54 protein-coding genes (1 of these 54 cut by a window edge) are annotated in these 56974 nt (G+C 67.8%); 28 read left to right on the top strand and 26 right to left on the bottom strand.

Going from position 1 to position 56974, the window contains the following annotated elements; all coding sequences use genetic code 11:
- From ACESK5_RS03085 to ACESK5_RS03095, 3 genes are all read right to left on the bottom strand, one after another.
- Positions 1-216 (bottom strand): hypothetical protein (locus ACESK5_RS03085; protein WP_372910080.1); only part of this gene is annotated, 216 nt, incomplete at its 3' end.
- Positions 217-421: 205 nt separating this feature from the next.
- The gene (locus tag ACESK5_RS03090) at positions 422-1312 is read right to left on the bottom strand and encodes a Vms1/Ankzf1 family peptidyl-tRNA hydrolase (RefSeq protein ID WP_372910081.1); all 891 of its coding nucleotides are present in this window, start codon (positions 1310-1312) and stop codon (positions 422-424) included.
- Positions 1313-1382: 70 nt separating this feature from the next.
- Complete coding sequence (locus ACESK5_RS03095; RefSeq protein ID WP_372910082.1) at positions 1383-1730, bottom strand: DUF5802 family protein; 348 nt, start codon at positions 1728-1730, stop codon at positions 1383-1385.
- A gap of 237 nt (positions 1731-1967) precedes the next feature.
- On the opposite strand from ACESK5_RS03095, the gene ACESK5_RS03100 reads away from it, so the two are divergent.
- Positions 1968-2393, top strand: coding sequence for a hypothetical protein (locus ACESK5_RS03100; protein ID WP_372910083.1), 426 nt, complete (start codon positions 1968-1970; stop codon positions 2391-2393).
- Positions 2394-2399: 6 nt separating this feature from the next.
- Here ACESK5_RS03100 and ACESK5_RS03105 read toward each other — a convergent pair whose 3' ends face one another.
- The gene (locus ACESK5_RS03105) at positions 2400-3896 is read right to left on the bottom strand and encodes a TrkH family potassium uptake protein (RefSeq protein WP_372910084.1); all 1497 of its coding nucleotides are present in this window, start codon (positions 3894-3896) and stop codon (positions 2400-2402) included.
- A gap of 187 nt (positions 3897-4083) precedes the next feature.
- On the opposite strand from ACESK5_RS03105, the gene ACESK5_RS03110 reads away from it, so the two are divergent.
- A complete protein-coding gene (locus ACESK5_RS03110; RefSeq protein WP_372910085.1) occupies positions 4084-4842 on the top strand; it encodes a hypothetical protein in 759 nt (252 codons plus the stop codon).
- Positions 4843-5005: 163 nt separating this feature from the next.
- Here ACESK5_RS03110 and ACESK5_RS03115 read toward each other — a convergent pair whose 3' ends face one another.
- Together ACESK5_RS03115 and ACESK5_RS03120 are read right to left on the bottom strand one after the other, a co-directional pair.
- A complete protein-coding gene (locus ACESK5_RS03115; RefSeq protein ID WP_372910086.1) occupies positions 5006-5359 on the bottom strand; it encodes a hypothetical protein in 354 nt (117 codons plus the stop codon).
- Positions 5349-6389, bottom strand: a complete 1041-nt coding sequence (locus ACESK5_RS03120) for a zinc-binding dehydrogenase (protein ID WP_372910087.1) — start codon at positions 6387-6389, stop codon at positions 5349-5351. The genes ACESK5_RS03115 and ACESK5_RS03120 overlap by 11 nt, the downstream gene beginning before the upstream one ends.
- A 133-nt stretch (positions 6390-6522) precedes the next feature.
- Here ACESK5_RS03120 and ACESK5_RS03125 point away from each other — a divergent pair, with 133 nt between their 5' ends.
- The 8 genes from ACESK5_RS03125 (at position 6523) to ACESK5_RS03160 (ending at position 13547) form a co-directional block, all read left to right on the top strand.
- On the top strand, positions 6523-7137 hold the full coding sequence (locus tag ACESK5_RS03125; RefSeq protein ID WP_372910088.1) for a molybdenum cofactor biosynthesis protein B: 615 nt from the start codon (positions 6523-6525) through the stop codon (positions 7135-7137).
- 338 nt (positions 7138-7475) lie between these two features.
- Positions 7476-8390 (top strand): glycerophosphodiester phosphodiesterase, encoded by a 915-nt coding sequence (locus tag ACESK5_RS03130; RefSeq protein ID WP_372910089.1) that lies wholly within the window; start codon positions 7476-7478, stop codon positions 8388-8390.
- A gap of 100 nt (positions 8391-8490) precedes the next feature.
- On the top strand, positions 8491-10248 hold the full coding sequence (gene ilvD / locus ACESK5_RS03135) for a dihydroxy-acid dehydratase (RefSeq protein ID WP_372910090.1): 1758 nt from the start codon (positions 8491-8493) through the stop codon (positions 10246-10248).
- A 127-nt stretch (positions 10249-10375) separates the two neighbouring features.
- Complete coding sequence (locus ACESK5_RS03140; RefSeq protein WP_372910091.1) at positions 10376-11017, top strand: helix-turn-helix domain-containing protein; 642 nt, start codon at positions 10376-10378, stop codon at positions 11015-11017.
- A 239-nt stretch (positions 11018-11256) separates the two neighbouring features.
- On the top strand, positions 11257-11457 hold the full coding sequence (locus ACESK5_RS03145) for a hypothetical protein (protein ID WP_372910092.1): 201 nt from the start codon (positions 11257-11259) through the stop codon (positions 11455-11457).
- Positions 11454-11666 carry a hypothetical protein gene (locus ACESK5_RS03150; RefSeq protein WP_372910093.1) on the top strand — a complete coding sequence of 71 codons (213 nt, stop codon included), beginning with the start codon at positions 11454-11456 and terminating at the stop codon, positions 11664-11666. The genes ACESK5_RS03145 and ACESK5_RS03150 overlap by 4 nt, the downstream gene beginning before the upstream one ends.
- 379 nt (positions 11667-12045) lie before the next feature.
- A complete protein-coding gene (locus ACESK5_RS03155; protein ID WP_372910094.1) occupies positions 12046-13188 on the top strand; it encodes a CBS domain-containing protein in 1143 nt (380 codons plus the stop codon).
- Positions 13189-13271: 83 nt separating this feature from the next.
- Positions 13272-13547, top strand: coding sequence for a hypothetical protein (locus ACESK5_RS03160; RefSeq protein WP_372910095.1), 276 nt, complete (start codon positions 13272-13274; stop codon positions 13545-13547).
- Here the strand turns inward: ACESK5_RS03160 and radB are convergent.
- The gene (radB, locus tag ACESK5_RS03165) at positions 13510-14190 is read right to left on the bottom strand and encodes a DNA repair and recombination protein RadB (protein WP_372910096.1); all 681 of its coding nucleotides are present in this window, start codon (positions 14188-14190) and stop codon (positions 13510-13512) included. The two genes, ACESK5_RS03160 and radB, sit on opposite strands and share 38 nt — an antisense overlap.
- 376 nt (positions 14191-14566) lie before the next feature.
- Here radB and ACESK5_RS03170 point away from each other — a divergent pair, with 376 nt between their 5' ends.
- Together ACESK5_RS03170 and ACESK5_RS03175 are read left to right on the top strand one after the other, a co-directional pair.
- Positions 14567-15064: a universal stress protein gene (locus ACESK5_RS03170; RefSeq protein ID WP_372910097.1), complete on the top strand. Its 498-nt coding sequence runs from the start codon at positions 14567-14569 to the stop codon at positions 15062-15064.
- Between the two features lie 133 nt (positions 15065-15197).
- Positions 15198-15992, top strand: coding sequence for a hypothetical protein (locus ACESK5_RS03175; protein ID WP_372910098.1), 795 nt, complete (start codon positions 15198-15200; stop codon positions 15990-15992).
- On the opposite strand, the gene larC is transcribed toward ACESK5_RS03175, so the two are convergent.
- Complete coding sequence (gene larC / locus ACESK5_RS03180; RefSeq protein WP_372910099.1) at positions 15993-17333, bottom strand: nickel pincer cofactor biosynthesis protein LarC; 1341 nt, start codon at positions 17331-17333, stop codon at positions 15993-15995.
- A gap of 275 nt (positions 17334-17608) precedes the next feature.
- Between larC and ACESK5_RS03185 the strand changes: the two genes are divergently transcribed.
- From ACESK5_RS03185 to ACESK5_RS03215, 7 genes are all read left to right on the top strand, one after another.
- Positions 17609-19834, top strand: coding sequence for a CDC48 family AAA ATPase (locus ACESK5_RS03185; protein WP_372910100.1), 2226 nt, complete (start codon positions 17609-17611; stop codon positions 19832-19834).
- Positions 19835-20402: 568 nt separating this feature from the next.
- Positions 20403-23438, top strand: a complete 3036-nt coding sequence (locus ACESK5_RS03190) for a PKD domain-containing protein (protein ID WP_372910101.1) — start codon at positions 20403-20405, stop codon at positions 23436-23438.
- Positions 23439-23680: 242 nt separating this feature from the next.
- The gene (locus tag ACESK5_RS03195; RefSeq protein ID WP_372910102.1) at positions 23681-24913 is read left to right on the top strand and encodes a PstS family phosphate ABC transporter substrate-binding protein; all 1233 of its coding nucleotides are present in this window, start codon (positions 23681-23683) and stop codon (positions 24911-24913) included.
- A gap of 85 nt (positions 24914-24998) precedes the next feature.
- Positions 24999-26132, top strand: a complete 1134-nt coding sequence (gene pstC / locus ACESK5_RS03200) for a phosphate ABC transporter permease subunit PstC (RefSeq protein WP_372910103.1) — start codon at positions 24999-25001, stop codon at positions 26130-26132.
- On the top strand, positions 26132-27754 hold the full coding sequence (pstA, locus tag ACESK5_RS03205) for a phosphate ABC transporter permease PstA (RefSeq protein WP_372910104.1): 1623 nt from the start codon (positions 26132-26134) through the stop codon (positions 27752-27754). Before pstC (ACESK5_RS03200) ends, pstA (ACESK5_RS03205) begins: the two co-directional genes overlap by 1 nt.
- A 2-nt stretch (positions 27755-27756) precedes the next feature.
- Positions 27757-28671, top strand: a complete 915-nt coding sequence (gene pstB, locus ACESK5_RS03210) for a phosphate ABC transporter ATP-binding protein PstB (protein WP_372910105.1) — start codon at positions 27757-27759, stop codon at positions 28669-28671.
- Positions 28672-28747: 76 nt separating this feature from the next.
- Positions 28748-29773 (top strand): AbrB/MazE/SpoVT family DNA-binding domain-containing protein, encoded by a 1026-nt coding sequence (locus ACESK5_RS03215; protein ID WP_372910106.1) that lies wholly within the window; start codon positions 28748-28750, stop codon positions 29771-29773.
- Between the two features lie 128 nt (positions 29774-29901).
- Here ACESK5_RS03215 and ACESK5_RS03220 read toward each other — a convergent pair whose 3' ends face one another.
- The 7 genes from ACESK5_RS03220 to ACESK5_RS03250 all read right to left on the bottom strand — a co-directional run bounded on the left by ACESK5_RS03220 (position 29902) and on the right by ACESK5_RS03250 (position 37198).
- Entirely contained in the window at positions 29902-30921 is a 1020-nt protein-coding gene (locus tag ACESK5_RS03220; protein WP_372910107.1) for a halo transducer protein, read from the bottom strand.
- A 92-nt stretch (positions 30922-31013) separates the two neighbouring features.
- Complete coding sequence (gene phoU, locus ACESK5_RS03225; protein ID WP_372910108.1) at positions 31014-31682, bottom strand: phosphate signaling complex protein PhoU; 669 nt, start codon at positions 31680-31682, stop codon at positions 31014-31016.
- A 118-nt stretch (positions 31683-31800) separates the two neighbouring features.
- Entirely contained in the window at positions 31801-32475 is a 675-nt protein-coding gene (gene phoU / locus ACESK5_RS03230) for a phosphate signaling complex protein PhoU (RefSeq protein WP_372910109.1), read from the bottom strand.
- Positions 32476-32580: 105 nt separating this feature from the next.
- Positions 32581-33459 (bottom strand): phosphate ABC transporter ATP-binding protein PstB, encoded by an 879-nt coding sequence (pstB, locus tag ACESK5_RS03235; RefSeq protein WP_372910110.1) that lies wholly within the window; start codon positions 33457-33459, stop codon positions 32581-32583.
- A gap of 14 nt (positions 33460-33473) precedes the next feature.
- Positions 33474-35126, bottom strand: coding sequence for a phosphate ABC transporter permease PstA (pstA, locus tag ACESK5_RS03240; protein WP_372910111.1), 1653 nt, complete (start codon positions 35124-35126; stop codon positions 33474-33476).
- A 1-nt stretch (position 35127) separates the two neighbouring features.
- Positions 35128-36087 carry a phosphate ABC transporter permease subunit PstC gene (gene pstC / locus ACESK5_RS03245; protein WP_372910112.1) on the bottom strand — a complete coding sequence of 320 codons (960 nt, stop codon included), beginning with the start codon at positions 36085-36087 and terminating at the stop codon, positions 35128-35130.
- 61 nt (positions 36088-36148) lie between these two features.
- The gene (locus ACESK5_RS03250; protein WP_372910113.1) at positions 36149-37198 is read right to left on the bottom strand and encodes a PstS family phosphate ABC transporter substrate-binding protein; all 1050 of its coding nucleotides are present in this window, start codon (positions 37196-37198) and stop codon (positions 36149-36151) included.
- 296 nt (positions 37199-37494) lie between these two features.
- Between ACESK5_RS03250 and ACESK5_RS03255 the strand changes: the two genes are divergently transcribed.
- Entirely contained in the window at positions 37495-38496 is a 1002-nt protein-coding gene (locus ACESK5_RS03255) for a PhoU domain-containing protein (RefSeq protein WP_372910114.1), read from the top strand.
- Positions 38497-38660: 164 nt separating this feature from the next.
- Here the strand turns inward: ACESK5_RS03255 and ACESK5_RS03260 are convergent, their stop codons facing one another.
- A complete protein-coding gene (locus ACESK5_RS03260; protein ID WP_372910115.1) occupies positions 38661-39041 on the bottom strand; it encodes a 30S ribosomal protein S8e in 381 nt (126 codons plus the stop codon).
- A gap of 174 nt (positions 39042-39215) precedes the next feature.
- Here ACESK5_RS03260 and ACESK5_RS03265 point away from each other — a divergent pair, with 174 nt between their 5' ends.
- Both ACESK5_RS03265 and ACESK5_RS03270 read left to right on the top strand, forming a co-directional pair.
- A complete protein-coding gene (locus ACESK5_RS03265; protein ID WP_372910116.1) occupies positions 39216-39665 on the top strand; it encodes a DUF2240 family protein in 450 nt (149 codons plus the stop codon).
- Positions 39666-40097, top strand: a complete 432-nt coding sequence (locus ACESK5_RS03270; RefSeq protein ID WP_372910117.1) for a hypothetical protein — start codon at positions 39666-39668, stop codon at positions 40095-40097.
- A 37-nt stretch (positions 40098-40134) separates the two neighbouring features.
- Here ACESK5_RS03270 and ACESK5_RS03275 read toward each other — a convergent pair whose 3' ends face one another.
- A complete protein-coding gene (locus tag ACESK5_RS03275; RefSeq protein WP_372910118.1) occupies positions 40135-40800 on the bottom strand; it encodes an HAD family hydrolase in 666 nt (221 codons plus the stop codon).
- Between the two features lie 167 nt (positions 40801-40967).
- On the opposite strand from ACESK5_RS03275, the gene ACESK5_RS03280 reads away from it, so the two are divergent.
- Positions 40968-42209: a DNA double-strand break repair nuclease NurA gene (locus tag ACESK5_RS03280; RefSeq protein WP_372910119.1), complete on the top strand. Its 1242-nt coding sequence runs from the start codon at positions 40968-40970 to the stop codon at positions 42207-42209.
- A gap of 12 nt (positions 42210-42221) precedes the next feature.
- Here ACESK5_RS03280 and ACESK5_RS03285 read toward each other — a convergent pair whose 3' ends face one another.
- Positions 42222-42554, bottom strand: a complete 333-nt coding sequence (locus ACESK5_RS03285; RefSeq protein WP_372910120.1) for a hypothetical protein — start codon at positions 42552-42554, stop codon at positions 42222-42224.
- A gap of 101 nt (positions 42555-42655) precedes the next feature.
- Here ACESK5_RS03285 and ACESK5_RS03290 point away from each other — a divergent pair, with 101 nt between their 5' ends.
- Complete coding sequence (locus ACESK5_RS03290; protein WP_372910121.1) at positions 42656-44521, top strand: ATP-binding protein; 1866 nt, start codon at positions 42656-42658, stop codon at positions 44519-44521.
- A gap of 316 nt (positions 44522-44837) precedes the next feature.
- The gene (locus ACESK5_RS03295) at positions 44838-45248 is read left to right on the top strand and encodes a universal stress protein (protein ID WP_372910122.1); all 411 of its coding nucleotides are present in this window, start codon (positions 44838-44840) and stop codon (positions 45246-45248) included.
- Between the two features lie 18 nt (positions 45249-45266).
- Here ACESK5_RS03295 and ACESK5_RS03300 read toward each other — a convergent pair whose 3' ends face one another.
- A complete protein-coding gene (locus ACESK5_RS03300; RefSeq protein WP_372910123.1) occupies positions 45267-46343 on the bottom strand; it encodes a KaiC domain-containing protein in 1077 nt (358 codons plus the stop codon).
- Positions 46344-46496: 153 nt separating this feature from the next.
- On the opposite strand from ACESK5_RS03300, the gene ACESK5_RS03305 reads away from it, so the two are divergent.
- A complete protein-coding gene (locus tag ACESK5_RS03305) occupies positions 46497-47324 on the top strand; it encodes an NAD(+)/NADH kinase (RefSeq protein ID WP_372910124.1) in 828 nt (275 codons plus the stop codon).
- 177 nt (positions 47325-47501) lie between these two features.
- On the opposite strand, the gene ACESK5_RS03310 is transcribed toward ACESK5_RS03305, so the two are convergent.
- The 6 genes from ACESK5_RS03310 to ACESK5_RS03335 form a co-directional block, all read right to left on the bottom strand.
- Positions 47502-48008: a CHRD domain-containing protein gene (locus tag ACESK5_RS03310; RefSeq protein ID WP_372910125.1), complete on the bottom strand. Its 507-nt coding sequence runs from the start codon at positions 48006-48008 to the stop codon at positions 47502-47504.
- A 69-nt stretch (positions 48009-48077) separates the two neighbouring features.
- Positions 48078-51311 carry a carbamoyl-phosphate synthase large subunit gene (gene carB / locus ACESK5_RS03315; protein ID WP_372910126.1) on the bottom strand — a complete coding sequence of 1078 codons (3234 nt, stop codon included), beginning with the start codon at positions 51309-51311 and terminating at the stop codon, positions 48078-48080.
- A 223-nt stretch (positions 51312-51534) separates the two neighbouring features.
- Positions 51535-51777: a hypothetical protein gene (locus tag ACESK5_RS03320; RefSeq protein ID WP_372910137.1), complete on the bottom strand. Its 243-nt coding sequence runs from the start codon at positions 51775-51777 to the stop codon at positions 51535-51537.
- Positions 51778-51840: 63 nt separating this feature from the next.
- Positions 51841-52374 carry a DUF5815 family protein gene (locus ACESK5_RS03325; RefSeq protein WP_372910127.1) on the bottom strand — a complete coding sequence of 178 codons (534 nt, stop codon included), beginning with the start codon at positions 52372-52374 and terminating at the stop codon, positions 51841-51843.
- Between the two features lie 140 nt (positions 52375-52514).
- Positions 52515-52766 carry a hypothetical protein gene (locus ACESK5_RS03330; RefSeq protein ID WP_372910128.1) on the bottom strand — a complete coding sequence of 84 codons (252 nt, stop codon included), beginning with the start codon at positions 52764-52766 and terminating at the stop codon, positions 52515-52517.
- A gap of 86 nt (positions 52767-52852) precedes the next feature.
- Positions 52853-53092, bottom strand: coding sequence for a hypothetical protein (locus ACESK5_RS03335; protein ID WP_372910129.1), 240 nt, complete (start codon positions 53090-53092; stop codon positions 52853-52855).
- Positions 53093-53180: 88 nt separating this feature from the next.
- Between ACESK5_RS03335 and eis the strand changes: the two genes are divergently transcribed.
- Both eis and ACESK5_RS03345 read left to right on the top strand, forming a co-directional pair.
- A complete protein-coding gene (gene eis / locus ACESK5_RS03340; protein WP_372910130.1) occupies positions 53181-54497 on the top strand; it encodes an enhanced intracellular survival protein Eis in 1317 nt (438 codons plus the stop codon).
- Between the two features lie 63 nt (positions 54498-54560).
- Entirely contained in the window at positions 54561-55577 is a 1017-nt protein-coding gene (locus ACESK5_RS03345) for a sodium:calcium antiporter (RefSeq protein ID WP_372910131.1), read from the top strand.
- A gap of 255 nt (positions 55578-55832) precedes the next feature.
- On the opposite strand, the gene ACESK5_RS03350 is transcribed toward ACESK5_RS03345, so the two are convergent.
- A protein-coding gene (locus ACESK5_RS03350; protein ID WP_372910132.1) for a DUF3604 domain-containing protein crosses the window boundary here: on the bottom strand, positions 55833-56974 show its 3' portion. Its footprint extends 523 nt past the window's final position; 1142 of the gene's 1665 nt are visible here — the last part of the coding sequence; its start codon lies beyond the right edge, outside the window; its stop codon occupies positions 55833-55835.

The raw sequence follows: 56974 nt of genomic DNA on the forward strand, positions 1-56974 counted from the left end.
CGGGATGCCGCCCAGGATGTACAGGACGGTCACGAGATCGACGCCCTTCGGCTGCGGCTCCTCCCGCGCCTCCGGGTCGGCCATGGCTCCCTCCTGTCCTCCCTCGCGCCTCCGGGCGCGAGCACCACGGTTGGGGAGTGCCGAGGCGTCCACCGCGCCCGTGTGCCGCGGGCCGTCTCGCTCGCACCGGCCGCGGCGGTGTCTGTTCGCGCGCACTCGCCACGCGGTCCAGGCGGCGTCCGCGACGCTCCCCTCCGAACCGGGCGAACGTTCACGTACGAGGACGCGGCCACCCCGGTGCGTGACGTGACGTCGACCGTACGGCGGGCGCGGGTGTCCGGCACGACGCCGTGCGGAGGGGAGCGTGCCGGCTGTCAGCCCCATCGAACAGTAGTCCCGGACACGCCACCCCGAAGCGGACTCACAGCAACGACAGCCGCGTGGTGAAGAAGTCGTCGACGGCGGCCGTGAACGCCTCCTCGGGGTCGCCGCTGGCGTCGACCCGGGCGACGTGGTCGGCCCGCTCGTCGAACGCGCCGAGGACGGTCTTCTCGCCGACGACGACCAGTCGCCCGGTCGCCGAAACCCCGTCGAGGACGTCGAGCGCCTTCTCGACGTGTTCGTCGACCTGCGCGTCGCGACGGCGCTCGAAGCGCCCCTGTGAGAACCCACCCTTCGAGTGGGCGCTCTTGACGTCGCTCTCGACGTGGTCGGAGACGGCCCACTCGGTGCCGTCGTACGTCCCGACGACGAACAGGTCCGAACGCACGAGCGCAAGCACGTCGCCGGAGCGGGGGAGGAACCACTCGTCGTCGAGTTCGAAGCCGTCGCCCCACGTCACGAACGGGTCGGGGGCGACGGGCGGGTCGAGTGTGACGGCGACGAGTCCAGCGTCGTCGACGCAGACGAGACACGGCGCGGCACGGCGGACGAGCGGGCCACGGTCACCCACGGCCCGCTCGACGGCCTCGGGGACTCCCTCCGAGTCGACGAACGCCGTGAGTGCCCCCTCGGCGTCCGTCTCGAACGAACGGAGTCGAGCGAGGACCGCCCGCAGTCGAGCACGGGAGAGCGTCTCACGCCCCCGGAACGACACCTCCTCGTCGTCGTCGACGGCCGCCAGTCGGCCTTCGAGGTCAGCGATGCGGTCCTCGAGGCGGTTGACCCGCTCCTCGGCCTCCTGACGCGCGCGCACCGCCTCCGCGCGCCGCTCGGATTCGGCCTCGTACCGGGCTTCGAGGTGACCAACCTCCTCTTCGAGGTCAGCGATGCGCGCTTTCAACTCGGCGCGGCCGAGCAACTCGTCGAGCATGCGCAGGGAAGGTGGCGGAGGGCACTTATACCGTCCGTCCCGGATATCAGCGAGCGATAGCCGGGTCGGCTCACCGGCCTTCGGGCGGGACCCACCCGGCGTACCGGAGCAGTTCGGCGGCCCGGTCGGCCTTCGCGAGCAGGACCTCCCGTCTGTCGGGGAGGTTGCCCGGGGCGAGCGGTTCGGGCACGGCGAGTGTGCCGGTCGGGACGCTGTCGTCGCCGAGAACGGGGAAGTGCCCGCCGCTCTCCAGTTTCATCACCAAGGGGGCGTCCGTGCGTTCGACCCCCTCGTCCGCAGTGTAGAGGTGTTCGTTGACCCGGACGTGGTCGTCACGGTGGATGACGGCGTGGTCGCCGCCGTGCGGTTCGACGTACAGGCGTCCGAGGTAGTATCCGCTTGAGAACTGTTCGAACATACTGTGCAATGTGTTCTCACACCACGGATACTCAAAAGCGTTGTCGCGACGTTTTTTATAGAACCACACGTCTACCGGCGCCGAGTATCCGAATCGAGAACCAGCGTGGCGAACGCCGAGGTGAACAGGTGGTGACGGCAGCCCGAGCTGGACACCGGAGGAACCACTTAGGGGCGTCTCGCTCGCGTCGCTGAGCGAGCGAGTGGTGACCGGCGACGACTCGCTCGACGTCGGGGTGTGCGACGGGGACGAACGCGACCACCAGGGGACGAGACGGTCGTCCTCGTCCACGCCGGACACAACGACGCCCAGTTGAGCGGCGGCGAACCACGCGTCTCGGACACGGCGTTCCGCGATGCGGCGGCGGCCCTCGACACGTTCCTCGCCTCGCACGAGCGCGTCGACCGGCACGCGTTCGTCGGGCTCGTCCCGCTCCTGAGACTCGACGGGGGGGAAGGCGTCCCGTTCGACGAGAGCCAACCCGGACGGTCTCTCGCGTACGACGATGCGCTGGCCGACGCGGTGGAGACACATCTCGCCGTGGCGCGACCGGTCGGCGAGTGGTTCGAGCGGACGGAGGACGGCGTCCACCCGAACGACGCTGGACACGCGTACGTCGCCGAACGAGTGACCGCGTGGCTGGCAGGAGAGGGACGACGGTGAGTCGGCTCACGACTGCCAGTACGACGGCGTGAGGACGACGAGCACCGGGATGATCTCGATGCGGCCGAGCCACATGAGGAACGTCATGACGAGTTTGGTGCTCGAGGGGAACGACTCGTAGTTCGCGAACGGGCCGGCGATGCCGAAGCCCGGTCCGACGTTGAAGAACGTCGAGGCCGCCGCGCCCATCGCCTCGAACTCCGTGACGGCCAGCTGGACCCGCGAGGCGTCGACGACGACGAAGATGGTCGCGAAGATGAAGAAGACGAGCGAGACGAGCGTGTACGCGTAGATGTCGCGGATAGTCGCCTCCGGGACGACCTGTCCGCTCAGTCGGACGGGCCGAACGACGGAGGGGTTCGCCACGGTGAACAGGTCGCGGCGGAACGCTTTCAGCACCACAAGCCACCGGAGCGCCTTGATTGAGCAGGTGGTGCTACCGGCCATCCCCCCGATGAACATACAGACGAACAGCAGGTGTTTGGCGGCCGACGACCAGAGGTTGAAGTCCGTGCTCGCGTACCCGGTGGTGGTCACGATCGAGACGACCTGGAAGAGGGAGTGGCGCGCGATGGCCTCCGGGCTGGTGTGCGGACCGCCGTCGACGAAGAGGATGCCAGCGATGGCGAGCGAGAAGAACGCCAGGACGCCGAGGTAGAAGCGGAACTCCTCGCTCTCGCGGAGGCGGTTCGTGTTCCCCTGGAGCGCGAAGTAGATGAGGACGAAGCTGGTCGCGCCGGCGGCCATGAACGGGATGACGGCCCACTGCACGACCGGAGAGAACGCAGCGAGACTCTCCGCTCGCGGGGAGAACCCGCTCGTCGAGATGGTGGTGAAGGCGTGCGTGACCGCGTCGTACAGCGTCATCTCCGGCGCCAGCCCCACGAGGTGGAGGCCGTAGAGGACAGCCACCTGGAGCGCGGTCAGCCCGAGGTAGAGCTTCCAGAGGAGAGCGGCCGTCTCTGATATCCGAGGCGTGAGCTTGTTGACGTCCTGCGTCTGCGTTTCGGTCTCCATGAGCTGTGCCCCCCCGACGGAGAGTTGCGAGAGGACGGCCGTCGCGACGACGAGGATGCCGATGCCGCCGAGCCACTGGAGCGTCGCGCGCCACAGCAGCACCGCCCGCGAGTGTCGGTCGAAGTCTACTATGACCGTCGCGCCGGTCGTGGTGATGCCACTCATGCTCTCGAACAGCGCGTTCACCGGCTGGGCGAGCGCGCCCTCGCCGGCGAGGACGAACGGCACGCTCCCGACGACAGCGGCGCTCAGCCAGGTCAGAGAGACCATCAGGAACCCCTCGCGCAGTCCGAGCGAACTCGAGTCGGTCAGCCGTTCGAGCGCCGCCCCGAGGACGACCGTCCCGACCATCGGAGCGAAGAACGGGAGCGGGGAGGTACCGTCGAGGAGTGCGATCGCGAGTGGGAGCGCGAGCGGAACCCACAGCCACTTGAGGATGGTTCCGACCAGGCGACAGCTGACGCGCCAGTCGATTCGAGTCCTCATCGACGCGACTCGGCGGACGTCGGCGTCACGTCCGCGGAGCTGGCTGTCAGTCGCACCGTCTCCCCTCCGACCCTGCCGTGGGGTGTGTGGACATCGTACCACGGTACTGTTCGGCCTCGATGTAAAAACCATGTCTACAGCGGAGCGGGACCGAAACCACCATACCCACCGACTCCTGCGACCGGGCATGGACCACGTCGACGCCACCGACACCGGGGGCGACCTGGACCACACGGACCGAGCCATCCGCGCGACTGCGTCAGAGGACTGGCAGACGGCGGGAGAGCAGTACACGCTCGCGGCGTACGGGACGCTCGCCGGGCACGAGGGGTTCCGGCGCGAGGCGTTCGACGAGCGGCGGACGTCGGCGGGGACCGCGGTCTGTCACCTCGTCCGCGCCGGACTCTGTTATCGGCTCGCGGGCGTGGAGGCGGCCGCCCGGAACCGGGCGATGCAGGGTGCGCTCGTCGCCGTCGACCAGAGGCGCGTGCGAACGGGGGTGGACGCCGCCGCCTGCGACGAACTCCTCGGCCACTGCCGGGGACTGGCGGGCGAGACAGAGCGGGCGGGCGAGGCGTACGACCGGGCCGCACAGGGGTACGCGGACGCGGCCGTCGACGACCCGGCGAAGGCGACGACGCGCCCGCTCTTACAGGCCGGGACCGACCTCGTCACCCACCTCTCCCGGCCCGACGACGTGGGGTGGGACGACATCCACGGGACGGGGAGCGACGCCCTCTCCCGCCGCGTCCGGTTCGTGCGGAGTCGCGTCCGCGAGTTGCTGGCGGCGCGGATCAGAGAGGGGAAACTGTACGCGCCGCGGGGGTCGACGGAGTACGGCGTCGACCGCTTCACCTGTCCGGCGTGTGGCTCACACGACGTCAACTACGTCGCCGAGGCGGTGCTGTGTCTGCGGTGTAACGCAGTCGTCGAGGAGCGGTCGTAGCGGGTCGCGACCAGTCGGTCGTCGCGAGTCGGGGGAACGTCGTCGCGGCCCCCGCGGGAGAGGCGAGAGAGACGTCACGGCGGCCGCGCCGCCGCGCGCCCGCGCGCCCATCAGTGCCGACGGTCGGTGTGCGGGAGCGAACGACCGGCCGGCCAGTCGGAACTCACCGTCGCCGACTCGCCGCCATCGACCACACCGCGGTGACACCCAGGAGGAGTGCCGGGACGAGGGGGAGGACGAGCATGGCGACGATGAACGACAGGCCGGCCTCGCCGGGGAGGGCGGGCCGCAGGTAGATGATACCGGGAATGACGAGGAACGAGAGGATTACGGTGGCGACGAGCACCCAGCCACGGTCGCCGAAGCCGGTCGGTTCGGGGCCGGGGAGCGGAGCACGCTCCTCGGCATCCGACTCGGGACCGGCGTCGGAACCGGAGTCGGCCACGCTCTCTGCGGCGTCCGCTGTGTCACCCGCGTCGGGGCGGTGGACGTATCCCTCGTCGGTCTCAGAGCTCACTGTCGGGAGTTACGACCACGCTCCCAAAGCCTTCACGCTCTTCGAGCATCTCGTGTGCGCGAGCGGCCTCGCTCATCGGAAGGTTCGCGCGGACGTGCGACTCGAACGTGCCGTCCCACACCAGTGGGAGGACGTCGTCGATTTCGCCGGGCGTGGCCATCGTCGATCCGACGACCGAGAGCTGGTTCCAGAAGATACGGTCCAGTCCGGCGCCGGGGTTGCCCCCCGTGGTCGCGCCACAGGTGACGACGCGGCCGCCCTTCGCGAGCGACTTCAGCGAGTTCGGGTAGGTGGCGTCGCCGATGTGGTCGACGACCATGTCGACGCCGCGCTTACCGGTCATCTCTCTGATCTCGCTGGCGAAGTCCTCGGACTCGTAGTTGATGACGTGGTCGGCGCCGCAGTCTTCGGCGTAGGAGAGTTTCTCCTCCGTCGAGGCGGTGGCGTACACCTCGGCGCCGACGTAGTCGGCAATCTGCACCGCGGCGTGACCCACCCCACCGGAGGCACCGAGGACGAGCACGGACTCGCTCGGGCCGAGTTCGCCCCGCGAGATGAGCATCCGCCACGCCGTCTGGAACACCAGCGAGGCCGACGCCGCCGTCTCCCAGTCGACGTGCGTCGGCACCTCCACGAGGTTCTCCTCGGGGACCGCCGCCAGTTCGGAGTGGACGCCTCTGATGTGCTCGCCGATCAGGTGGTAGGAGACACACATCGACTCCTCGCCGTCGCGGCAGAACTCGCACTTCCCACAGTACTTGCCCGGCTGGACGGCGACGTGGTCGCCCACCTCGAACCGCGTGACCTCCTCGCCCACGTCCTGGACGACGCCCGCACCGTCGCTCCCCGGGATGTGCGGGAAGTCGAGGTCGATGATCGGCAGGCCGCGACGGGTCCAGACGTCGAGGTAGTTCAACCCGCCGGCCTTGATGTCGACGAGGACCTCGTCGCGGTCGATTTCCGGGTCGGGGAAGTCGCCGTACTCGATGACGTCACGGTCGCCGTGCTCCGAGAACTGAACGGCCTTCATCGTCGGTGGGTCAAACCACAGTGATAAAACGGTATGGTTACGCGTATCGACGACCGGTAGTTCGACGTCTGTCGAACTTCGGGGGGCCGGACGATGGACCGGAGTTTTGGCGAGGCAGCCAGAACGAACGGGCATGAGCGACGACCGACCGCTCGGTGGACGCGACGAACACGAACGCGACGGTGAGCACGACCACGCCCACGGTGACGACCACACGCACGACAACGGCGACGACCACGGCGCACACGACCACCACCACCACGACGTCGAGACGCTCGGCGTGGCCGTCCTCACCGTCACCTCGTCGCGGTCGCTCGACGACGACCCGGCGGGCGACGCGATTGCCGCACGGTTCGAGGACGCGGGCCACGAGATAACCACCCGTGACCTCGTCGGCGACGAGTACGACACCGTCCAGTCGGCGCTGTCGGCGCTCACGAAACGCGACGACGTCGACGTGGTCGTCTCGACCGGGGGGACGGGGGTGACCCCGGACGACGTGACCGTCGAGGCGGCGGACCGCCTGTTCGCCAAACGCCTCCCGGGGTTCGGCGAACTCTTCCGGCGGCAGTCGTACGACGAGGTCGGCGTCATGGTCGTAGCGACCCGTGCCACGGCGGGCATCGTCGACGAGACGCCCGTGTTCTGTCTGCCGGGGAGCGAGAACGCGGCCCGACTCGGGGCGGACATCGCCGTCGAGGTGGCGGGACACCTCGCGGGGCTGGCACGACGAGACGAGGACGAGTAGGACGCACGACTGACCCCGTTCCCGCTCGACAGACGTTCTCCGTCGATACACAGTTCCGCTCGACAGACACTCGACACTACCAGATATCAGGTTGTTTTCAGTACCGCCGGGTGTTTTCTGGCGGGGGAGAGGAGGAGCAACCGATGTCTGATAGAGACACGACGCTCGATCGACGGACATTCGTCAAGGGAACTGGAGCTGCGGCGGTCGGAGCGGCCGTTACCTCCGGCGCCGCGTCGGCGCAGGAGGCTGGACACGGCGGAGGTCGTTCGGACGACAACCCGGGGAGCGGTCGTTCGGACGACAACCCGGGGAGAGGAGACGGACGGTCGAGCGACGTGGCGCTCATCGCTCACCGTGGGTTCGCCGGTGTCGACCCGGAGAACACGGTGCAAGCAGTACGCAACGCCTCGCGCGGGTGGAGTCCGGAGCAGGGGCAACGGCTCGCCGACGTGCTCCGCGACAGCGTCGAGTCCATCGAGGACGGGGAAATCGTCCTCGACCTCGACGACGACCTGTCCGAGCTGTTCCGGGACCTCGAGCGGCGGGAGCTCCCCAGCCTAGCACAGCGGCAGGCCGACATGATCGAAGTCGACGTCATGCCCTGCGGAGACGGCGACATCGTCGTCTTCCACGACAACCAACTGTCCAGTCGTGACGAGGGGACGCGGGGACTGACCGACGCGGAGGGGACCGTCTGGGAGACCGACTGCGAGACGGTGACGTCCGCGGAGGTGCTCGAGAGCGGCGAGACGGTGCCGCTGCTGACGGAGGTCATGGACGCCATCCCCCCCGAAGTCGGCGTGAACCTCGAGTTCAAAGCGAACGGGAACATGTCGTGGGACGACTTCGCCGACCGGACCCTCTCCATCGCCGCCGACTACGACAACGAGATACTCGTCTCGTCGTTCGCCGAGGACGCCATCGCGGCTGTCGCCGAGGACTACCCGGACGTCCCCATCGCGTTCCTGTTCTGGAACGACATCGAGGCCGGTCTCGAGGTGACCGACGAGTACGACTGTGACGCGATGAACGTCCCGTACAACATGGTCCAGGGGACGCCGTTCTTCTCGGACGACATCGGCTACGACAACGTCCCCGACGGTGGGTACGCCGACGTCGATCTGGTCTCGGCGGCCGACGAGCGCGACATCGAACTGAACGTCTGGACCATCCAGAGCTGGTACCAGGCCGACCAGCTCGTCGACGCCGACGTCGACGGCCTCATCTCCGACTTCCCGAACGTGCTGTAGTCGCGCCTCGGAGCCGCGAATCGGTGTCGCCACCCGCCCCGCCGACGCCACGTTGCCGGCAGTGACGGTCATTTAAGCGTCCGCGGCGCAACTCCCGGGTATGAGTCATCAAGAGCCTCCCGAACGAGCACAGGACGACACCGACCAGTTCGCCGGGCGGAAGGACCGGGACCTCCCGAGCCGAGACGTGACGGAGGGTGCCGAACGGGCACCCCATCGGGCGATGTTCCGCGCGATGGGGTTCGACGACGAGGACCTCTCCTCGCCGATGGTCGGCGTGGCCAACCCCGCCGCGGACATCACACCGTGTAACGTCCACCTCGACGACGTCGCGGACGCAGCCATCGCGGGGGCCGACGACGCGGGCGGGATGCCCATCGAGTTCGGCACCATCACCATCTCGGACGCCATCTCGATGGGGACCGAGGGGATGAAAGCGTCGCTCATCTCCCGGGAGGTCATCGCCGACTCGGTCGAACTCGTCGCCTTCGGCGAGCGTATGGACGGCCTCGTGACCGTCGCGGGCTGTGACAAGAACCTCCCCGGGATGATGATGGCCGCCATCCGAACCGACCTCCCGAGCGTGTTCCTCTACGGTGGCTCCATCATGCCCGGCCAGCACGACGGCCGGGACGTCACTATCGTCCAGGTGTTCGAGGGCGTCGGCGGCTACGCGCAGGGCGAGATGAGCGCCGACGAACTCGACGACCTCGAGCGCCACGCCTGCCCGGGCGCCGGGTCCTGCGGCGGAATGTTCACCGCGAACACGATGGCTTCGATTTCCGAAGCTCTGGGGTTGGCGCCGCTCGGGAGCGCCGGGCCGCCCGCCGAGCACGAGTCGCGGTACGACGTCGCCCGCGAGGCCGGCGAACTCGTCCTCGACTGCATCGAGAACGACCGCCGGCCCTCCGACATCCTCTCGCGGGAGTCGTTCGAGAACGCCATCGCCCTGCAGACGGCCATCGGCGGGTCGACCAACGGCGTGCTCCACCTGCTGGCGCTCGCTCGCGAGGCAGGCATCGACCTCGAAATCGACGACTTCGACGCCATCAGCAGGCGCACGCCGAAGATCGCCGACCTCCAACCGGGTGGTCAGCGCGTGATGAACGACCTCTTCGAGGTCGGTGGCGTTCCCGTCGTCATCCGCCGTCTCCTCGACGCGGGACTGTTCCACGGCGACGCGATGACCGTCACCGGACGCACGATTGCAGAGGAACTCGCGACGCTGGACCTGCCCGCCGACGAGGACATCGAGGCGGACTTCCTCTACACCGTCGACGACCCGAAGCAAGCGGAGGGTGCCATCAAGATACTGACGGGCAACCTCGCGCCCGACGGTGCGGTCCTGAAGGTGACCGGCGACGACGCGTTCCACCACGTCGGCCCCGCCCGCCTGTTCGAGGACGAGGAGGACGCGATGCGGTACGTCCAGGAGGGCGAAGTCGAGTCGGGCGACGTCATCGTCATCAGGAACGAGGGACCGCAGGGTGGCCCGGGGATGCGCGAGATGCTCGGCGTCACCGCCGCCGTCGTCGGACAGGGCCACGAGGAGGACGTCGCGCTCATCACCGACGGGCGCTTCTCCGGCGGGACGCGGGGGCCGATGATCGGTCACGTCGCGCCCGAGGCGGCCGTGGGTGGCCCCATCGCACTCCTCGAAGACGGCGACGAGGTCACCGTCGACATCCCCGAGCGGGAACTGTCCGTCGACGTGAGCGACGAGGAACTGGCGAGGAGGCGAGACGAGTGGGAGCCGTCCCAGCCGAACTACACGAGCGGTGTGCTCGCGAAGTACGGCCAGGCGTTCGACTCCGCGGCGAACGGGGCCGTCACCAACCCCGGCGTGAAGCGGGACTGAGTCCGAACGCTGGTGGCCGAAGCGGCCGAATCCGCCGCAGCCGGGTGGTCTGACCGAGAGCCCCGGGTGAGCTGGTAGCGTGTGCAGGCCGCGTGCTGACCCGCGTCCACCCCGTGGTGACGAGTGAGTGACAGTTATCGTCGAACTCTCCGTCCCGGACGAGGAGTGTCTGCTCGGCCGGGTTCTCGCGGACGCACCCGACACACGCGTCGAACTCGAACGCGTCGTCCCCACGGGGTCGGCAGTGGTCCCGTACCTGTGGGTGTCCGGGACGGACATGGACGCGCTCGAAGCGCAGGTCAGGGCTTCCGACGACGTCGTCTCGCTCACCGTCCTCGACCGTCTCGACGGCTGGTCGCTCTACTGCATCGAGTGGGCTGATACTCCTCACAGCCTCCTGCAGGGCATCGGTGCCTCCGAGGGGACGGTGCTGGAGGCCCGTCGTGACGACGGCTGGCTGTTCCGACTCCGGTTCCCGGACCACGACTCCCTCTCGAGGTTTTACGACTACTGCGTGGAACGGGACGTCACGGTCCACATCGAGCGGAGCTTCACTCTGACGGAGAAGACCGAGGTCGGCCGTCAACTCGGGCTCTCCGGGGAACAGCGCGAGGCGCTCTTGCTCGCGCTCCGGACCGGGTACTTCGACACCCCCAGCCGGGCCTCACTCGATACCCTCGCCGACGAGTTCGGCATCTCGAAGCAGGCACTCTCGAACCGGATTCGGCGGGGGACGAAAGCGGTCCTCGAGGGGACGCTGCTGTCGTGAGGCGGTGTACGGAGCCGTCTCTCCGCGTGGCGGCTGTGTCGGCGTAACCCGGGGCGGGCAGGGGTATATGAAGGAGTTGTCTGGTCAACGGATACGGTCATCCCCCGCTGGAGGATACGTCTCTTCCGATGTCTTGGCTCACTGTCACGGTACACGTCGACCCGGGAACAGTCGACCGCGTGGTGGCGGCGCAAGCGACCGCGTCCCGTGGAATCTATCCGGCACCGTCGGGACGACCCGTGGACGAAGTGGCGTCCGTCGACTCAGCCGCGTCCGTCGTGGACCGTCAGGACGGGGGCTCGGCCCGTCACGTCGGTCGGCGTCGGCGGTATCGCGTCGACCGGACGGGGCTGGCCGGCGAACACCTCGTCGACAGCGCGGGAACCGACGCCGTCGAACAGGTCGGGTCGCGCGCCGTCGGCACGGGAGGAGGGTGGTGACACCCCATCGCCGGCGCGAGGACGGTGACGTGGTGGGTTCGGACGGAGAGGACGGCCCCTCGACGGGCGGCGAGCCGGCCCTGCTCGGCGTCTGCACCGACTGCGGCCGCGCGTATCCGATTCAGGCCGGCACGGACCGGCTCCGTCCCATCGGGACCGACGGGAACTGCCGCTGTGGGAACGACGAGTTCGAGGCGCTCGACGAGTAGCGACGGAGAGCGACCGACGGACGGACCGTCGCCGGGAGGGATGGGCGCCGGCCCGAACGGTCCGGAACGTCGGAGAGTCGCGGAGAACGTCAGTACGTGTTAAGCCTCTGGGCGGCGTACCACCGCGCCGTAAATGTCGGCTTGGAAATGTGATACCCCGTGTCCGCACTGTCAGTTCTACTGCACGCTGGAGCCGAACCACATGAGCTTCGAGCACCGCTGTACGGACGGCCACACCTGGTCCTGAGCCCGACGCATGCGACGCATGCAGTGAGGCCATCGGGGGTGAACGGCGGCCGCGGCGGGGGCACCCCGCTTCAGACGTGTGGGAACGGAACGAAGCTTCAAGAGCGCCCGCGGTGTAGGGTCGGATTGGACTATGGATATCTCTGACATCGCCCTTCCTGATTTCATCGAGGTCGACGCGGACAAGCGCCTGGGTAAGATCCGGTCCATCTTCGACCGGGAGAACCCGAAGGGCCTCATCGTGACCAACGACGGGAGCTACGTCGGTGTCATCGGCGAGAAACAGCTCGTCAAGTCACACGTCGAGGACAACACGAAGGCGGCGGCGCTGGTGCGCTCGGCGCCGAAGATCGACCGACACGAGGACGTCCGCGAGGTGGCGCGGATGCTCGTCGAGGGCGACGTGAAGCTCGCGCCCGTCTACGAGGGCGAGAAACTCGTCGGCGTCATCACCGAGGACGCCATCCTCGAGGCGGTCATCGAGAACCTCGACGCGCTGGTGGTCGAGCAGATATTCACCGAGGACGTGATTCAGATCGGTGAGAAGGACCGAATCGGACGCGCCATCAACCTGCTCCGCGAACACGGCATCTCCCGGCTGCCGGTCACGGACGACGGCGGCCGTCTGGCGGGCGTCATCACGACGCACGACATCGTCGACTTCGCCGTTCGCAACGACCACAAGCAGGGGAAAGGTGACCGCCGCGGCGACATCGACCGGATGCTCGACCTGCCGGTCTACGACCTGATGACGAGCCCCGTCATGACCACGGATCCGACGGCGTCCGTCCGCGACGCGGTCGAAGAGATGCTCGAGAACGACATCGCCGGCCTCGTCGTCACTCCGACCGACGACGACGGCACCGTCGCGGGCGTGCTGACGAAGACCGACGTGCTCCGGGCGCTCACCTTCACCGAGGAGGAACGGATGGACGTCCAGGTCACCAACGTCTCGCTGCTCGACACCATCTCGCGGGACGAGATTACGAGCGCCATCACCGAGGTGGTCGACAAGTACCAGCAGATGCAGGTCCACCACGCGCACGTCCGGTTCCACGAACACAAGGAGAAGCTCCGTGGAACGCCCCTCATCCAGTGTCAGATCCGACTCCGGACCAGCCACGGACAGGTGGCCGGGTCGGGCGAAGGCTACGGCGCCGAGCACGCGTTCCACGTCGCGCTGGACAAACTCGAGCGGAACGTGCTCGAGATGAAAGGCGTCAACGCCGACGAGCGCTACCGCGGACAGCTCCTCAGAAAGCTCGGCGACCTGTAACGAGGACCCGAGAACCGGCCGTCTCCCGGGGAGCGCTGCGGAGGCGCCCCGACGAACCGGCGCTCTCGTCAGTCTGCGACCAGATGCGGACAGGTCGTGGAGCCGGTCTCCGGGAGCGTCGGCGGCGCCGCTGGACTCTCTTCACCGACTGTGAAGCGGCCACCACGACGGTTCTCACCGGTGGCTTCCTCACGTTCTTCTCGGCCCTCGTCGTCACACGGGTCGTCGTGCTCGGCTACGTCGTCCGCGTGTTGCGGGCGGTCGACGGCGGCGAGCGAGCACCCACGTTCGACCGGGTGCGGCCGCTCCTCGTCGCGGCGTTCAGAACTCCTCGACCGCTTCGAGGCCCGCGTCGGTGATCCGGAACGTGGCAGTCTCGCCCGCCGGCTTCGACCCGTGTTTCTCCAGGGTGGCTCGCCGCTTCCCGCCGCGGAAGCGGTCGAGGCGGACGACCACGCCCGTCCAGTGTTCGAGCGTGTTCCCCCCGAGCGGGCGCACCCGGTCGGCATCGGGGTCGCTGAACACCTGGTTCGTCAGCAACACGGCGAGGTCGTGACGGCGGGCGATCGAGAGCAGGTGCGTGACCTGCCGGGCGACACGCCGGAGCGCCGCCCCCTCGTCGTCGTCGTGTCGCTCCAGGCGGTAGAAGCCCGTCGCCGAATCGAGGACGACGAGGTCGGCGCGCTCGGCGATGGCCGCGACGGCGCGGCCGGCCTGCTCCTGTTCTTCGAAGTCGTGGGCGTTCGAGACGACCACCCGGGAGGCGACGTCGTCGACGTCACCGACCGCCGCGGCGACCTGTTCGAACCGCGCCGGTGACAGTCCCTCGGTGTCGACGTAGACGGCGAAGCCGTCGACGGCGGCGCGCACGGCGGCGCAGAGCGCGACGTTGGTCTTGCCGGCCGCGGGCGGGCCGTAGACCTGGGTGACGGTGCCGCGTTCGAGGCCGCCGCCGAGGAGGTCGTCGAGCGGCTGACAGCCGGTCGGGAGGTGGTCGCTCACGTCGAGAGGTAGCGTCGCACCCCGATTTAATCCCTCGCATCCGGCGTGTGTCGGGTGGAGCGTGTGCGAGGGTGGACCGGGTCGTCCGTGCAGGCACCTGACGCGCTCGCGGCGGAGACGAACTGACGTGTCGGAGGTGTCGACGGGACGGCAGTCGCGAGCCAACGACCGCCGGTCGCTGGGACGTCCACTCGTGGGGACGGCCGACTCGTCACGACTGCGAACGGGCGAGAGCGACGCCGTCGCACCCCGTTCGGGCCGTCCGGATGGCCGTCGAGCCGGGACCGAATCGACACGAACGTCCATTATTAATTTTTACTCGTGGTTGAGTAAATTCTTCGGAAGGTTTATTGCGGTCAGCGTCCAACAGTGAAATATGAGCCAACAGCCAGTACAGCAGCCGCCGAAGCGACAGTCCGGTCTGAACAGCGTCCTCGTGGCCCTCGGGCCCGAGGACGCGGAGCGCGTGACGCGACTCGCCGAGGAGGCAATCGACATCGCCGGGCCCGCTGACGCGACAGTCGTCATCAACCACGTGTTCACCCACGAGGAGTTCGAGTCGCGCGTCGACACGCTCGGCTTCGACCGCGCGCCGTCCGACGTCAGCGCCGACGACGTCGCGCGGCGCTACTCGCCGGTCCGTGCCCTGGCTGCGAAACTCGACGAGGCCGGCGTCGACTACGAGATTCGTGGTGCGGTCGGCGACTACGGCGAACGGGTCGTCTCCGTCGCCGAGGAACTCGAAGCCGACCTCGTGCTGGTCAGCGGCCGGAAACGCTCGCCGACGGGCAAGGCCGTCTTCGGGAGCGTCGCCCAGGAGATCATGCTCTCGGCGCCCTGTCCGGTGACGTTCGTCCGCGCGGACACCAAGTAACCGGAACCCGACCGCGACGGACGGACCCGGTTCGACGCCGCCGTCCACTCACTTCTCACCACGCATCGACACGACACCCCGAGCGGCGCACTTCGCTCGGTACGTTTTATTCCGCGGGCGACGAACCGCGAGCGTGATCGTCGTCGCCACCGCAGACTTCGAACTCTACCACGAGGCCGTCGCAGAACTCCGCGACCGGGGGACCGTCTTCACCACGGTCGAACCCGGCGACGAGTTACCCGACCGGGCGCACGTCGTCGTCGTCTCCCACGACGACGTCGACGCCGTCGACGTGCCCGAGGGGGTCGAACGGGTCGTGGCGAGCGGCGGCGACGACGCACGGCGTGCGGTGGAGGAAGCCCTCGCCGTCCTCCGAGGCGGTGGCGGTCGAACCGTCGTCGGCGTCGACCCCGGGACGCGACCGGGCATCGCCGTCCTCTCGGGTGAGGTGGTCGTCGCCGCCTTCCACGTCCCCCTCGCCGACGCCGTCGAGGTCATCCGCCGCGAGGTCGACGGCGAGACCGACCCCCTGGTGCGAGTCGGCGACGGTGCGCGCCTGCAGGGGAGTCGCATCGTCAACGAACTCGACGACGTGCCCGTCGAACTCGTGGACGAGACGGGCACCACGCCGTACCTCGGAACCGGCACGCGAGGGATGGGCGACGTCCTCGCCGCGGTGAATATTGCCCGACTCGACGGCGAGCGCGTCGACTCCCGCGAGGTCGACCCGACCCCGGGCGAACTCCAGCGCATCAAGGACGAGTCGCGACAGCGCTCTGGCGGCGACCGGACCATCGACGAGGAACTCGCCCGCCGGGTGGCGAGCGGGGAGTTGAACGTCGACGAGGCGCTCGACGAACACCGCGACGAGACACCCGACGAACACCGCGACGAGACACCCGACGAACACCGCGACGAGACGGGGTAGTCACTCGAGTCGGTCCCGCGCCGCGGCCTCGGCCCGCCGGGCCACCTCGCGGACCGGGAGGTCCGTCTCGCGGGCGACGGCGGCCGCGTCGTCGTACTCGGCGCTCACGTCGTACACCTCGCCGTCGGCCGTCGAGGCGACCTTGACCGAAACGTCGTACGACCGGCCGGAGACGTCGAGCGTGACGGTCTGGAAGTCGCGCTCGGCGACCCAGCGGTGCCCGGCGCCGTGCTCGCGGATTCCGAGGGTGCCGGTCTCGACGGCGAGTCGGCGGGCGACCCGCTCGGCGTCCTCGGGTTTGGTGACGACTTTCACGAGGTGGCCGGGGCGGGACTTCTTCATCGTCACCGGGAGGACGGAGACGTCCCGCGCGCCGGCGTCCACGAGCGACTCCTGGAGCCCGCCGAGGACCTCCGGCGGGGCGTCGTCGAGGTTCGTCTCGAGGACGGTGATGTCGTCGCGTCGCAGTCTCCCACCACCGTCACCGACAACGGCCCGGAGGACGTTCGGGTGGTCGGCGAACGACTTCGTGCCCGCGCCGTACCCCGACGCGGAGACGTGCAGCGAGGGGAGCGCGTCGACACCCTCGGCGAACTCGGCGAGGAGCGCCGCGCCCGTCGGGGTGAGGAGTTCGCGCTCGACGGGACCACCCACGAGACGCCAGTCGGCCCCGGCGGCGAGTTCGACGACGGCGGGGGCGGGCACCGGGTAGGTCCCGTGGCTCATCTCGACCACGCCGCCGCCGCTGGCGACGGGCGTCGTCACCACGCGGTCGACGGCGAGGTCGGCGAGGAGCAGACAACTGCCGACGATGTCGGCGATGGCGTCGTCGGCACCGACCTCGTGGAAGTGTATCTCCTCGACGGACGTCCCGTGGACAGTCGCCTCCGCCTCGGCGAGACGTCGCACCACCGCCCGTGCGCGCTCGACCACCGCGTCGTCGAGGTCCATGCCGGCGACGACGTCGAGGACCGCCGCGTAGCTTCGGTGCGGGCCGGCACCCTCCGCGTGGTCGGCCGTCGCCGCGGCATCGGCGTCGGACGCGTGGTCGTGCTGATGTGAGTGGTCGTGGTCGTGTCGCTGTGAGTGGTCGTGGTCGTGCGAGTGGTCCTGAGCCCCGTCAGCTTCGCGCTCGTGGCTCGCGTCGTCCGCGTCGTCCAGGACGACGTCGACGGTGGTCGCCGCGATGCCGTTCCGCGTCGTCTCCCCGACCCGGTACGTGACGTCGAGAGCGTCCTCGACGGGTGAGAGGACGGCCGGGTCGGCGCCGGCAGCGACCAGGGCGGCGAGGAGCATGTCTCCGCTGGCACCGGTCCGACCGTCGAAGGCGAGGGTTCGCATGTGCGAGTGGAGACGAGGGAGGGACAAATACTGTCGGTCGTCGGACCGCGGGCACACGCGTGGCTGACGTCGGCGCGGATGTGCAGTGCGCGTCGACGCGGGTGTGTCGTGCGTGCCCGTGTCGGTAGGGATTAATACCGTCCACGCATACCGTGATATACGGTGACACGCACGCGAACGGGCACGAAGACGGCTGGTACCCCCCCTAACAAAGCACTTATGAAGCGGCGTCGCCGAAAAACCGACATCTACGGAGGAATCCTCGCGGAACAATCATGAACGAAGTGCAACTCGAAGTGGCGAAAGCGTACCCGAACGACTCGGGACGCGGAATCGCCCGTCTGGACCCGGACACGTTGCTACATCTCAAGCTCTCCCCTGGTGACATCATCGAGATAGAGGGTGGTGAGACGACGGCGGCGAAGGTGTGGCGCGCGGACCGACAGGACTGGAACACCGACACCGTCCGCATCGACGGCTTCACGCGCCAGAACGCCGACGTCGGCATCGGCGAACGCGTGACCATCCGGAAGGCGGACGCGAAGAAGGCGAACAAACTCGTCCTCGCCCCGCCCGAAGAGGCGTCGGTCCAGTTCGGCTCCGACGCCGCGGGCATGGTGAAGCGACAGATACTGAAACGGCCGGTCGTCGAGCGCGACATCGTCCCGGTGATGAGTTCGACGAACCACCCGTTCATGCGGTCACCGGGGCAGGCCATCCCGCTCATCGCCGTCGAGACCGACCCGGACGGCGTCTGTCTCGTCACCGAGGACACTGACGTCGAACTCCGCGAAGAGCCCATCTCGGGCTTCGAGAAGACCGGCGGCGGCATCACCTACGAGGACATCGGCGGCCTCCAGGGCGAGATCCAGCGCGTGCGGGAGATGGTCGAACTCCCGATGAAACACCCCCAGATATTCAAGAAACTGGGGATCGAGCCGCCGCAGGGTGTCCTCCTGCACGGCCCGCCCGGGACGGGGAAGACCTTGCTGGCGAAGGCCGTGGCGAACGAGACGTCTGCGAGTTTCTTCTCCATCGCCGGCCCCGAGATTATCTCGAAGTACTACGGGGAGTCCGAACAACAGCTACGGGAGATATTCGAGGACGCCAACGAGGAGGCGCCCTCCATCATCTTCATCGACGAACTCGACTCCATCGCCCCGAAGCGCGAGGACGTCACGGGCGAGGTCGAACGCCGGGTCGTCGCCCAGTTGCTGACGATGATGGACGGCCTCGAGACGCGCGGCCAGGTCATCGTCATCGCCGCGACCAACCGCGTCGACTCCGTCGACCCCGCGCTCCGGCGACCGGGTCGGTTCGACCGCGAAATCGAGATCGGCGTCCCCGACGAGGAGGGGCGCAAGGAGATTCTCCAGATTCACACCCGGGGGATGCCGCTCTCGGACGACGTGAGCCTCGACACTCTCGCCGACGAGACCCACGGCTTCGTCGGCGCCGACATCGAATCGCTCACGAAGGAGGCGGCGATGAAAGCCCTCCGGCGGTACCTCCCGGAGATCGACCTCGACGAGGAGGACATCCCACCCTCGCTCATCGACCGGATGATCGTCAAGCGCGCGGACTTCAACGGCGCGCTCGGCGAGGTGGAGCCCTCCGCGATGCGCGAGGTGCTCGTCGAACTCCCGAAGATATCGTGGGACGACGTCGGCGGGCTCGAAGCGGCGAAACAGCAGGTCGAAGAGAGCATCGAGTGGCCGCTGACGAACCGGGACCGGTTCGAGCGGATGGGCATCGAACCGCCGAAGGGGGTCCTGCTCTACGGCCCACCCGGGACCGGGAAGACGCTCATCGCGAAGGCGGTGGCGAACGAGACGAACGCCAACTTCATCTCGGTCAGGGGCCCGCAACTGCTCTCGAAGTGGGTCGGCGAGTCGGAGAAGGCCATCAGACAGACCTTCCGCAAGGCGCGGCAGGTCGCACCGACGGTCATCTTCTTCGACGAACTCGACTCGCTCGCCCCCTCCCGTGGACAGGAGATGGGCAACAACGTCTCCGAGCGTGTCGTGAACCAGCTCCTCACCGAACTCGACGGGCTCGAGGACATGGGCGACGTGATGGTCATCGGTGCGACGAACCGCCCGGACATGATCGACCCGGCGCTCATCCGTTCGGGCCGGTTCGACCGACTCGTCCTCGTGGGCGAGCCGAGCGAGGAGGGTCGCGAGGAGATCCTCAAGATTCACACCCAGTCGAGCCCGCTCGCGCCCGACGTCAGCCTCCGGGAGATTTCGGAGATTACCGAGGGCTACGTCGGCTCCGACCTGGAGTCCATCGCGCGCGAGGCGGCCATCGAGGCGCTCCGCGAAGACACCGACGCCGACGAAATCGAGATGCGTCACTTCCGGAAGGCGCTCGAAGCCGTGCGCCCGACCATCACCGACGACCTGATGGACTACTACGAACGGATGGAAGACCAGTTCAAGGGTGGCGGCCGCGAGTCGTTCACCGAACGCCGGGACGGCCGCATCGGCTTCCAGTAGGTCGTCTCCGCTCGACCAGTCGGCCCCGCCGACTTCGTTCTCCCCCCACCCAACCGAGCGAACCGAGAGCGGCACCCCACTCGAAACTCCGGTGGAACGTTCCGACTGACGAGTCGGCTGCAACCGCTTCGACTCGGCAGACCCGCCGACGCGAGCGTCGAGACCACCACTGAACCGACTGGACGACCGCCACGTGGTGAACGTCGAGAGTAGATGCGCGTTCGACACAGGCAGCGACGTCCCCACACTGACGCGCCTCGGAAGACGTTAATTAACAGATAATTATCATTGCCGTTTTCGTACCTGTGACGAACCTTCAATTCGCCTTCAGTACCCGATACACACCCGGTATACTAAAATACCGGAGCAGATAATTTGGCGGTGATATATAAATCTACGAGTAAAGTATCGGATTTAATATGATATTCTCGAAGGCGGCGTATCACGGTCCTCGACCACGTTCACTCGACGATGGGCGCACGGCGCAGACGCCGACAGAGTCCGCCGAGAGACCACTGATCGAACGGCTCACGCGAGCAGGCCGGAGTCGGCGCCGATGGAGGCAGGGATGAAGCGTCGAGGTCGAGGAGTCGGCCCAGACACCACCCGACTCGCTCTGCAACTGGTGAGCGTCGCACTCGCCTTCCTCGCGGTGACCGCGCCGGTCGTCGCGGCGGCCGGGCCGTCTATCACAGGTCTCGACGACGCGACTGTTGCCGAGGGGACGCCGGGCGTCCTCGACAGTTCGGTCGCCGTGAGCAACACGGTCGGCTTCGGTGGCGGCTACTTCGACGCGTCCGTGACCGGTATCAGGACCGACGGCACGGAGACGATCGGGCTCGATACGTCCGGGAGTGTGTCGGTCAGCGGGGCCGACGTGTTCGTCTCCGGCACGAAGGTCGGGACCATCGACGGCACCAGCGACGGAACGAACGGCGAGTCGCTCCGAATCAACTTCATCACGTCGACGGTCACGACGCCAACGAACGGGGGCTTCGAGAGTGGCGACCTCAACGGCTGGACGCGGGCGGACTTCGACTCGAGCTGGTACGACAACAGCGGTCGCTACTCGGACGACAGCGTCACGCGGACCGCGGAGGCGACGACCAGCACGGCGAGTTCCGGGTCGTACAGCGCGTACCTGAGTATCAGCGGGAACACGAACGATCAGTGTGGTGACAACGTGTGGGGGCCACAGCTGACCTCCGGCGACTTCGATGCAGACGCCGGGGACACTATCCTGTTCGACTGGCGTGGCACCAACGGCGGGGATTACTTCCTGGGGAAGGCGTTCCTCGTCGACACGTCCGACGGCAGCGAGACGCTGCTCTTCGACAAGAACCAGACCGGTGACACCGGGTGGCAGACCGTGAGCGTACCGATTCCCGCAGACGGAAGCTACCAGTTCCGGTTCCGGGTCGGCTCCTGGGACGCGTCGTACGGCTGTGCCGTCGGGGCGTCGATGTACATCGACAACATCCGGGCCACGACGGTCAGTGCCGCGCAGGTCGAGACGCTCGCGGAATCGGTCACGCTCGAGAGCACCCGCGACGACCCGCCGAACAAACGCGCGTACGCGTTCGTGGTCAAAGACAAGCAGGGGACGACCGCCTCGGCGTCGGCCGGCCTCACGGTGCTGGACAGCGACGACGGTCGGACGGCCGACGCGACGAAAGGCGGCACGTCGTACGGCGGCGACACCAGCATCGTCGAGGGGGCCACGGTCCTGTCGTTCGACGGGACGGACTCGTGGGACCCGGACGGGGATACGCTCACCTACACGTGGGACTTCGGAGACGGCACGACGAAGACCGGGGCGACGACCACGTACGACTACGCCGACGCGGTGTCGACGAGCGGCGGCAGCGAGACGTTCGCTCCGGACCTGACGGTCGACGACGGGACGGGTACCGACACGGACAGCGACTTCGCGTCGATTACCGTCTACAACGACTTCGACGGCGACGGGAAGGCCGACGACGATTCGGCGACCGGGGTGCCGACCGACGACGACGACGACGACGACGGCGTCCTCGACAACGCCGAACTGACGACGGACTCCGACGGCGACGGCGCGGCCGACGTCTACGACACGGACTCGGACGACGACACCCTCACCGACGGTACGGAGGCGACCGCGGGGTCGTCGACGACCCTCGCCGACTCCGACGCCGACGGCATCAGCGACGTCGTCGAGACGAACGGTGGGTCGGTTGTCGACACCGACGGTGACGGTCTCGTCGACGCGGTCGACACTGACGCGGACGACGACGGCATCGACGACAAGGTCGAAGGGACGACCGACACCGACGGCGACGGAACGGCCGACTACCGCGACACCGACAGCGACGACGACGGCCTCTTCGACGCGACCGAACACAGACTGTCGACGTCGCGGACGGCGACCGACTCCGACACGGACCGCATCGACGACCGGACCGAGACGGACGGCGGGTCGGTCGTCGACACCGACGACGACGGCACCATCGACGCTCTCGACACCGACAGCGACGACGACGGCATCGACGACAGCGTCGAAGGGGCGGGCGATGCAGACACGGACGGGACGGCCAACTACCGCGACACCGACGCGGACGGCGACGGCATCGACGACGCGGCCGAACCCGGGTTGTTCCTGACGCCGGAGTCCGAACCCCCGGTCGCGAACGCCGACGGCCACCGGTCCATGACGGTCGGAACCGAGGCGTCTTTCGACGGGAGCGCCTCGACGGACAACGTCTCTGTCGTGAGCTACTCCTGGGACTTCGACGGCGACGGCGTGACGGACACCACGGGCGTCACCCCGTCGTGGACGTACGAGGCCGCGGGCAGGTACACGGTCACGCTCACCGTCACCGACCCCGCGGGCAACAGCGACACGGACAGCCTCGAACACACCGCCATCCGCGAGCGGGACGACGACCACCTCGGGGCAGCCGGGACCACCGGCTGGGTCTCCAACCACGGCCCGATTCGGGAGGTCGGAATCGACTTCGACACCGAGTCGCAGGCGGCCGTCAGAACCACGAACGTCGACCCGTCGTCGGTCGTGGGCCCCGACCCCAGTCGGCCACCACTCGCGGTAATCGAGCTCGACGTACCCGACTCCCATCGTGAGACGGCATCGACGGTCAGAATCGCGGTCGGACGGTCGAACCTGGCCGCCCGCGGACTCGGGCCGTCGGACCTCAGTATCTACCACCGACACGACGGAGGATGGGACGAACTGGAGACCACGGTACTGACCGGCACCTCCGACGCACAGTGGAGAACGGTCGTCGTCCTCGAGGCGCGAACGCCGGGGTTCTCGCGGTTCGCGGTCGACCGCAAGAGCGACCCGGGCGAGACGTCCGGGGAGTCACAGACCGCTGACGAGGCCGTGGTCGACACGGCCGCAGACGAGACCACAGCGGCCGAGAACGACCAGTCCACGGCTACAGCGTCGACGGCGTCCGAGCCGACGCGCTCGGAGTCGACGGCCGAGACGGCCAACGACGGGACCGACCGGCGTACCGGGGTCCACCAGCCCGGATTCGGCGTTGTCGCGGCGCTTCTCGCCGTGACGCTCACGTTCGCGATAGGGGTCTGGCGTCGTCGCGGCTGACGCGACACGCGCTCGGGCCCACCGCGGGGACCACCGTGGAGGGCTACCGGAAGCGGGCGTCAGTACCGCGTGAGGAACGTACTCACACCGAAAGTATCCATCCGTACGTATCGAACGCACAGACATTTTCACTAAAGAGAGATATGCATCTCTCTGTTCGAACTTTGTACTCCCAACGCGAACTGAGGCCTTCAGACGGGTATTATAAACCGCTTTAATCAGAAATCGGTTTGATTGAGGTGATGACGGACGAGCGAGATCGTCTGAGCGACCTGGTATCGCGGCGTAAGTTCATTGCGACGACCGGTGCTGTCGGCGCCGCTGGCCTCGCCGGCTGTAGCGGTGGCGGCGGTAGTGGTGGCGAGAGCGGTGGCAGCGAGTCGACGGAGGCCGCGACGGAAGCCCCCGAGACGGAGAGCGGTGGCGAGTCGATGGAGGGGTCGACGGAGTCGAGCTCCGACTCCGGCTCGTCGGACACCTCCCTGCTGACCGCCGAGGGGTCCTCGACGGTCTACCCCATCTCGAACAAGGGGAGTTCCTACTGGAACTCCAACGCGCCGCCGTCGGACGGCGAGTACTGGGGCTCGAACTCGGAGGGCTCCGTCCCCGGCTGGAGCGAGATCCAGACGGACATGCTGCTCGCCGACTACTTCGCGAGCCAGTTCGGCTTCGAGCCGACCGAGCAGCGCTCGCAGGCACCGTTCCAGACGACGGTCGGCCTGAGCCACTCGGGGACCGGCTGTGAGGCCGTCGTCGACGGCCTCGTCGACATCGGTAACTCCTCCGGCCCCATCACGGCCGAACTCGACTGGAGCGAGGAGAAGGCCAACAACACGGTCGTCGACAACGTCGTCGGCCGCGACGGCCAGCCGGTCGTCGTCAGCGCCGACGTCCAGGAGGCGGGCGTCGAGCAGCTCACCGGTGAGCAGATCCGGCAGATCTTCCAGGGCGAGGTCTCGAACTGGAGCGAACTCGAGGGTGTCGATTACGATCAGGAGATATTCGTCATCGGCCGCGCCGAGGGCTCCGGGACGGACACCTCGTTCCGCCTCAACATGCTCGGCGACGCCGACGCGCCGATGGAAGTCGACACCCGTCAGGGGCAGAACCAGCAGGTCGCCCAGCTCGTCTCCCAGAACGAGGGTGCCATCGCGTACATGGCGCTGGCGTTCACCAGCGACCAGGTCATCCCCATCGCTATCGACTTCGAGGGCACCGTGTACGAGCCGGACCCGGACGCGGAGAACACCATCTTCGACAGCGACTACCCGCTGAACCGCGACCTCCACATGTACACGCTCATCGAGGAGGACAACCCCAACGGGGGCGGCCGCGACCGGCGCGAGGCGGCGTTCATCAACATGTTCCTAACGGAGTTCGGGCAGACCGTCTTCGTCGAACAGAACAACTACATCCCGCTGCCGACGAGCGACCTCGAGGAGTTCAAGAGCAAGCTCGAGCCGCTGAAGGCCTGAGACGGCGGGGGAGTTCGACCGGACCGTCCAGCCGACTCGGTTCGCTTTTTTATCACAATACACAATCACGAATACAATAAACAGAATGTCAACAGATACGGATGGAGAACGGACCGGTTTGCAGGCGAGAGCCCGACGTCGGGCCGGGCGGTTCCGCGACTTCGTCGACGACACCTCGACGGAAGCACTCGTCACCATCGTAGTGATCGCGGTGTCGCTGCTGGCGGCGTTCGTCGGCTTCCTGCTCGTCTCGCCGCTGACGGTCGCCCCGTTCGCCGTGTTCCTCCTCGCCTCGGGGTACGGCTGGCTTCGCCACCAGGAGGAGACTGCGCTGATACTGACGCTGACGACCACGATCTCGACGCTCCTGATACTGGGGCTCATCATCGTCTTCATCTTCCTGGAGTCCATCCCCGTGGTGCAGTACGAGTCCGCCACGGTGTTCGGTGTGACCGTCCCGGGACTCCGGATGTTCATCGAGACACGGTGGGACGCCGTCTCCTCGCCGGTACGGTACTCGATGGTCCCCATGATCCACGGCACAGTGATGGTGACGGTCATCGCGACGGCAGTCGCCGCGCCGCTCGGCGTCTCTGCGGCGCTGTTCCTCTCTGAAATCGCCCCGGACATCGTCCGCGAGTTCGTCAAGCCGGGCGTCGAAATCCTCGCCGGCATCCCCTCCATCGTCTACGGGTTCATCGGCTTCACCGTGCTCAGCCCATGGGCGTCCAACCAGTTCGACCTCACTGGGCAGGGGACGTACCTGTTCGTCGGCGTCGTCGTGGGTCTGATGGCGCTCCCGACGGTCGTCTCCGTCGCCGAGGACGCGCTCTCGTCGGTTCCCGAGTCGATGAAGAGCGGGTCGCTCGCGGTCGGCACGACCGACTGGCAGACGATGACGTCCATCACGGTCCCCGCAGCGTTCTCCGGCGTGTCGGCAGCGGTTCTGCTGGGAGTGGGTCGGGCCATCGGCGAGACGATGGCCGCGACGGTGATGCTCCGGGGAGTGCCTCGGCTCACGGAGCCACTGGTGAACGTCTTCTACGGGCAGGAGACGCTCACGTCGCTCATCGCGCGCAACTACGGCGAGGCGGACGGCCTCCAGCTGGACGCGCTGTTCGTCGCCGGTGTCATCCTCTTCGTCACCGTGTTGTTCATCTCGGTCGGGGCGCAGTACATCGAGTGGCGAATGCGGCGCAAGCTCGGGGGTGAGGTCTGATGGCGGGCGCGACACGCAGCAAGCTGGTCGAGCGCGAGACGACCGGCACCGACGCCGTCGCCGCCGGCGCAGTCGCCCTCTCGGCGATCCTGTTCGTAATCTCGCTCGCGGCGCTGTTCGAGCGGGTCACCATCAGCGAACCAGTCGCCGGCGTCCCGATGGTGACCCTCATCGGCGGACTCCTGGTCCTGCTCGGCGGTGCAGTCATCGCGTTCGGTGTCGGCTCGCGACTTGGCTACGTCGAGACGCAACCCAGTTCCGACGCCGGGCTGATCGCCGCCACCGTCGCGGGAATCGCGTGGTTCACGGTCGCCGGCGGGGCGGCCTCGCAGACGCTCGGCTTAGGGACCGTCGGCGGCATCGTGGGTGGAGTCGTGGTCGGCGCCGCCGCGTTCGCCGTCGCGGTGCTCACCCGCGAGGACATCGGGTCGACAGTTCCCATCGGGTCGCTGTCACTCCTGACGGGACTGGTGTTCATCGCGGACGTCGTCGGGCCGACCTGGATCTGGGACCTCGGCTGGCAGCAGACAGCCTCGCTCACCGCCGAGTTCGTCATCCCCGTCGCCACCCTGTTCAGCACCCTGTTCGCCGGTTGGGCGGCGGCGAAGGCGTACGGTGGCTTCGGAGCGCGTGGTCGACGGATGGGCGCGTACACGCTCATCTACCTGAACGCCCTCTCTATCGTCGCGTTCCTGTTCATCCTAGTGGCGTTCGTCGTCGTCCAGGGTGTCCCCGGCCTGATGACCGGCGTCCAGTTCGGCGCGGGTGTCGGTCCCGAGACGACGCTGTTCGGCTTCACGTTCACCTGGCCGCTCTACGTCCCGTTCGTGATGAACGGTGTCGCGCTCTTGAACGACTTCCAGGGCGTCCTGCCCGCCATCGTCGGGACGATCTGGCTCGTCATCGGCGCGGTGTTGTTCGCGGTGCCGCTCGGCCTCGGAGCTGCCGTCTTCCTCACCGAGTACGCCGAGCGCGGCCGGTTCACCCAGGCGGTCGAGGTGGCCACCAACGGTCTCTGGTCCACTCCGAGCATCGTCTTCGGCCTCTTCGGCTTTGCCTTCCTCGTCCCCCGCTTCGGGAACCAGAAGTCGCTCCTGTCGGGGATGCTCACGCTCGGGTTCATGCTCCTGCCGCTCGTCGTGATCACGTCCCGGGAGGCGATGATCGCGGTGCCCGACGAGTACCGCGACGCGAGCGTCGCGCTCGGCGTCTCGAAGTGGGAGACCATCCGGAGCGTCGTCCTCCCAGCGGCGCTCCCGGGCGTCGTTACGGGCGTCATCCTCGGCGTGGGGCGTATCGCCGGCGAGACGGCCCCGATCTTGCTGACGATGGCCGGCGGGACGTTCGTGCCGGGCAGTCAGACGGTCGACGTCATCGGCGGCTTCGAGTTCACCTCAACGCCGCCGTTCGTCGCGAACGAGGCGTTGCTTACGGCCACCTCCGCGCTCCCCTACCAGCTGTTCGCGCTCATCACGGCGGGCGTGGGGCTGGGCGACAACGTCGCCGACCCTCAAGGGTTCCGGTGGGCGACGGCGCTCGTCCTCCTCGTCGTCGTCCTGTCGTTCTACGCCATCGGCATCGCGACGCGGTACTACTTCCGGAGTAAACTCAGACACGAATAACAATGAGCGAAACAAGACAATCACAGACGACCACCGACTCCGAACAGGAACAGCCGCTACAGACGACGGCTGGCGAGACCGAAGAGCAGACCCGCACCGAGTGGGTCGAGTACGACTTCCAGGGTGAGGCGAAGCTCACCGCCGAGAACCTCGACGTCTACTACGGCGACGACCACGCGCTGAAGGGCGTCTCGATGGAGATTCCCGAGAAGAGCGTCACCGCACTCATCGGCCCCTCCGGCTGTGGGAAGTCGACGTACCTCCGGTGTCTGAACCGGATGAACGACCGTATCAAGTCGGCGCGAATCGACGGCTCAGTGACGCTGGAGGGCGAGGAGATCTACCAGGACGGCGTGAACCTGGTCGAACTCCGCAAGCGGGTCGGGATGGTGTTCCAGTCGCCGAACCCGTTCCCGAAGTCCATCCGCGACAACATCTCGTACGGGCCGCGGAAGCACGGCGACATCGAGAAGGGGTTCGTCGCGAAACTCCTCGGTCGGAGCGACGAGGAGAAGGAGGCCGAACTCGTCGAGCGCTGCCTCCGCGACGCGGCGCTGTGGGACGAGGTGAAGGACCGCCTCGACGACAACGCCCTCGGCCTCTCCGGCGGGCAACAGCAGCGTCTCTGCATCGCCCGGGCGCTGGCGACCGACCCGGAGGTCCTGCTGATGGACGAGCCGGCGTCGGCGTTGGATCCCATCGCCACCTCGAAGATCGAGGACCTCATCCACCAGCTCTCGGAGGAGTACACGGTGGTCATCGTGACGCACAACATGCAGCAGGCTGCGCGCATCTCCGACCAGACGGCCGTCTTCCTCACCGGCGGGGAACTCGTCGAGTACGACGACACGGACAAGATATTCGAGAACCCCGAGAGCCAGCGCGTCGAGGACTACATCAGCGGTAAGTTCGGGTGACCACGATGAGCGCAGTGCGGAACAGGGAGCACGCGGACGGCCGTCGCCGTCTCCGGACCACCATCGGAGGTTGACGATGGAGACGCGAAAGCTCCAGGAGGTCGGCGGCGGCACCTACACCGTCTCGATTCCGAAGGAGTGGGCGACCGCTCGCGGCCTCGAGGCCGGCACGCCGGTGAACCTCTACAGCCACCGCGACGGCTCCATCGTCGTCCGGAGCCGCGAGAAGGACAGCGACGGCCTGTCGACGATGCGAGTCGAGGTGGACGGCAGCCGAACGCAGGTCGAACGCGCGCTCGAAGCGGCACAGGCCGTCGGGTTCGAGCGGGTGACGCTCGTCGCCACGGAGCCGTTCGACGACGAGACGTGTCGGGCGGTCCGGTCGCTGGTCCGACGGTTCGTCGGGGCCGAACTCGTCGACGAACGCGACGGGACGCTCGTCGTCCGAAACCTGCTCGACGCCTCGGACGTCTCCGTCAGGCAGTCCGTCGTTCAGCTCCAGTACATCGCGCTCTCGATTCACGAACAGGCGATCGGTTCGTTCCTCGAGGCCGACGCCGACGCGTACGAACGGCTCCGCGAGCGCGAGACGGAGGTCGAACGCCTCTGTGGAATCGTCGTCCGGCACTTCGGTCGGGCGCTCGTCTCGCTCGAGGAGGTCGACCGGGTGGGTGCGAGTCGCTCGGAACTGTTCGAGTACTACGAGACGGCCAGTCGACTCAGACGCGTCGCGCGCAACGGCGTCACCATCGCCCGCGTGGGACGGCACCTGACCGCTCCCGTCCCCGGGGCAGTCGCCGACGAACTGGAGACCGTCGCGAACACCGTCAGAGGGGTCGCCGAGGGCACCGCGAACGCGGTCCTCGAAGGGCGGGAGACGGAACGGGTCCACGAGATGCTCGACACCTGTACGGAGACGCGAACCGACCTCGACGCGCTGGAGGAGGCGCTGGTCGACGACCGGCGCACCCTGCCGTCCGGTCCGACGGCCGACGTCGTCGCCGTCGCGCGGTGTCTCGACGCGCTCCGTCGGACGCTCGACCACGGACGCGCCATCGGCGACGTCGCCCTCCAGAGTGCGATGCGGTCGGAACGGCTGTGAGGCCGTTCGGTTCGCCCCAACGGTTCTGGACCCGACGCTCGGTTCTACGTCGTTCTCACGTCGTTCTCAAATCGTTCTGACTCTCGTTCTCGCCTGGTTCCGACCACGAGCGCGCGGCGGCCCGACCGCTACGCGAGGCCGTCGACTCGGTTGCGGTGTTCGTCGAGCGCCGCCTGCACCTCGCGCCAGTCGAGCGGCGGTTCGAGGTCGTCGACGGCGTCCGCGAAGTTCCCGAGGACCTCGTCGTACCGTTCGTGCCACGCGGGGCGCGCGACGTCGTCGAGGCGGTCACCGAGCGATCCCCAGCGCGCCTCGAGGTCGTCGAGCCGGCTGTCGAGTTCGGCCGTTCGGTCCCCGTCCTCGCGTTCGGCCCCGTCGAGGCTGGCGTCGTCCCACGTGGGCCACTCACGGAGCGCGTCGAGTTCGGCCCGGAGGTCCGAGAACAACAGCGCGACGGCCCGATGCCGGAGCGAGGCGTCGACCCACACGAGGGCGGGGTCCGTGTCGCTCTCGGCGCCGCCTCCATCACCGTCGTCGCTCGCGTTCGCGGCGACGGCGTCGACGGCGCGTGCGAGTTCGTCGAGGGAGCCGTCGAGGGCGTCGAGTTCGGCGGCGAACTCGTCGTGTCGCACCGCCGCGCTGCCGACCCAGCGTTCGAACTCCTCGAGGTCGACCTGGAGTTCGTCGGCGGCCCCCTGTGCGCGGTTCGCCGCGGCGGTGAGTCGCTGAATCCGCACCGCGACGTCGTACAGGTCCGCCTCGTCGTCGTTGACGAGGTCCTGGAGCTCCCGACCGAGGTCGGGCACGTGCGCTTCGATCCGTTCGAGCCGCTCCTCGAACCGGTCGAGTCGAGCCCGGACGACGTCGACGTCGTCGACCGGTTCGGCCGTCTCCGTCGCGTCGGCGAACGCGATGCGGGCGAGTTCGGTCCGCGTCTCCGGCGTCGAGACGACCTTCGACAGTTCGCCGAACGCGTCGTCCACCGCGGCGGACGTCACGACGCCGTCGTCGTCGGTGACGTACGAGAGGGCTCGCCGGACTTCGGCGGGGTCGGTGTCCTCCTCGCGAGCGGTGACGACGTCGACGGCCTCGTCGAGCGAGCGACCCTCGAGAGAGTCTGGCGGCCGCTCACCGTCTTCCTGACTCATGTACCTGTGAGTTCCCACGGCGGGTCGTTATAGCTTCCGTCACGGCGGCGCGAGTGAGCGGGGTGGAGCGGCGGGACGGAGACCCGGGTCGCTCAGTAGAGCAGTTCGTCGTTCTGTTCGACCATGTACAGCGTCCGGGCGGCGATGTTGACGGCGTGGTCGCCGACCCGTTCGAGGTCACGGATGGTGAGGAAGAGCCGCGAGACGTCTTGGAACGTCTCGTCGACGTCCTGTTCGAGCGCGTCTGCCTCGAGCAGCGAGCGCACGACGGTCTGACTCGCCGACTGACACATCGCGTCGATCTCGTCGTCGCGTTCGGCGATGTCGTAGCAGTTCTCGATGCTCTCGTCGGCGTACGCCGCCATCGCCTGCTCGAGCATCTCGAGCGTCGCGTCGCCGATGCGTCGGATGTCGACTTCCGGGTAGGCGTCGTACTCGGCCTGGAGGGCGTAGCCGCCGAGATTGGTCGCGAGGTCACCGATGCGTTCGAGGTCGGTGATGATCTTGAACGACGACGCGATGAAGCGGAGGTCACCGGCGACGGGTTGCTGGAGCGCGATGAGGTCGATGCACTCCTGTTCGAGTTCGAGGTAGAGTTCGTTGATCTCCTCGTCCCCGTCGATGACGGACTGTGCCAACTCGTCGTCCTTCGCTTCGAGGGCGTCGAAGCCTGTGCGGAGCTGTTCGGCGACGAGTTCGCTCATGTAGAGGACCTCTTCGCGGAGTTCCTGGAGACGAGACTGGTACGCTTGTCTGGCCATACTGGTCTGGAGTAGGCCCGCTCACAAATGGCTTTCCCATGCGTACGTATTGCTATTTATTTCTATTTATATCGTTCAGCGGCGAAGTACCGAGACGCTCGCCGGGTGGGGAATCCGGTCAGTACAGCAGCGTCGTCCGGTTCGTCGCCATGTAGAACGAGCGGGCGGCGATGTTGACCGCGTGGTCGCCGACGCGTTCGATGTCCCGGAGCGTGAGCAAGAGGACGTTCACCTCCGTGAGGAGACTCGTCAGTTCGTCCTCGTCGAACGTCTCGGTGGTCTGGACCAGGTCACGGATGACCGTCTCGGCGACCCGTTCGCAGAGGCCGTCGAGTTCGTCGTCGCGTTCGACGACTGCCGCCGCGAGGTCGGGGTCCTTCGACTCGTACGCGTCGAGCGCCTCGTCGACCATCTCGCCGGCGAGGCGACCGACGTCCAGCAGACTCACGTCGGGGTAGTGGGAGCCGTCGACGGAGTGGACGTACGCCGAGAGGTTGGTCGCGAGGTCACCGACGCGTTCGAGTTCGGTGATGATCTTGAACGAGGCGGTGACGAACCGGAGGTCACTCGCGACGGGTTGCTGGAGCGCGATGAGGTCGATACAGTCGCCTTCGAGTTCGAGATAGCGCTCGTTGATGGCCTCGTCGCCCTCGATGACGTCCGTCGCGAGCGCGGCGTCGTCCGTTTCGATGGCGTGCAGCGCGTCGTCGAACTGCGCGGAGACTCGCTCGCCGAACGCCACGACGTCCGCTCGGAGGGTCCTGAGGTCCTCCTGGTACGCGTCGCGGGGCATGGCCACCGGTTCGTCCGACCGAGGGATTACTGTTTGGTTCGCCACAGGTTCGGTGCCCGAACGCGGAGAGGACGACGAGGACGGGACGCGGCGTCGCCGCTCCCGTCACCCGAACTTGCCGGTGATGTAGTCCTCGACGCGCTGGCTCTCGGGGTTCTCGAATATCTTCTGGGTGTCGTCGAACTCGACCAGCTCGCCGCCGGTGAGGAAGACGGCCGTCTGGTCGGAGATGCGCGCAGCCTGCTGCATGTTGTGCGTCACGATGACCACCGTGTACTCCTCGGCGAGGTCAGCGATGAGGTCCTCGATCTTCGAGGTGGCGATGGGGTCCAACGCCGACGCCGGCTCGTCCATCAGCAACACTTCGGGGTCGGGGGCGATGGCACGCGCGATACAGAGGCGCTGTTGCTGCCCCCCGGAGAGGTCCAGCCCGGACTCGTCGAGTTTGTCCTTCACCTCGTCCCACAGCGCCGCGCGCTTGAGCGACTCCTCGACGATGGCGTCGTAGTCGCCCTCTTTGTTCTGTATCTCCAGCCCGTACGCGACGTTGTCGTAGATGCTCTTGGGGAAGGGGTTCGGCTTCTGGAACACCATCCCCACCCGCCGACGGAGGGCGACGGGGTCGACGTCGCTGTCGTAGACGTTCTTCCCCCGGAGGTAGAGGTTACCCTCGACGCGGGCGGCGTCGACGAGGTCGTTCATGCGGTTGATACAGCGGAGGAACGTCGACTTCCCACAGCCGGAGGGACCGATCATCGCGGTGACGCGGTTCTCCGGAATGGCCATCGAGATGCCGTCGAGCGCCTGGACGTCGTTGTAGTAGACGCTGATGTCCTCGGCGCGGATGACGGTCTCCGCGGGGGGTCGTCGGCCCTGTTCGACGCTCTCGCTGACGTCCGTCTGGACCAGCATGTCGTCGTCGGAGGGGTCCACAGTGTCACTCTGCGTCGGTTCGGCCATCGTCTGTGTCTCTTTGTCGGTCATGGATGGTGAATAGGTTACTGGTCGGTCTGGTACTTGTTCCGGAGGACGATCGCGATGGAGTTCATCGCGAGCAGCACGCTCACGAGCACGACGACGCCCGCGGGCACGGCTTTGGTGTAGAAGTCCTCGCTGGCGAAGAGCGTCGCCCACGCGAACACCTGCAGCGGCATCGCGCTCGCCTTCGCGGAGAACTCGGCCGGCAGCGAGAAGATGACGCTGGGCGCACCGATCATGATGAGCGGTGCCGTCTCGCCGATGGCGCGTCCGAGCGCGAGGATGGTCCCCGTCAGGATGCCGGGGAACGCCCGCGGGAGCACGACGCGCCGGACCGTCTGCCACTTCGTCGCACCCATCCCGTAGGAGGCCTGCCGCATCTCGGTCGGGACACTCCGAATCGCCTCACGCGAGGAGATGATGACGATGGGCAAGATGAGCAACGCGAGCGTCGCCCCGCCGACGGCGACTGTCCCCGTGGGTTGGCCGAGGTAGGTGACGAACACGCCCAGGCCCAGCAGTCCGTACACCACGCTCGGAACGCCCGCGAGGTTCGAGATGTTGACGTCGATGAAGCGCGTGAAGCGGTTGTCCGGTGCGTACTCTTCGAGGTAGACCGCGGCCCCGACGCCGAGCGGGAACGCCAGGACGGCGACGGTGACCATCAGCAGGATAGAGCCGCCGATGGCGGGGTACAGCCCCGCGTCGACGGCGGTGCTGCTGTGTGCGCTCGTGAGGAACTGCCAGTCGACCCACGAGTTCGGCCCCGCGAAGCCCGCGACCCTGACGACGAACGCGCCGACGAGTGCGCCACCGACGAGGGCGACGGGGACGAGGACGCCGGCCCGGTCGTCGGGCCGCGTGACGGTCCCGCCGACGAGGTAGGCCGCGGTCGGGACGAACGCGACGCTCGTGAGTACGGTCGCAGGGACGGGGTCGACGCCCGCGAACGGACCGCCGACAGCACCGACCACGACCGTTCCGAGCGCGACGGCGCCGGCAGCGACACCTGCTCTGGTCCCACCGGTTTCACGCGCGTAGAGGCCGACGACGGTGGCGACGATGCCGCCGAGCGAGAGCGAGAGGAGCACCCAGTCGACGGGCAGGACGGGGAGCGACGAGAAGAGGTCGACGACGCTCGGGACGAGCGTCGGCAGCCCCACGACGCTCCCGACGGGGCCGGGCAGACCGAAGAGCGGGACGTAGAACACGAGCGTCGTCACGACGAGTTTCGGCGTGAAGGGGAGTCGGCCGGCAGTGCGTTCGATGCCGACGACGAGTGCCACCGGAATCACGAGTGCGATGACGAATCCGAACCACGTGACCGGCGAGAGCATGTCGACGAACACCATCGCCACCCCGCCGCTGAACATGAGACTGACGACGAGGAGCCCGACCGTCGTCGCCCCGAAGCGAAGCGCGTCCGCGTTCCGCACGGCGAGGTAGCCACCGACGGCGAGCGTCGGGAGTATCAGCGTCACGAAGAACGTCAGGTGCCAGCCGGGGTCGGCCGTCAGCGGCTGGAGGGCGTCGTTGGCGACGAACACCAAGAGGACGGCGAGCGTGACGAGGCCGAACATCGTCGCCGCGAGCAGCAGGTACCGGAAGACCGTCCCGACGGTCTTGTCGACCGTTCCAAAGCTCTCGATGACCTGGCCTCTCTCGGTCGCCATCTCAGTACTCCTCCCGGTACCGCTGTGCGACGAAGTCGCTGATGATGTTCATGACGAGCGTGATGACGAACAGCGTCAGACCGATGGCGAACAGACTGCGGTACGCGAGGCCACCGCCGGTGATGTCGCCGAGGAGCAACTGGACCATCGCGGCGGTCATCGGGAGCGCCCCCTCTTGGTAGGCGGCGGGGTTCAGCGGGTTGAGGAACTGCGCGCGCGACCCGGCGGCGACCGTGACGGCCATCGTCTCGCCGATGGCTCGCGAGAGCGCGAGGATGAACGAGGAGAAGATGCCCGAGAGCGCGGCCGGCACGACGATGCCCGTAGAGACGTCGAACTTCGTCGCGCCCATCCCGTAGCCCGCCTGTCGGAGTTCGTCCGGGACGGCCGACATCGCGTCCTCGCTGATGGAGGCGACCATCGGGATAATCATGATGCCGACGACGAGACTGGCCGAGATGAGGTTGAACGTTCCCGTCTCGGGAAGGATCGTCTGGATAGCCGGGGTGATGTAGATGAGTGCGAAGAAGCCGTAGACGACGGTCGGGATGCCGGCCAGCACCTCGAGCGCCGGCTTCAGGAAGGCGCGGTGGCGGGGGTCGGCGTACTCGCTGAGGTAGATGGCGGTGGCGACGCCGAGCGGCAACGCGACGACGGCCGACCCGATGGTGATCATCAGCGTCGCCGAGACGAGTGCGAGGACGCCGAACTCCCGGTTGTTTATCTGCCAGGTCGTCCCGGTGAGGAAGTCGACGACCGACGCGGTCGGGCCCTCGATACCCATGAGCGGCGCAGTGATGGTGAAGAACTTCGCCGCCTCCGTCACGAGGAGCAGGATGATGCTGACCGTCGTGACGATGGACAGCGCCGCACACAGGAAGAAGAACGTGCGCGTCAGGAGCTCCTGCGGCGCGTTCTCCGTGTTTCGCGTGAGGTCGTTCGTGATGTCGTCGGTGCTCATCTATATATCTCTCTCGTGGTCACGGTGGAAGCCTCGGTTGGTGCTCGGTCTCTGTTCTCGCTCAGTTCGACTCGGCTTCCTCGATCGCCGTCTCGAGCGTGTCGAGCTGTGCCTGTTGCTGCTGGTCGTCGAGGGGGACGTAGCCGACCTCGTCGGCGACGACCTCCTGGTTGGTCGTGTTCTCCATCCAGAAGCGTGCGAACGCAGCGACCTGTGGTTCGGCGAGCGAGGACTTCGCGGGGTAAGTGAAGAGCGGGCGCGAGAGCGGCGCGTACTCGCCGGACTTCGCCGTCTCCAGCGAGGGCTCAACGGGGCCGTCGCCGTTGTCGATGGCGACGGCCGTGACGGCGTCCGAGTTCTGACTGTAGTAGGCGAACCCGAGGTAGCCCATGGCGTACTTCGACCCCTCGACGCCGCGGATGATGGTGCGGTCCTGCTCGGTCGGCGAGTAGTCCTGGCGGTGGCCCGGCCCCTCCTCGCCGATGACCGCCTCGATGAAGTAGTCGTAGGTCCCCGAGGCGTCGGTCGGTCCGAACAGCTCGAGTTCCTCGTCCGGCCAGTCGGAGTTGATGTCCGACCAGGTCGTCGGCGGGCTCTCGGCGGACCAGACCTGGCGGAGCTGGTCGACCGTGAGCGACTCCGCCCAGTCGTTCTCGTCGTTGACGACGACGGTCAGCGCGTCGGTCGCCACCTGGAGTTCGACGGGCTCGACACCGTTCTCCGAGCAGAGGTTCTCCTCCTCCGGCGAAATCGGCCGGGAGGCGTTGTTGAAGTCCGTCTCGCCCACGCAGAAGAAGTTCTGGAACCCACCGCCGGAGCCAGTCGACTGGAGGCTGAACTCGACGTCCGGGTGGTCCTCCTTGAACAGTTCGCTGAACGCCGTCGCCAGCGGGAACACGGTCGACGAGCCCGCGATGTCGACAGGGCCGGAGAGCTGGCCGTCGGACGACCCAGTGGAGCCGCCTGACTCACCCGAGCCGCCCGAAGAGTCGCCGCCACCGGAGCCGCTGTCGGTGTTCTGTCGGGTACATCCTGCGAGACCGACCGTACCAGCCGCACCGGCGCCGATTACGAACTCGCGTCGAGAGAGGAGATCACCCTTCCGTGTCATCGTCCCAGTGTCGCGGAGAGATAAGTAAATACTCTACTAATATAACTATATATCCCTACGTTTGTGAAAGACTTGGTCGGAGTTACTACCGGACAGGATAGATCGATCCCGGGCCGAAAGTGTCGACTTCGGCCGTTTGGCGCCTTCTTCACGCGAGACGGAGAGGCGTATCCCGGACGGATACCGGGGGGTCGACGACGCGACAGACCACCCACATCGACGGTGTAGTACCGACGACACGAGACGGATATATACCGATAGCCAAATTTATAGTGGAGTGCCAATCATCAGTTGACATGGTGGAAACGCGCAAGGTGCAGGTCACCGGCGGGTCGACGTACACCGTCTCGATTCCCAAAGGGTGGGCGACGGAGAACGGCGTCTCGGCGGGGAGCGAGGTCGAGTTCTACCCGGAGGGCGACTCGCTGTTCCTCACACCACGGACCGAAGAGGAGCGAACGGAGGGGACGCTCGACGTCACGGACCTGGAGGGCGACGAACTCACACGCGCGGTGATGACGATGTACGTCTCGGGGTTCGACATCATCGCGCTCGAGAGTAATCGAATCACGACCGACCAGCGCCGGACCATCCGAAAGGCCACCCAGAGCCTCGTCGGCCTCGAAGTACTAGAAGAGACCCGGGACCGGGTCGTCATCCGCGACCTGCTCGACTCCTCGGAGCTGTCGATTCACAACGCCGTCACGCGGATGCGACTCATCGCGCTGTCGATGCTCGACGACGCGCTCCTCGCGCTGGCCGAACTCGACGACGACATGGCCCGCGACGTCATCCAGCGCGACGACGACGTCGACCGCCTCTGGATGGTCGTCTCGCGCATCTTCCGTGCCACCCTCCGCACGCCGAAGGCCGCCGAGGAACTCGGTCTCCCCCGAGAGATGTGTTTCGACTACCAGTCGGCGGCACGCCAGCTCGAACGCATCGCAGACCACGCGACGAAAATCGCTCACCTCACCCTGAACCTCGAGAAACCGGTGCCGGAAGACATCGTCGAGGCGCTCGAGGAACTCCGTTCGGACGCCGCCGACGTCGTCAACGGTGGGATGGACGCCCTGTTCGAGGAGGACAGTTCGGAGGCGACGCGCCTCGCGAACCAGGCACGCGAGGCCGTCCAAGACATCGACGAGCGCGCGCGGTCCATCGACGAGTACCTCCGCGAACTCGACCCCGCCCGCGCGCAGGTGCTCGGCCTCATCGTCGACTCCGTCTCCCGCTCGGCGGACTACGGCGGCAACATCGCCGAGACGGCGCTGCAGAAGGCGGCGCCGACGCCCTGACCCGACGCCGACACGGCACCGACACGACCGCACCGTTCTCCACGTTCTGTTCTCCCGCCGCACGACACAGGCCGCTGGAGCGTCTGCTCCGGGGGTGGAGACCGACGAGCGGTGTCCGGTCGGCCGGAGACCGAAGAGAGAAGCCGACCGTCGAACCGAGCGGATTACTCGAAGACGGCGTTGACCTGACCGTCCTGTCCGGGACGCGAGGTGACGCGTGCGGTCCGCTCCTCGCCGTCGGCCTCGACGGTGATGAGCGCACCTTTCGTGACGATGTTCCGTCGCTTGTAGTTGACGTTCGCCGGGTTCTCCTCGACGCCGAGAATCGTCGCGTGGACCGTCTCGGCCCCGTCGGACACCTGCGCGACGTTCGTCGAGAGCGCTCGCGTCTTCGTCGCGTTCCCGCGCGAGTCGATGGTCTGGAACCGCGGTTCGTCGACCGTCGTCTCGCTGGGTTCGCGGCCGAGTTCGTAGCGCTTCTTGTTCCGGGCGGGCTTGATCCGACCACCCGTCCGCTTCGTCATCGAGCGTCCCTGGTGCTTCATACCCGGTAGAAGACCCAGCGACTACTTGAATCGCACGACTCGCACGCTGTGTCGGCGAGGCGTGCTCACACGGTGCAGTTCGGCGAGTCGGGTCAGCCTCGGCCGTCCACGGGGCTGTCACTCAGGGAGACGGAGAGACACAACCGTTAATCCGCTCCCACCGCGCCTGAGAGTATGAGCATGGAGGTCACCGTCGCCGTCCCGTTCCGTCAGCACGGGACGGACCGCCTCGGCGAGGGCGAGTTCGTCGTCGCGCTCTCGCTCGACCGCGAGTGGTTCTCACCCGACCAGGCGAAGCGTCTCATCGACATCGCCGCCGGCCGCGGCCTCGTCGAACGCGACGGGGGTGACCTGGTCGCACAGTTCTCGCCCGGGGGTGTCGAGGTCCCCGAGGGGTTCAAGCCCGACGAGTCCGTCCTCCAGTCGCAGTCGACGTTCGAGCGCCTCCTGAGTGAAATCGTCGCCGACGGCGTCGAGAAGCAGGAGGCCGTCGCCGGCGTCAACCGCCTCCAGCGCGACCTGGGTGTCACCATCGAGGCCGCCGCCGTCCTCTACGCCCGCCGCCGCGGGGTCGACGTCGGCGGACTCGCGGCGGAGGTACGCCGGGGACTCGTGGAGGGGTAGATGGTCGACGACCGCCTCCGGGACGGACGACGCATCGCCGAACTCCTCGCCTCGGAACTCGACGGCCTCGGCGACGCCCTGGCCCGGGTCGCCGTCACCGACGCCGACCGGACAGTCGAACCGACTCCCGACGGGGCACACGCCTACCGGGTGACGCGTCGGGGTGACGCGGGGACCGGGTCGAACGGAGAGACCGGCGACGGGGACGACCGCGACCTGGCCGTCGTCTTCGTCCAACCGGACCGCGCGCGCGTCGAGTTCACCGTCGTCCCGGACGTCGCTGCCGAACGGGGGAAAAGAGAGGGACTCCGCGTCCGACCGAAGGCGTCCCGGCCCCCGCGGACGCTGGTGTTCGTCGAGGACGGTGCCGAGGTCAAGCGGGCCGTCGCCGTCTTCGAGGCGGTGGTGGCGGCACTCGACGACGAGGGGTAGGCGGCCCGCCGAGGTGTCGAAGAGCGCGCGGACCGGGTCAGAGTCGACGCAGGACGTCGGGAAGGCCGGTCGAGAGCGCGTCGCGGTCGACCGTCGCCGCGGCGTCGGGGTGGCGGTCGGCGCTCCCGTCGAAGGTGACCTGGACGGGGGTGATGCCGACGCCGGCGGCCCCCGCGATGTCGGCGTGGACGTCGTCGCCGACGTACACCGTCTCGTCGGGTGCGGTCCCGAGTTCGGCCAGCAGTGCCTCGAACGCTCGGCGGTCGGGCTTGCCCGCCGCGAGCGACCCGGTCACGAGTTCGACGTCGAAGGCGCCGGCCCAGTCGAGGTGGCGGAGTTTGTCGTGCTGGGCGACGACGGGGCCGTTCGTGAGCAGACCGACGCGGTACGACCCGCGGAGGTCGTCGAGCAACCGTTCGACGCCCGAGACGGGCGTGAGCGCCTCCGTGATGAGTTCGCGGTACGCCTCGGCGACGGCGGCGGGTGAGGCCCTCGTCTCGTTCTCGTGGTCGGAGAGCAGTGCCGCGAAGATGGGTTCTCGCGTCTCCTCGGTGAGACACTCCGCGTGGGCCGCGAGGTACGCCTCGCGGGAGAGCGGGGGCGCACCGGCGGCCCGTGCGGCCTCGGAGAGGATGGTCTGGCGGTCCCGGGTGGGGACGGCCAGCGTGTCGTCGAGGTCGAACGCGACGGCCGTGGGTGGCATTCGAGCGACCCTTCGCCAGCGGAGGGGATGAGGGTGTCGACGTGTGGCCGCGACGGCACGAGGGGCGCGACGCCGCCGGCGTCGTGACGAGACGGCCGGGGCGACCCGCGCACGCGGCGGGGGCCCGTGAGGGCAGGGTTTTCGTAGTCGGGAGCGCGAGAGCGAGTATGACTCTCGACCGCGTCCACGTCGACGGCATCGCCCGGTTGGCGAGCGCCATCGCCAAGGCCGTCGACGACGCCGACCACGCCGACCTCGCGACCCGGGTGTGGGAAGACTTCCTCGACCCGCTCCGCGACGGGTCGCGCGTCGTCGTCGACCCCGTCGGAGAGCAGCGCCTCCGGTCGGCGGCCATCGAGGACGTCGCCCTCGCAGACCCACCGTTCGAGACGGTGCACGGCCTCGACTCGGGCACCATCAACCCCACCACGTTCAAGAACGGCCTCGTCCTCGACGTGGCGCAGGCGGCGATGGCGTCGGTCCCCTCCGACCTGGACCTCCACCGCGCCCGGACCCTCGTCGTCACGGTGCACGCGAACGACCCGACCGTCGACTGCGAGACGGACTGGATCGTCGACGACGACGGCTACTCCCGGCGGAAGGTGCTGCACGCGCCGCGAGTCGACCGCTACGCCGAGGGGGTCGTTCACGCGCTCTCGCTGTACCTCTCGGAGGGCGAACACGCGCTGTTGCAGGCCGACACCGTGGAGGACCTCCTCGTGCTCGACGGCCCGCTCTACCCGATGGAGGTGCTCACCTGGCAGGACGGCGAGCGGGAACTCCGCGACCTGGTGAGCGAGGCCGCCCCCCGGGACGTCGTCGAGAACTACGTCCGCCTCGTCGAGCGGTTCGTCGAGCGCGACGTCCCCCTCGTGGGGTTCGTCAAGAACCCCGCCTCGCGCGGTATCGTCCAGACGCTCCGGAAGAAAGGCGTCGAAGCGCCCTGGACCGACGACGCCGCGCTGTTCACCCGACTGCTCGAACGGTGGGACGACGAGCGCGGCGAGCGCCGGACGGACTGTCTCACGTTCACGAACTGGTTCGTCTCCCGGAGCGGCACCGACCGGACGATGTCGCGTGACGGCGACGCGCTCGGCGTCGACCGGGAGTTCTCGCCGGAGGACTACGAGGTGGCGTTCTTCCCGCTCTACGACCCACGGACCGACGTCTGCTACCGGGTCGAGACGCCGGCAGTCTTCGTCCGGGACGCGGAGACGAGAGAACGGCTCACCCAGCGGGTGCTACACGACGTCGCCGTCGCCCGCGGCCCGCCCCCGGCCGTGCAGAAGGCGGACGAACTCGCACGCGTGAGTCAGAGCGAGAAGGCGGCGCTCCGCCGAAAGCTGGAGGAGTATCTCGACTCCGACGCCGTCCGCCGGTACGACCAAGAGCGCTGGGGCCTCGTCTGAGTCCGAGGCGGGTCAGGGGTCGGCACGTTCGACCTCGAACGTGACCTCGTCGGAGGGGACGCCGACGCGGGCGAACTGGGTCTTCAGGTGTTCCTTCGCGGCCGCGACGGCCGTGTCCTTCGTCTCGAAGCCGCGAGGCATCGGCGACTCGAACGCGACGTGAATCTGCCGGCCGTCGATGGTCGTCACCGAGCCACCGCTCTCGACCTCGTAGAACTCGTCGCAGACCCAGACGTAGGGGGCGTGTTCGTCCGGCGCCCCCCGGAACCGCGGCGGCGTCTCGCCGCGTTCGTACAGCGTCCCCGTGAGACCGGTGCCGCCACCGAGCCCCCGAATCAGTAACATAGGTACGGTAGGGGCTCTGGAGAATAAAGGGCCACGCTCGGTGCGGAGTCGAAAGGCGAAACGGCGAAAGGGATTTATCCGCGGCTCTCCCTGCGTGAGACATGTCCGACCTCGGTGATTTCACTGACTTCGGCGGCTCTTCTGACGAATCCGAGAGCGACGCGGCGGACCCCGACACCGGGGACGACGAGACGACTGCGGCGGCATCGACACGGGTCGGCGAGGCGACGGACGGGAGCGAGAACGGAGACGACGCGGCGACGTTCGAGCCGTACGACGTGACGCCCGCCGGCGAGGACCACGGCCTCGGCGTCGTCTCCGTCTCCCGGGGGCTACGCGTGGCCGAAGACGGCGACGACACCGCGATGGAGGCGTTCGTCACCGTCGGCAACCGCGAGTCGGTGCGGCTGGGGAAGTACCTCCTCGTACCCTACCCCGACCGCGAACTGCTGTTCTGTCGCATCACCGCCCTCGAGTACGCCCAGGAGTTCCACGAGGACGACGCGACCGAAATCGCCGCCCGGCGGGCGATGCGCCGCGACGACTTCGAGGAGCGCGACTACAAGTTCGTCTCCGAACTCGACCCCGTGGCCGTCCTCTTTTACGACCACGACGACGAGGAGTGGAAGCGCCGGATGACGGACCGGGTCCCGAAACCCGGATCCGTGGTGCAGGAGGCCACCGACGCCGCCCAGATAAAGGCGGGACTGAAGATTCCCCGCGAGGGGGTCTTCCTCGGTCACCTCTCCGTCGGCGGCGAGAAGGTCCGGACGGCGGCGTCGCCACCGACCATCGACTACCGCCTGAAGGACGACTACGCCGACGGCGACCCGCTCGTGTTCAGACACGTACTGGTGGCGGGCGGGACGGGGTCGGGGAAGACCCACGCCTCGAAGAACGTCCTGCGGCAGTTCCTCGACACGACGTACCGGATGGACGACGGTCGGGAGGTCGCGCCGGCGCTCGTCCAGTTCGACCCACAGGACGAGTACGCCCAGATGCACGACGACAACCCGGCGCTCTCGGCGGACGGCGCACGCCGGTTCGAGCGCGAGGGAGTCGCCCACGGCGGTCACGACGACACCGTGGCGTTCGTCCCCGAGGTGGACGGGTCGAGCTACCCGGGCGCGGGACACCGCGCCGAACAGGCCACGTTCACCATCCCCTTCTCGATGACGCGCTCGCGCCCCTGGCTCGTCGCTGGCGCGGCCCTCAACGACAACCAGTACAACGCACTGGAGGAACTCATCTACCGGTTCTTCCAGGGGGCCGGCGACGCGGGGACGTACGACCAGTTCACGACGTTCCTCGACGACCCCGGGCTCAAGGAGGAACTCCACGAGACCGGCCGGGTCCACGAGGCGACGTTCGACGCGGTGAAGCGCCGGGTCCGCTCGGCGACGTTCAGGCGGGTGTTCGACCAGGCTGCCCGTCCCATCACCGAGCAGGTCCACGAGTTCGTCCGTCCGGGCGGCCTCACCGTCGTTCCGACGTACCACATCAACGACTCCCGGGCGGCCGTCACCGTGGTCCTCGCCGTCGCGAGTCTCCTCGTCGACGAGAAGCTCTCGAACGACCCCTCGTACGACCGGATCAAACGGACTCCGCTCGTGCTGGGGATGGACGAGGCGCACAACTTCCTCGCCGACGCCGACTCCGTGCAGGCGCGGAAAGTCGTCCACAAGTTCACCGAGGCCGCGAAGCAAGGGCGGAAGGAGCGGCTCGGTCTCTTCCTCATCACGCAGGACCCACAGGACATCGCCGACCCGGTGTTCAAGCAGGTGAACACGAAGCTCGTGCTCAACCTCGGCGACGAGGACGCCATCAAGTCGGTGAACATCCCCTCGACACTGGAGGACAAGGTGCCGTACATGGAGAAGGGACAGATGGTCGTCTACTCGCCCGACAACTCCGAGCCGGTGGAGTTGACGGGGCTGTCGACGTGCGTGACGCGTCACGGCGAGTGAGCGCGCGAGGCCACCGCTCGTTCTCGTGGGTCGCTCGCGGAGAGTCCGACGGACGGTCCTTCTACGCCGGATTCACACACACCCGACACTGATACGAGGGTCTCACACCCCCGAGTTTTTACAGGAGAACGCGGCCCACTCGCGTCGTGCGCTGAACCGGTCCCACGGGGCGTCTCGCGGAAGCGTGGTGCACCGCCTCGTGCCGTCTCGTCGGCACCACCTGTTCGCCGTTCGCCACACCACGGGGAAACGCCGGCCTCACCCGCGTGAACACTCGGCCTCGGGCTTCTTGTTCTTCGGTCCCGTACGTTTCAGTATGGTGAAGCGTATCCTCGTCCCGCTCGACGGGTCACCGAAGTCCGAGGCAGCGATACGGTTCGTCACCGAGGAGTGGCCCGACGCGGACGTCGTCCTCCTGCGCGTCATCGACCCGCTCGAGTCGGGATACAGCGGGAGCGCGTTCCCCTCGGGTGCGGAGGAGTGGTACGAGCGCAAGCGGGCCGAGGTGCGAGAACACCTCGCCGACGTCGCCGCGGAGCACGGCATCGACGCCGAGCGGGTCGTCGTCGCCGGGCGACCGGCGGCGAGTATCGTCGAGGTGGCGGAGGACGTCGACCACGTCGTCATGGGGAGTCACGGGCGGACGGGCGTCTCGCGTGTCGTCCTGGGGAGCGTCGCCGAAGCCGTCGTTCGCCGGTCGCCCGTCCCCGTCACCATCGTCCGGTGAGGCGGTCGGGACGGTGGGTCAGAACAGGTTCGCCTGCTGGTGGACGCTGATGCCGTCCCCCGTTATCTCGTAGGGTTTCGGCTGCCGCGAGTGGTTGGCGTCGCGAATCTTCTGAATCTCGATGGCCAGTCGAGTCTCCTGGAAGTTGTTCGACCGGACGTACTGGAGAATCAACACGGCGTCCGAGAGGTACTCGATGATGCCGTATCGGGAGGCGAAAGGGTCCGTGTCGCTCGCCTCGCTCGTGACGAGCGTCGTCACGCCGGCCTCCTTGAGCGCGCGGGTGAACTGGAACACCTCGCTGCGACGACGCGCTGGGTGGTCGTACATCATCTCCAGCAGCGAGACCGAGTCGAGCACGAGCCGTTCGGCGTCGAAGTCGCTGATGAGTCTCGTGAGGTCGTTGCGGATGCTCGCGAGCGAGTTCGCCATCTCGACCGGGTCGAGGTCGACGACGGCCAGCGACCCGTTCTGTTCGTACTGGCGGAAGTCCCAGCCCTTCTCCTCGGCGGTGTCGAGGACGCGCTGTCGGCTCTCCTCCAGAGAGATGTACACCGCTCGCTCGTCGTTCTCCAGCGCCGTGTTGAGGAACTGCATCCCGATGGTGGTCTTCCCCGTCCCGGCGCTCCCGATTGCGACGATGAGCGACCGTTGCGGGATTCCACCGAGGATCATCTCGTCCAGTCCCTCGATGCCGATCTCGACCCGGTCGAGCTGCGAGTCGAGTTCCACCTCGTCGAACTCGTTCGTGGAGAACCCGTCCAGGTCCGCGTCGCCGAACGGGCTCTCACCCGCACCCGATCCGTCGAAGGGCGGGGACTGCTCGTCGACGTCCATCCCCGGGTCGGGAGCGCTGTCGAACGCCTCCGAGAAGTCCTGTGAGAACGGGGAGTCGTCGGACCCGACGGCACCCGCGTCCGACTCGGACGGGCCGGTGTCGACGGGCGACGTTGCGTCGGACTCGTGGTCGGAGCTGCCCTCCTGCCCGCCAGTCTCGCCGGCCGCCTCCGCTTCGGTCTCGGGTTCGCGTTCGCTCTCGGACTCGGCATCCTCGTCCGCGAACGCCCGTTCGAACCAGTCGTCGTCACTGCTCACGGGAGGGCGCTCCCGCGGTCGAACTCGACAGAGCCGGTTCGTGCCGCCATTGGCCCCCTTTTCGGGTCGGTGGTCATATATCTTGCCGCCTCTTTCTCAGCAGCGAGTCTGGGGTGACGGTGGGCTTTTCTCACCGGGGGGGTTACGCGAGGTATGGAAGTCGGTATCGTCGCCCAGCGGGACAACGACCGTGCCGAGGCGCTGGCACGGACGTTGGGGGCGCGACTCGACGAGAGCGGAGTCCGGGTGCGCTTCGACGCGACGACGGCCGCCGCGCTGGAGCGGGCGGACGCGGGGTATCCGGTGAACAGCTTCGACGAGTGTGACCTCGTCGTCAGCATCGGCGGCGACGGGACGTTCCTCTTCGCGGCCCGCGGGGCGAACGGAACGCCGATACTCGGCGTGAACCTCGGCGAGGTTGGCTTTCTGAACGCGGTCCGGCCGACCGAGGCCGAACACGTCGTCCAGCGCGAGGTCGACGCGTTCCAGCGGGGGGAACTCGACGTGCAGGAGGTCCCGCGCGTCGCCGCGCGAACCGACGAGTGGGTCGGCGAACCGGCGATGAACGAAGTCGTCGTACAGGGGCCCCGCCGCGGACGCGGCGGCGGCGGACACGTCGAGGTCCGCGTCGACGGCGCACTGTACGACGCGGGCCCGGGCGACGGCGTCCTCGTCGCCACACCGACCGGGTCGAGCGCCTACAACCTGAGCGAACGCGGCCCGCTGGTCCACCCGGGGGTCGACGGCCTCATCGTCAACCAGATGGCAGCCAGCGGGGGGATGCCGCCGCTCGTCCTGTCGTCGGACCACGTCGTGACGGTCACCGTCACCGACGTCGACTACGCCGTCGTCGTGAGCGACGGCCGGACGAAACGGGAGGTCGAACCGGGAACCGAAGTCGACGTGGGGCTGGCCGACCAGCCCGTTCGGCTGGCCGGCCCGGCGGTGAACTTCTTCGAGGCGCTCGGTAAACTCGACTGACCACCCGACGTCGCCGACGCTCGGAGGGAAAGAACAGGCTGGACGGCCGCAGGTTCGTGTGTATGCTGGGTGAACAGGTCACCGTCCTCCCTGCAGCGTCTGTGCCTGTAGGTGACAGTACGCACAGCGAGGAAATAAGCGTACACGTTCGCACACGTTCTGGGAGCAGTCTGTGTCCTACGGTTCGCGAATCTGACCCCGGACCTCGCCACTGGGGTTCTCGACCGCGTGGACGTTGACGTAGTATCTCGTGGGGTTTGTGACGAGGTCCTCGACCGGACTGACGCTGGTTGACCCAATGTCGCCAGTCACTCGGAGCGGGTGCTGTGGAGTCCCTGATTGGGGGTCCCCGGATCCACTACCGTCGAGTTTAGTGTTGAACGCGATTAGCGGGAACACGACACCCCCCGTCTCGCCTCGTCCGCCCGCGTGGATGTGCGCCTGCGTGACGCCTTCGATGTTCTTCAGCGTCATTTCGAAGGTGAGAACACCGCCGTCGTCGGTGAAGTCCACCATCCCCGTCGCCCGCGACCGGACTTTCGGCACCGTCTGTCCGCTCGTGAGCGGGGTGAACAGGACCGCGTCCTCGTTTTCGTCCTCGTCCGCTGCCGCCATCGTGGTGAGACCAGCGGCTGCGACCGTTCCGACACCGACCGTCTTCAGGAAGCCACGGCGTGTGCCCATCAGCTAATGGTCAGATGGATGATATCACAACCCTATGTCAGCACCGGTTCCGAACCGCAGTGCGGAGCGCTACTCGCCCTGCCCGCCCCACTGCGCGACGCGCTTCGGGCGGTCGGTGACGGCGACGACGTCGATGTCGTCGTCGTGGTGGCGACGGGCCTCGAGCGCGGCCTTCGCGGAGGCGTGCGTCGAGAAGTAGGTCACCTTCTCCTCGACGGCCACCTCCAGCGCGTCGCGGTTGCGCGAGACGATGAGGTCGACCTCACCCTCACGGATGGCCTCGCGGAACGCGTCGCCCGAGTCGAAGTCGACGACGTCGAAGAATTCGGCGAAGCCCTGGGTGAGCGCCTGCCCCTCCTCGGTGTCGGGGTCGGGGAACTCCTCGGCCGAGAGGTCGACCACCGCGGTGCCTCCGGTGGGGATGGGTTTACCCGTCGCGGACTGGGCCTTCTCGTAGGCCTTGCCGAACGTCGAGGCCGTCCCCATCACCTCACCCGTCGACTTCATCTCGGGGCCGAGGCGCGGGTCGCTCCCCTCCAGACGGTCGAACGGGAGGACGACCTCTTTGACCGAGATCTGCTCGGGGATCTGTTCCTGGGCAGCGAGGTCGTCGAGCGTCTCGCCGGCCATCACCTTCGCCGCGAGCTTCGCGATGGGGACGTCTGTCGCCTTCGAGACGAACGGCACCGTCCGCGAGGAGCGCGGGTTCGCCTCCAGCACGTAGACCTCGCCGTCTTTCACGGCGAGCTGGACGTTGAGCAGGCCGACGGTTTCGAGGGCGACGGCGATGTCCTCGGTGACGGCGCGGACGCGACCCATCACGTCGTCGTCCAGCGAGCGTGGCGGGATGAGACACGCCGAGTCGCCCGAGTGGACGCCGGCGCTCTCGACGTGCTCCATCACGCCGCCGATGAGGACCCGGTCCCCGTCGGAGACGGCGTCGACGTCGAGTTCGATGGCGTCGGCGAGGAACTCGTCGACGAGGATGGGCTTGTCGGGCGAGACGCGGACGGCCTCCTCGATGTACTGCTTCAGTTCGTCGTCCGAGTGGACCACCTGCATCGCGCGGCCGCCGAGGACGTACGAGGGGCGGACGAGCACCGGGTAGCCGATGTCGCGGGCGAGGTCGAGCGCCTCCGCCTCGGAGGTGGCGGAGCCGCCCTCGGGCTGGGCGATACCGAGGGTGTCCATCAGGCGGTTGAACCGGTCGCGGTCCTCCGCGAGGTCCATCGCGTCGACGGAGGTGCCCATGACCGAACAGTCGAGGCCGCGGCGGTCGATTTCGGCCTCCACCTCGTGGCCGATGTTGACCGAGGTCTGCCCGCCGAACTGAACCATCACGCCGTCCGCGCCCGTTGCCTCGATGACGTCGGCGACTTCCTCGGCCGTGATGGGCTCGAAGAACAGGCCGTCGGAGGTGTCGTAGTCCGTCGAGACGGTCTCGGGGTTGTTGTTGACGACGTGGGCGTCGATTCCCATGTCACGGAGCGCCTGGATGGCGTGGACGGAGCAGTAGTCGAACTCGACGCCCTGCCCGATACGGATGGGGCCGCCGCCGACCACCACGACGCTCTCGACGTCACGGTCGACGCGGAGTTCGCCCGCGGCGGCGTCGCCCTCGAGCGGCCCCTGGAAGAACTCCGTCATCCGCGAGGAGTAGTAGTAGGGCGTCTGTGCGGCGAACTCGCCGGCGCAGGTGTCGACCTGTTTGTACGTCCGCCCGGGCACCTGCGTCTCGACGGTGCCCACGTCCGAGCCAGTCGCCGCGGCGATGGAGGCGTTCGTGTGGCCGGCGATGGCGGCGGCGGTGAAGTCGCCGTCCTGTGCGGCCTCTACGGAGTCGGTGACGCGCTTGTACCGCTCGACGTACCACGTCTTGATGCCCGTGAGGTCGGCGACGTCCTCGACGGAGTAGCCGCGATCGAACGCCTCGAACATGGCGTACGCGCGGTCCGGTGTCGGCTTCGTGAGGAACTCCGCTTCGAGTGCCTCGTCCGACACCTCGGCCCAGTCCGCGGCTGGTTCGTACTCCGAGGAGCGGAGCGCCTTCAGGAGCGACTCCTCGAACGTCCGACCGATAGCCATCGCCTCGCCCGTCGACTTCATCGCCGTCCCGAGGGTGAAGTCGACGTCGGCGAACTTGTCCTTGGGCCACCGCGGCACCTTGGTGACGACGTAGTCGATAGCGGGTTCGAACGCCGCCGTCGTCTCGCCGGTGATCTCGTTCTCGATTTCGTGGAGACGCTTGCCGAGGGCGACCTTCGCCGTCACGCGAGCGATGGGATATCCAGTAGCCTTCGACGCGAGCGCCGAGGAGCGGGAGACACGCGGGTTCACCTCGACGACCCGGTACTCGCCGCCGGGTGTGCCGTCGTCGTGCCAGGCGAACTGGATGTTACAGCCGCCCTGGATTCCCAGCTCCCTGATGACCTCGAGCGCGGCGTCGCGCATCTCTTGATGGCCCTCGTCGGGAATCACCTGCGAGGGCGTGACGACGATGGACTCACCGGTGTGGATGCCCATCGGGTCGATGTTCTCCATGTTGCAGATGATGATACAGGAGTCGTCGGCGTCGCGCATCACCTCGTACTCGAGTTCGACCCAGCCCGAGATGGACTCGGTGATGAGCACCTCGGAGTTCCGCGAGAGGCGCAGACCCTTGCGGACGCGTTCGACGAGTTCGTCCATCTCGTCGACGACGCCCGACCCCGACCCGCCGAGGGTGTAGGTGGTGCGGGCGATGACGGGGAGGCCACCGACCTCCTCGACGGCGGCTTCGACTTTCGCCGCCATCGCCTCCTTGTCGAAGTCCGTCACCGACTCGCCCTCGTCGAGCGAGATGGTCGTCGACTGGGGGACCGGCTGGCCGATCTTCTCCATCCGCTTCCGGAAGAGGTCGCGGTCCTCCGTCGCGTAGATGGTGTCGAGCGGCGTCCCCATGATGTCGACGTCGTACTCGTCGAGGATGCCCTCTTCGGCGAGCTCGGCGGTGACGTTCAGCCCCGTCTGGCCGCCGAGGCCGGCGATGACGCCGTCGGGCCGCTCCTTCCGGATGACCTCCGCGATGGCGTCCGTCGTGATGGGTTCGATGTAGACACGGTCGGCCATCTCGGGGTCGGTCATGATGGTCGCAGGGTTGGAGTTGACGAGGACGACTCGGGCACCTTCCTCCTGGAGGGCGCGGCAGGCCTGCGCGCCCGAGTAGTCGAACTCCGCTGCCTGTCCAATCTGGATGGGACCGCTCCCGATGAGGAGGATGGTTCTGTTCTCCGAGGCCGCCTCTGTCCCTGGCTCGTCGCTCATTACGTGGTCGAAGCCGGTTCATCGTAATAAGCGCGACGAATTTCTACGAGAAGCGCAAGGTAGTTTCGAAATTCGTAAACCCGACGCGGACGGGGCGAACGGTCCGCTGTCGGGCAGAACGGAACAGAACGGGACGGAACGGAGCGGCGAGTCGGCGAGCGGTCTCTGCGTCCGACGCGCGTGGGTCGGGAGTGGCGGCTGACCGCGCGGTGTGCTCGCCGTCTCAGGAGTACGAGGACGAGGACGACGTCGAAGCGGAGTGAGAGAGGCGGTACCGGTAGGGGCTCTCGCGGAGCACCTCGACCTCGCCCCGCTGTGCCCACCGACCGAGGACGGTCGCCACTCGGTGGGCGCTGTCGAACTGGTCGTGCTCGTCGAGGAGCGACAGGATCTCCCGCGCCGTCAACGGCTCGTCGGCCTCGGAGAGCACACCCCGAAGCGGTTCGAAGTCCGTCTGGGGGTGCATCGTCACGTCATACGTACACACGGGGACGACTTAGCGTTCAGTGAGACGGGAGTCAGACAACCGTCAGACGTAGACGTCTTCCTCGGAGAGGTCCCGCTGGGCGCGGTACTGGTCTACGAACTCGCTAACGTCGAAATCCAGCATCTGCGACTCGAACTCGGTCAGCAGGGAGTCGTCTTCCGCGTGACTGACGGCGTGTTCCATCAGTTCGACGACGAGTTCGACGATTATCTCGTGGAGTCGACGGGCGCGGAAGTCGGTCACCCAGACGATGCCCGCCCCCACCTCGCCGTCGTCGCTGACGTCGGCGGAGACGACCGCCTCGGGGAACTCCTCTGTGACGAGCGCCATCAGGTGCGGCGTCCCGAACTCGGGCATCTCGTCGCTCGTCGTCTCGATGGCTTCCCTGAGTACCTCGACGAGGAACTCCGGGAGGAAACGCTCGGGCGGATGGACGTCCATCACCGTCGCGTGCGACTCGCCACACGGACACTCGAACTCCCGCATGCCCAGGTCGATGCTCCGGGCGCGGCGGGTCCGTCCGCAGGGGAGGTCGAGTTCCGCCCCCCGACCGCCGGGGACGCGCGGTTCGCTCATACCACAGGTTGGGAGCGTCGTCGTTTAAACGTCGCGTTCCGGGATAGAGAGGAGAAGTGAACCGAGACGAACTGCACCGAGAGCGGCGGGGGTTCCGTCGTGACGTGTAGCGAGGGCGGCGTCGGTCCGTCGGGACGAACTCAGGCCTGTGCAGTGACGTACAGCAGCGGTCCGACGACCACGAGGACGATGCCGAGGAACAGGTAGTGCGTCGGGACCAGCGCCTGCGGCGTCAGGAGGAAGATGACGCCGAACCCGATGACGTGCAGCGAGAGGAGTTTCTGTGACTTCAGCGGGAGGAGCCCGACACCCCCGAGGACGAAGACGAGCAACAGCGCCTGCCCGACGTTGTAGTTGAGCAGGAAGCTGTCGATGAGCTGGAGCGGAACCATGTTCGAGATTCCGAACGAATCGGCAATTAAAGTTCCGTTCTTCGGTGCTCGCGGGGCGGACGCGACGAGGGGAGGCCCCACACGGGTCAGCGGTCGACCGGACCGGTGAGTTCCAGCGGTCGAATCCAGCCGTACCAGACGAGAAAGACCATCCCGGCGTAGCCGAGGACGAACACGATAGTGCCGACACCAGGGTAGCCGGCCTCACCGAGGAACCGCCGGGCGATTCCCGGGAGGACGATGCCGCTCACCACGACTGCGAGCAGGAGGAGCTTGTCGCGGGTGAAGAAGCCCGCGTCGTCCGCGCCGTCGGCGCTGTCGGCCATACCGAGCGGTCGGGCCGGACGAACCTCAACCTCTCGGTTCGGACCGGTCGGCACGACGGTTTTTGCCGTCCGACCGCCTCTCGGGGGTATGCGCCTGGCGTATCGCGCGGTCCCCGACGACGACGAGTATCACCCCGTCTACCGCCGCCTCCTCCGGTACGCGTTCGCTCCCGAGCGCGGGCCCGACCCCGACGACGAGCCGTTCGAACAGCCCGCCGAGTTCGAGCCGAGGGGGCTGTACGAGGGCGGGGACGGGGACGACCTGCGGACGGGTGACGAGACGGCGTGGACCGAAGCCGGCCGCCCGCCCGACGCGACGGACGTCCCGCCTGACGCCCTCGCCGTCGCCGGCGCGCTCGTCGGCTTCCGGATGCGGGTCCGCGGTGCGTTCCGTCCCGTCGGCGGCGTCACCGCGATTGCCTCCCCGCCCGAGCTTCGCCGCCGCGGCCTCGTGGGGACGCTCCTCGACCGGATGCACGCGGAACTCCGCGAGCGCGACGTGGCGATGGCCGCCCTCTGGCCCTTCTCGCACGCCTTCTACCGCCGGTTCGGCTACGGCCTGACGAACGACTACTTCGTCTTCGAGTTCCCCCCGGACGCGCTCGACTCGCCCGCGGCGACCCCCGATACGGAGGGTCGGTTCCGCCGTCTCGCCGACGACGACCCGGCGGACGTCGACGGACTCGGAGCCGTCCACGAGCGGGCCGCGACCGAACCGCTCGCGGTGGCGCGCTCCACGGACTGGTGGCGGCGTCGCGTCTTCCGCACCTGGACCGGCGAGCGGTTCGTCTACGGACTGGGCGACGGGAGCGACCTCCGGGCGTATCTCGCGTACCGGGTCGAAGAGGACGACGGGCGGACCCTCGCAGTCGACTACTGGGGGGCGACCGACGAGGAGGCGTACCGACACCTGCTCGCGTTCCTGCGCAACCACGACTCGCAGGTCACGACGGTTCGGTTCGTCGCGCGCGACGCGAGCCTCCTCGACCGACTCGCGGACCCGGGGGACGAGGTGACGACGACGGTGAAGCCGGGGCCGATGCTCCACGTCGTCGACGTCGCGTCGGCGCTGTCGGGGCTGCCGACCCCCGCAGGAGACGAGCGTCTCGTCCTCTCGGTCCGCGACGCGCGGTACGACTGGAACGACGGCCGGTTCGCGGTGGGCGTCGAGGACGGACTGACGACGTGCCGAGCGGTCGACGCCGACGGGCGCGGGCGATCGGCGGTCGGCGACGTCGACGTCGCTGTCGACGTCGCTGCCCTCTCTCGTATCGTCGTGGGAGCGCGGTCGGGGGCTGACCTCGCAGCCCTGGGCGAGGTAGCGGGCGACGACGAGTCGGTCGCACGGCTCGACGCCGTGTTACCGGTCGAGCGCCCGGAGCCGTACCTCCGGGAGTGGTTCTGAAGCGCCGGTCCCGCGCCGCGGGAGACAGGCGGGTTTTTGAAACCACCGTCCCTCAGACGAACCGTGTCGAGCCTGCCACTCCTGCTCGCGTTCACCGCCGCCGGGACGGTCCTCGCGTGGAAGGGCGGCGACTACCTCGTCAACGCCTCCGAGCGACTGGGTGGTCACTACGGCCTCCCGCCGGTCGTCCAGGGTGCAGTCATCGCCGCCGTCGGTTCCTCGTTCCCCGAACTGTCCAGTACGGTCATCGCGACCGTCCGGTACGGGGCGTTCGAGATCGGCGTCGGCGCCGTCATCGGCTCGGCGGTGTACAACATCCTCGTCATCCCCGCGGTGTCGGCGCTGGCCGGCGAGGGCCAACTCGCCTCGAACCGTGACCTCGTCTACAAGGAGGCGCAGTTCTACCTCCTCTCGCTGGCGGTGTTGCTCCTCGCGTTCACGCTCGCGGTGCTGTACTACCCCGTCGACGCGACGACCGAGAGCCTGGACGGACAGTTGACGTGGGTCCTCGCCCTCCTCCCCCTGGCGCTGTACGGCCTGTACGTGTTCATCCAGTACCACGACAGCATCGACTACCGCCGGACGGCCGTGCGGAAACAGGTCGACGTCCGGCGACAGTGGGCGATTCTCGCGGGTGCGCTCGTCGCGATTCTGGTCGGCGCGGAGTTCCTCGTCCGCGCGGCGGTCGGCTTCGGCGAACTGTTCGGCACCTCCGACTTCCTCTGGGGGCTGACCGTCGTCGCGGCCGGAACGTCGATTCCGGACACGTTCGTCTCGGTGGCGGCCGCGCGCGTCGGCAACGCCTCGGTGAGCCTCGCGAACGTCTTCGGCTCGAACGTCTTCGCGCTCCTCGTCGCGCTCCCGGCGGGGGTGCTCGCCGCGGGTACAGTCACCATCGACCTCGCCACTGTCGTCCCGATGATGACGTTCCTCGTCTTCGCCTCCGTGGCGTTCTTCGCCGTCCTCCGGACCGACATGCTGTTGACGACCCGCGAGTCGTACGTCCTGCTCGGGTTCTACGGCGTGTTCATCTGCTGGCTCGTCGCCGAGAGCACCGGCGTCGTCGGGTTCCTCCCCTGAGAGTCCCCGCGTCACCAGCTACATAGAGGATGGTTGGAGTGTCTCGCCGGGCGATGGCTTACTTGTCGACTCGCCGTGGGCCGGAGGTGTGAACGTCCTCGAGATACTCGTAGAGGCGGTGCAGGGTACCGGTCCGGTGGTGTCGACGAAGCCGTCTCGGAAGGCCTCGAAGAGACTGCCGAGGAAGCGACCGGCAGGGAGTTCTAGACCGCACCTCACACCGAGTCGTCTCGCGTCGACGCCCGGCGAGTCACCTCACTCGACCTCGACCCAGATGGGGCCCGCCCAGGCCATCCCCGCGTACTCGTCCGGCCGGGAGGCCTGCGTCACGCGGACGTAGTAGACGTCGGCGTCGGTCCCACGTTCCGTGTCCCACTGCACCCCCCGGACGGGGTCGGTGTCGGTCCACGCCCCCTCGGCGGTGAACGTTTCGAGCGGCGCGCCGGGGTCGGCCGTCCCGTCGACGACCCGCCAGGACTGGTTGTTCTTGACGACGCGGACGCGAAACAGCGGTGCCGTGCCGGCCACGGAGACGCGGACGTCGCGGGGTGCCGACCGCGACCCGACGGTGACGGTACTGTCGTTCTCACCGACGGCGACATCCTCGACGGAGAAGTCGACGAGGATGCGGTGGGGCTGGGTCGTCCCGTACGTTCGCCGCGAGCGCAGCGCGTCGAAGATGGCCTCGCGGGTGAGTTCCGGGGCGGAGAACGCCTGCAGGCCACCGGGGTACGACGGCTCGTTCCAGACCCGCCAGACGTTCGACCAGCCGACGCCGTCGTCCAGCCACTCGCGGAGCGAGGGGAGGTGTGGGTCGGCGTGGATGAGCGAGTGGCCCGGGTGCGGGCCGTGGTAGTCCGCCGAGGCGACGAGGCCGACGCGGTAGCCCAGTCGGAGGGCGTCCTGGACGTAGTGGCCCTTCGTCTCGACTTCGCCCTGTCCCATGGCCAGTGGGAACCGGTTGCCCTCGACGCCTGGCTGTTCGCTGGAGCCCCACTGTGAGTACACCTCGACGAGGGGCGCCAGGTCGTCGTCGTAGTCGACGGCGGAGAAGTCGAACGGGTACATCGCTTCTGCAGGGTGGTGCGGGACAGTGACGACGTCGCCCGCGTGTTCGTCCCGCCACCGCCGGAGCCGCGACCACAGCGCCTCGTACGTGTTCGTCTCGCGAGCGAGCGAGTCGAACAGTTCCGCCTCGTCGACGCCGTCGAAGTAGACGTTGACGTGGCCGCCGACGTTCGGCTGTTTCGTCCACTCGTAGCCGAGGAGGGTGACGAACTCGCCGGGGTCGTGGAACCGCTCGGCAGTCGTCTTCATCCGGTCGAAGTACCGGCGGTGCATCCGGCGTCGCTGCAGTTGCGGTGGGATGAAAAAGCCCATGGTGTCGTGGTCGGTGT

It is taken from the genome of Salinigranum sp. (assembly GCF_041641895.1).
GTDB lineage: Archaea > Halobacteriota > Halobacteria > Halobacteriales > Haloferacaceae > Salinigranum.

Excerpts from the sequence above, each read along its gene's own strand:
- ACESK5_RS03090 (WP_372910081.1), bottom strand. The coding sequence starts at position 1,312 with ATGCTCGACGAGTTGCTCGGCCGCGCCGAGTTGAAAGCGCGCATCGCT.
- ACESK5_RS03095 (WP_372910082.1), bottom strand. The coding sequence starts at position 1,730 with ATGTTCGAACAGTTCTCAAGCGGATACTACCTCGGACGCCTGTACGTC.
- ACESK5_RS03105 (WP_372910084.1), bottom strand. The coding sequence starts at position 3,896 with ATGAGGACTCGAATCGACTGGCGCGTCAGCTGTCGCCTGGTCGGAACC.
- ACESK5_RS03110 (WP_372910085.1), top strand. The coding sequence starts at position 4,084 with ATGGACCACGTCGACGCCACCGACACCGGGGGCGACCTGGACCACACG.
- ACESK5_RS03120 (WP_372910087.1), bottom strand. The coding sequence starts at position 6,389 with ATGAAGGCCGTTCAGTTCTCGGAGCACGGCGACCGTGACGTCATCGAG.
- ACESK5_RS03125 (WP_372910088.1), top strand. The coding sequence starts at position 6,523 with ATGAGCGACGACCGACCGCTCGGTGGACGCGACGAACACGAACGCGAC.
- ilvD (WP_372910090.1), top strand. The coding sequence starts at position 8,491 with ATGAGTCATCAAGAGCCTCCCGAACGAGCACAGGACGACACCGACCAG.
- ACESK5_RS03155 (WP_372910094.1), top strand. The coding sequence starts at position 12,046 with ATGGATATCTCTGACATCGCCCTTCCTGATTTCATCGAGGTCGACGCG.
- ACESK5_RS03160 (WP_372910095.1), top strand. The coding sequence starts at position 13,272 with ATGCGGACAGGTCGTGGAGCCGGTCTCCGGGAGCGTCGGCGGCGCCGC.
- ACESK5_RS03170 (WP_372910097.1), top strand. The coding sequence starts at position 14,567 with ATGAGCCAACAGCCAGTACAGCAGCCGCCGAAGCGACAGTCCGGTCTG.
- larC (WP_372910099.1), bottom strand. The coding sequence starts at position 17,333 with ATGCGAACCCTCGCCTTCGACGGTCGGACCGGTGCCAGCGGAGACATG.
- ACESK5_RS03185 (WP_372910100.1), top strand. The coding sequence starts at position 17,609 with ATGAACGAAGTGCAACTCGAAGTGGCGAAAGCGTACCCGAACGACTCG.
- ACESK5_RS03190 (WP_372910101.1), top strand. The coding sequence starts at position 20,403 with ATGAAGCGTCGAGGTCGAGGAGTCGGCCCAGACACCACCCGACTCGCT.
- ACESK5_RS03195 (WP_372910102.1), top strand. The coding sequence starts at position 23,681 with ATGACGGACGAGCGAGATCGTCTGAGCGACCTGGTATCGCGGCGTAAG.
- pstC (WP_372910103.1), top strand. The coding sequence starts at position 24,999 with ATGTCAACAGATACGGATGGAGAACGGACCGGTTTGCAGGCGAGAGCC.
- pstA (WP_372910104.1), top strand. The coding sequence starts at position 26,132 with ATGGCGGGCGCGACACGCAGCAAGCTGGTCGAGCGCGAGACGACCGGC.
- pstB (WP_372910105.1), top strand. The coding sequence starts at position 27,757 with ATGAGCGAAACAAGACAATCACAGACGACCACCGACTCCGAACAGGAA.
- ACESK5_RS03215 (WP_372910106.1), top strand. The coding sequence starts at position 28,748 with ATGGAGACGCGAAAGCTCCAGGAGGTCGGCGGCGGCACCTACACCGTC.
- ACESK5_RS03220 (WP_372910107.1), bottom strand. The coding sequence starts at position 30,921 with ATGAGTCAGGAAGACGGTGAGCGGCCGCCAGACTCTCTCGAGGGTCGC.
- phoU (WP_372910108.1), bottom strand. The coding sequence starts at position 31,682 with ATGGCCAGACAAGCGTACCAGTCTCGTCTCCAGGAACTCCGCGAAGAG.
- phoU (WP_372910109.1), bottom strand. The coding sequence starts at position 32,475 with ATGCCCCGCGACGCGTACCAGGAGGACCTCAGGACCCTCCGAGCGGAC.
- pstB (WP_372910110.1), bottom strand. The coding sequence starts at position 33,459 with ATGACCGACAAAGAGACACAGACGATGGCCGAACCGACGCAGAGTGAC.
- pstA (WP_372910111.1), bottom strand. The coding sequence starts at position 35,126 with ATGGCGACCGAGAGAGGCCAGGTCATCGAGAGCTTTGGAACGGTCGAC.
- pstC (WP_372910112.1), bottom strand. The coding sequence starts at position 36,087 with ATGAGCACCGACGACATCACGAACGACCTCACGCGAAACACGGAGAAC.
- ACESK5_RS03250 (WP_372910113.1), bottom strand. The coding sequence starts at position 37,198 with ATGACACGGAAGGGTGATCTCCTCTCTCGACGCGAGTTCGTAATCGGC.
- ACESK5_RS03255 (WP_372910114.1), top strand. The coding sequence starts at position 37,495 with ATGGTGGAAACGCGCAAGGTGCAGGTCACCGGCGGGTCGACGTACACC.
- ACESK5_RS03260 (WP_372910115.1), bottom strand. The coding sequence starts at position 39,041 with ATGAAGCACCAGGGACGCTCGATGACGAAGCGGACGGGTGGTCGGATC.
- ACESK5_RS03265 (WP_372910116.1), top strand. The coding sequence starts at position 39,216 with ATGAGCATGGAGGTCACCGTCGCCGTCCCGTTCCGTCAGCACGGGACG.
- ACESK5_RS03270 (WP_372910117.1), top strand. The coding sequence starts at position 39,666 with ATGGTCGACGACCGCCTCCGGGACGGACGACGCATCGCCGAACTCCTC.
- ACESK5_RS03275 (WP_372910118.1), bottom strand. The coding sequence starts at position 40,800 with ATGCCACCCACGGCCGTCGCGTTCGACCTCGACGACACGCTGGCCGTC.
- ACESK5_RS03280 (WP_372910119.1), top strand. The coding sequence starts at position 40,968 with ATGACTCTCGACCGCGTCCACGTCGACGGCATCGCCCGGTTGGCGAGC.
- ACESK5_RS03285 (WP_372910120.1), bottom strand. The coding sequence starts at position 42,554 with ATGTTACTGATTCGGGGGCTCGGTGGCGGCACCGGTCTCACGGGGACG.
- ACESK5_RS03290 (WP_372910121.1), top strand. The coding sequence starts at position 42,656 with ATGTCCGACCTCGGTGATTTCACTGACTTCGGCGGCTCTTCTGACGAA.
- ACESK5_RS03295 (WP_372910122.1), top strand. The coding sequence starts at position 44,838 with ATGGTGAAGCGTATCCTCGTCCCGCTCGACGGGTCACCGAAGTCCGAG.
- ACESK5_RS03305 (WP_372910124.1), top strand. The coding sequence starts at position 46,497 with ATGGAAGTCGGTATCGTCGCCCAGCGGGACAACGACCGTGCCGAGGCG.
- ACESK5_RS03310 (WP_372910125.1), bottom strand. The coding sequence starts at position 48,008 with ATGGGCACACGCCGTGGCTTCCTGAAGACGGTCGGTGTCGGAACGGTC.
- carB (WP_372910126.1), bottom strand. The coding sequence starts at position 51,311 with ATGAGCGACGAGCCAGGGACAGAGGCGGCCTCGGAGAACAGAACCATC.
- ACESK5_RS03320 (WP_372910137.1), bottom strand. The coding sequence starts at position 51,777 with ATGCACCCCCAGACGGACTTCGAACCGCTTCGGGGTGTGCTCTCCGAG.
- ACESK5_RS03325 (WP_372910127.1), bottom strand. The coding sequence starts at position 52,374 with ATGAGCGAACCGCGCGTCCCCGGCGGTCGGGGGGCGGAACTCGACCTC.
- ACESK5_RS03330 (WP_372910128.1), bottom strand. The coding sequence starts at position 52,766 with ATGGTTCCGCTCCAGCTCATCGACAGCTTCCTGCTCAACTACAACGTC.
- ACESK5_RS03335 (WP_372910129.1), bottom strand. The coding sequence starts at position 53,092 with ATGGCCGACAGCGCCGACGGCGCGGACGACGCGGGCTTCTTCACCCGC.
- eis (WP_372910130.1), top strand. The coding sequence starts at position 53,181 with ATGCGCCTGGCGTATCGCGCGGTCCCCGACGACGACGAGTATCACCCC.